This window comes from Streptomyces sp. NPDC058773, from assembly GCF_042746015.1.
Classification (GTDB): Bacteria; Actinomycetota; Actinomycetes; order Streptomycetales; family Streptomycetaceae; genus Streptomyces.
The window spans coordinates 1-43,710 of the sequence record NZ_JBHYPE010000056.1; the positions used below are offsets into that span (position 1 = coordinate 1).

Genomic DNA, 43,710 nt, shown 5'->3' on the forward strand with positions numbered 1-43,710 from the left:
GGTCCGGACGTAAAGCGAAGCAGTCCGGACACCCCCACCCGCGCAGGCCCGTCACCGCACCCGACAGCCCCGCGCAGCGGCACCGCCCGCCGCAGGCGCAACGGCGGCGGGGCACCGCGAAGCGGGCCACAAACGGCGAGCAACCACCACGGCGGGTAAGCCAAAAACGTGGGCCGAGTCCACATCGTGGAACGCCGGCGTCCAAGAAATTGAGACTTTCGGCGGGCGGGCGAAGCCCCACGCAGGGCCGCCGGCCGGGGCCCCGCCCAAGGGGCCCGTGGCCGCTTCACATGGGGGATTCGGGGGTGTGCGCGCCCCCGGCCAAGCTGCGGGCCGCGGTCAACGACGGCCCCGTTCCGCCACTCGAAGTGATCGGCGGAATACAAAAAGCTGCAAAAGCGGCCTCGGGTCAGAAGGCCGGTTGAGCTATCCTGCTGGGCAAGAAGGATCCGGGCAGCGTAGCCCCCGGGTCCTTTTGTGCTTTCAGCCGCCCCCGTCGCGCGGCTGGAGGAACCGTACGAAGCAGTGCCGCAGACTCCCCCGGCCAGGGCCGGGTGGTGCCCCCGTCGCAGGGACCGAGGAGGAACCAGACGTCATGGGCGAGCGAAGCAGGCAGGACCGCACGCAACGGAGGACACAGAGCCCCGGGAACCGGGTAGGTGGTCGGGAATGAGTTCGCTCCTGCTGCTGACCAACGCACTCCAGCCGTCGACGGAGGTGCTCCCGGCGCTGGGCCTGCTGCTGCACAGCGTGCGGGTGGCGCCCGCCGAGGGCCCGGCCCTGATCGACACCCCGGGGGCCGACGTCATACTGATCGACGGCCGCCGTGATCTTCCGCATGTGCGGTCCCTGTGCCAGCTGCTGCGGTCCACCGGGCCCGGCTGTCCGCTGGTGCTGGTGGTGACCGAGGGCGGGCTCGCCGCCGTCACCGCGGACTGGGGCGTCGACGACGTCATGCTGGACACCGCGGGCCCCGCCGAGGTCGAGGCGCGGCTGCGGCTGGCGATGGGCCGCCAGCAGATCACGACCGACGACAGCCCGATGGAGATCCGCAACGGTGATCTCTCGGTGGACGAGGCGACGTACAGCGCGAAGCTGAAGGGGCGGGTCCTGGACCTGACCTTCAAGGAGTTCGAGCTGCTGAAGTACCTGGCGCAGCACCCCGGCCGGGTCTTCACCCGTGCCCAGCTTCTGCAGGAGGTGTGGGGCTACGACTACTTCGGCGGTACGCGGACGGTCGACGTCCACGTCCGGCGGCTGCGCGCCAAGCTCGGCCCCGAGCACGAGGCGCTGATCGGCACGGTCCGCAACGTCGGCTACCGCTTCGTGACGCCGGAGAAGGTGGAGCGGGCGGCGGAGGCCGCCCAGGCCAAGGAGGACGCGGCGAAGGCGGCGAAGTCCGGCGCCGGCGCGCAGCGGACCGAGGGCGGCGCGCACGGGGACGGTGACGGCTCCGGGAAGGCGGTCACCGCGGGCGCGGACTCCCGGAGCGCACGGCCTGCCCGCCGGTAGCACCACCCGCGTAGACTGCCGCGCGTGGCCAAGGTGACGCGGGATGATGTGGCAAGACTGGCGGGTACGTCCACCGCCGTTGTCAGCTACGTCATCAACAACGGACCAAGGCCGGTCGCCCCGGCCACGCGCGAGCGGGTGCTCGCCGCCATCAAGGAGCTCGGCTACCGGCCGGACCGTGTCGCGCAGGCGATGGCGTCCCGCCGTACCGACCTCATAGGCCTGATCGTGCCGGACACCCGGCAGCCGTTCTTCGCGGAGATGGCGCACGCCGTCGAACAGGCCGCCGCCGAGCGCGGAAAGATGGTGCTGGTCGGCAACGCCAACTATCTCGACGAGCGCGAGGTGCACTACCTGCGCGCGTTCCTCGGGATGCGGGTGGCCGGGCTGATCCTGATCAGCCAGGGCCCCAGTGAGCACGCCGCCGCCGAGATCGATGCGTGGGACGCGCGTGTGGTGCTGCTGCACCGGCGGCCGGACGCCATCGACGATGTCGCGGTGATGACGGACGACGTGTGGGGTGCCCAGCTGGCGACCCGGCATCTGCTGGAGCACGGCCATCCGTACGTCGCCTTCCTGGGCGGTACGGAGGAGACCCCGAAGTCCGGCGACCCGGTCACCGATCACGTCGAGGGCTGGCGGCGGGCGATGCTGGAGTCCGGGCGGTCGCCGGAGGGCTACTACTTCCAGTCCCCGTACAACCGCTATGACGCCTACCAGGTCGCGCTGAAGCTGCTGGCCGGCCCGGAGCGGCCGCCGGCCATCATGTGCGCGACGGACGACCAGGCGATCGGTGTGCTGCGCGCGGCCCGTGAGCTGCGTATCGATGTGCCCGGTGAGCTGGCGGTCGCGGGCTTCGACGACGTGAAGGAAGCCGCGCTGACCGACCCGCCGCTGACCACGGTCGCCTCGGACCGCGAGGCGATGGCGCGGGCGGCGGTGGACCTGGTGCTGGACGACGGCCTGCGGGTGGCCGGCTCCCGGCGGGAGCGGCTGCGGCAGTTCCCGTCGCGGCTGGTGGTGCGGCGCTCCTGCGGCTGCGGCGGCTGAGCGCGCCCGGTCCGCGCCGAGGGTCCGGGCCGTCCTTATACCGGGCATACCTACTTCTGTCGGGTCTCTCAGGGCATTCTCAGGCAGCTCTCATGCAGCGGCCGCAGAGTCATCTCCATGACCCAGAGCTACCGCCGAAGCGGCGATGAGATGCCACAGGACCGCTCGTACTCCGCGTACGGGGACGACGGCCAGGGACACGGCCACGGGCAGGGGTACGGCTACGGCCCCGACCACGGCCAGGAGACGTACGGGGGTGCCGCGGGCTCCTCGTCGTACGCCGGCTTCGGCGGGCAGGCGGTTCCGCCGCCCCCGGCCGCGCCCGAGCCGCGGCGCCGGGCCCGGCGGCCGGTGGCACTGATCGCGGCGGTGGCGCTCGCGTCCGGTCTCATCGGCGGGGGCAGCGCGATGCTGCTGGCCGACGCCACCGGCCGGTCGGCACCGCAGACGTCCTCCACGCCGCTGGTCAACGCGGGCAAGACCAGCGGCAGCGGGGTCTCGGCGGTGGCCAAGGCGGTCAGCCCGGCGATCGTGGAGATCAAGGCGCGGACCGACGGCGGTGAGTCCACCGGCTCCGGGGTGGTCATCACCAGCGACGGTGAGATCGTCACCAACAACCATGTGGTGGCCGGCGCGGACACGGTCACCGTGACCTTCAGCGACGGCAGCCGGAAGACGGCCAAGGTCGTGGGCACCGACCCCGACAAGGACCTGGCGCTGGTCAAGGTGCGCGGCGGCAAGAACCTCACCGCGGCCTCGCTCGGCGACTCCGACAAGATCACGGTCGGCGACCAGGTGGTGGCGATCGGCTCGCCCGAGGGCCTCACCGGCTCCGTGACCAGCGGTATCGTCTCCGCCCTCAACCGGGACGTGACCGTCCCCAAGGAGGAGGGGCAGGGGCAGCAGGGCGGTCCGGGCGGCCGCGGCGGCTGGCCGTTCGAGTTCGGCGGCAACCGGTACAACGGCGACACCGGCTCGTCGAAGACCTCCTACAAGGCCATACAGACCGACGCTTCGCTCAACCCCGGCAACTCCGGTGGCGCCCTGATCAATATGCAGGGGCAGATCATCGGCATCAACTCCGCGATGTACTCGCCGAGTTCGGCGTCGAGCAGCAGCGCGGGCAGCGTCGGCCTGGGCTTCGCGATCCCGATCAACACCGTCAAGGACGACCTCGACGCGTTGCGCGGCGGCGGCAACGGCGGTGTCTGACCGCCCGCCCCGCCCGTCGCCCGGCACCACCCCGGCAGGAGACGCCCGGCGTCTCCCCTCTCGGATCGCCCGCCGTCATGCAAGGCTGAAGACCAGCCGCCCGCAGCCACCCGAGGTCCGAGGTATCCACGCACATGAGCCCCGCCGAGCACGGTGACCACCCCGCCCGCATCCTGATCGTCGACGACGAGCCCGCGGTCCGCGAGGCCCTCCAGCGCTCGCTGGTCTTCGAGGGATATGTGACCGATCAGGCGGTCGACGGTCTGGACGCGGTCGAGAAGGTCGCGGCCTACGACCCGGAACTGATCGTGCTGGACGTCCTCATGCCCCGTATGGACGGCCTGACCGCCGCCCGCAGGCTGCGGGCGAGCGGGGTGACCGTGCCGATCCTGATGCTGACCGCACGGGACACGGTCGGCGACCGGGTCACGGGGCTGGACGCCGGCGCCGACGACTACCTCGTCAAGCCCTTCGAGCTGGACGAGCTGCTCGCCCGCATCCGGGCCCTGCTGCGCCGCAGTTCGTACGCGGCGGCGGCCGGTGCGCCGCCCGAGGAGGGCGAGGTGCTGAGCTTTGCCGATCTGCGGATGGACCTGGCGACCCGTGAGGTGACCCGGGGCGGCCGGCAGGTCGAGCTGACCCGTACCGAATTCACCCTGCTGGAGATGTTCCTCGCCCATCCGCGGCAGGTGCTCACCCGGGAGCAGATCCTGAAGGCCGTATGGGGCTTCGACTTCGAACCCACCTCCAACTCCCTCGACGTGTACGTGATGTATCTGCGCCGCAAGACGGAAGCGGGCGGCGAACCGCGGCTGGTGCACACCGTGCGGGGGGTCGGCTACGTCCTGCGGACGGACGGCGGGGCGGAATGACCACGACGATCACCCACGGGGGAGCGGCGGCGGACGGCACGTACAGCCGGCTCGGCGCACGGTTCGCGCGGCTGCCGCTGCGCTCGCGGCTGACCCTGCTCACGGCGGCCGCGGTGGCGGTGGCGGTGGCGGTCTCCGCGCTGGCCTGCTGGCTGCTCACCCGGGCCCAGCTGCGCGACGAGGTGGACAGCTCGCTGCAGAACGTCAGCGTCCCCGCCGACTACCTCCAGCTGACCTACGCCAACTGCCAGCCCACCGACCCGACCGAGAGCAAGAACGCCCCGCCCTCGTACTACAACGTCCAGATCGTCCAGGTCGACGGCTCGCGCTGCATCGGGCCCAACTCCCAGCCGGTGCAGGTGCAGCGCGCGGATGTCGCGGTGGCGCAGGGCGTGGCCCGGGACACCCTGCATGACGCGGTCACCACCGGCGGCGCGGACGTCCGGGTGCTGACCAAGCACATCGGCGTCCAGGGCGTGCAGTTCGCGGTGTCCATCTCGCGTCCGCTGACCGAGGTCGACAGCGCGCTGAACCGCCTCGCGCTGCTGCTGGCGGCGGTCGCGGGGCTGGGTGTGGTCGGCGCGGGCACCGCCGGTCTGGTCATCGCGCGCTCCGGCCTCAAGCCGGTGGACCGGCTGACCGACGCGGTCGAACATGTCGCCCGCACCGAGGACCTGGCCATCCGCATCCCGGCCGACGGCGAGGACGAGATCGCCCGGCTCTCCCGCTCGTTCAACTCCATGACCGCGGCGCTGGCCGCCTCCCGCGACCTGCAGCAGCAGCTGATCGCGGACGCGGGCCATGAGCTGCGGACGCCGCTGACCTCGCTGCGTACCAACATCGATCTGCTGGTGCGCAGCGAGCGGTCCGGCCGGCCGATCCCGCCCGCCGACAAAGAGGCGCTGCTGACCTCGGTGAAGGCGCAGATGGGGGAGCTGGCGGCGCTGATCGGCGATCTCCAGGAGCTGTCCCGGCCGCCGGGGCCGGGGCAGAGCGCCGTCGCGGTGGTGGCGCTGCACGAGATCGTCGGCGCGGCGCTGGAGCGGGCCCGGCTGCGCGGCCCGTCGCTGACCATCGCGGCGGACCTCGACCCCTGGTACGTCCGGGCCGAGCCGGCCCCGCTGGAGCGGGCGGTGGTCAACCTGCTCGACAACGCGGTGAAGTTCAGCCCGGCCGGCGGGACCGTCGAGGTGCGGCTGACCGGCGGCGAGCTGACCGTACGCGATCACGGCCCCGGCATTCCGCAGGACGAACTGCCGCATGTCTTCGAACGGTTCTGGCGCTCGCCGTCCGCCCGCAGCCTGCCGGGCAGTGGCCTGGGGCTGTCGATCGTGGCGCGGACCGCGGAGCAGGCGGGCGGCGCGGTACGGCTGCGCTCCGCGGACCTCGGCGGCACGGAGGCGGTGCTGACACTGCCGGGCGCGGCCACGCCGCCGCCGGGGATGCCGGGGCCGGGGGCGGAGCCCGGGACGCCGGACGCCCCGTAGGGGATAGCCCGGCCGGGCTATCCCCTACGGGCCCGGGCGACGACCCGCCCGGCCCCCCTCACGCTCAGGGGCCGCAGTCCCGGATCGCCCCCTACGGCGTCCGGAGCTGCGGCCCCTGTCGTGCGTCCCCGCTTCTGAACCACATCCTCTTCGCCGGCTGCTACTTCTTCTTCGCCGCGTCCCCGAACGGCAGCTCCGACCCCGTGATGTCGGCGCGGATGCCGTCCTCCTCGACGGAGATGTTGCGCAGCCGGACGTTCCCCGGCGTCTTGGGCAGCTGGAAGGACAGCGAGAGCTGGTCCGCGAGCTGCGGCTTGGTGAGCCCGGTCAGCGCGCCGAGGATCTTCGGGTCGATGCCGACCTTCTGCAGCAGCCACGGGTGGTCGGCCACCACATCGACCAGATTGACCTTCATCAGCTTGTCGATGAAGCGCGGCGAGCCGGTCAGCTCGTGCAGCTTCTGCTCGTTGTGCAGCGCCTCCTGGATGTACGCATGGGGGATGCCGATCCGGTCGGCGATCGCCGGGATGCTCAGCATCGACTTGACCTTGGCGGCCTGCCGGCTCAGCTCGGCGGCGGTCTTGCGGGTCAGCCGCAGGCCCTCTTCCTTGCCGGTGCCGGGGCGGTAGACGGCGATGTCGCCGATGTCCAGGCGCATCCGGCTGATGTCGGTGGAGACACCGCGGTCACCGGCCCGCTTGATGCGTGCCTCGGCCCGCACCCGCAGCTCGTGGCCGGCGATCGGCAACTGCCCGACGGCGCGGACCGCGTTGGGCCCCATTTCGCTGAACTTGACCTGCGAGGCACCCAGTTCGCGATTCATGTCGTCGAAGGCGAGCAGCACGCTGCCGTTCATGGTGCCGATCGTGGCGCCCTTGATGGAGCTGGGCAGATCCCCCTCGATCCGCACATCGTTCGCGGTGGCCTCGAATTTCGCCAGCGAAACGCGGTCCGCCGCCAGGTCGGGAATCGTGACTTTTACCTGGTCAACGTGCTTGTCCAGGACCTGGGTGAGGAACGGGAATCCCTTGATGTCGACCTCGGGAGTCGCGTTCAGATGCAGCGCGTCCTTCACCTTTTCCGCGGCCGCGTTCTGTGCGTACAGCACCGCGAAGCGGTCGAAGAGTCCCAGGAATGCCGTGCCGACCAGCACTGCTACCAGCAGTTTCAGCGTGAGCGACATGGCGGCGAACCGGCTGAGGCCGCGCTTCTTGCGGCGGTTCTTCCGACGGTGGTTCGGCGGTTTCCAGGACTCGTCCCGCTCGTCGTCCGAGCGCAGCCCGAGACCGAGCGGATCGTCGCTGTCGTCGCGCTCGTTGAGGTAGGAACGGCGGTGGGGAGCGGTGTCGGACGAGCCGAATTCCGGCCCGGGTTCCGGCTCCGGCTCGGGGTCGGCGAGGGCCGCCAGGTCCGCGTAGGGATTGATCGCGTCGAGCTTTCTGGTGTCCCCGGTGGTGTCGTCCGGGGCGCCCGGCGCAAGGGATTCGGCGTGCGCGGCAGGCGGGGGCGAGGGTGAAGATATGCGTGTGGGGGTTCGCATCCGATTATTTCATCACGAGCGGGGCCCGGGCATGCAAGCCGCATCGGAAGTAAGTCGGATACATGCGGGTTGTCCCGGCACTCTTGGCAAGAAATTGCCGTACATCTGCGGCGACTTGAACTACCGTCACATCTCTTGGTGACCCATGCAACACGGTGCGGCTTGTCGCGCCATTGATCCGTACCAATGATCCATAGCAAGCCGTTCGGCGCCATTGCCCGGCTTTCTTGTTTCCTTGCTCACATTCAGCGCATTCACTCAACTAACGGAAGACGGTTGTCATCCCATGAAGTCGCAGGAAGCTGCCCCCATGATCGTTGTGACCGGCGCAACCGGCAATATCGGCCGCGGACTTGTCGGCCGGCTCCTCGCGGACGGCGCCGCGGTCCGCGCGCTGACCCGCGATCCGGTGCGCGCCGGGCTGCCGGCCGCGGCCGAGACCGTCCGCGCCGACCTCACCGCCGCGGACGAGCTCGCGCCGCTGCTGACCGGCGCCGACGCGCTGTTCCTCAATCTCGCGGCCGGCGGCGACCGGGCCGCGGCGGCGCTGGCCGAGGCCGCCGTCCGGGCCGGGGTCCGCCGGATCGTTCTCAACTCCTCGCTGGCGGTGACCGATACGCCGGCCGACGACGCGCACCACATCGCCCGGCTGCACGCCGGTCTGGAGCGCGTGGTCCGGGACTCCGGCCTGGAGTGGACCTTTGTCCGCGGCGGCAACTACGCCACCAACGCGCTCGCCTGGGCCCCGGCGATCCGTGCGACCGGCGTGGTCCGCGACGCGCACCCGGGCGCCCGCGGCGTCCCCGTCCACGAGGCCGACCTCGCGGACGTCGCGGCCACCGCCCTGCTGGACCGCAGCGGTACGCACCTCGGCCAGGCGTATGTCGTCACCGGCCCGGAGGAGCTGACGGTGGCTCAGCAGGTCGCCGAGATCGGACGGGCGACCGGCAGGGAGACCCGGGTCGAGCAGATCACCGAGGAGGAGGCGGCCGAGGCGATGGCCGGGCCGCACCTCCCCAAGGAGGCCGCGCTGGAGCTGGTCCGGATGTTCGGCCGCTCGGTCGACGCGCCGGCGTTCCCCGTCGCGGACGCCGTGGAGCGGGTCACCGGCCGCCCGGCCCGCACGTTCGCCCAGTGGGCCCGGGATCACGCCGCCGACTTCTCCTGACCGGACGGGCCGCCGGCGCGCCCGGCGGCCCGCAGGCCCCGGTGATGGAGCAGGGCCGGCGGCAGCATCACCACCGCGCCCACGAAGAAGTACGTATTGATCGCCATCTCCGTCCAGAACTCCCCGGTCGCCGGGTCGGCGGGCTGCCCGTCCAGCCCCAGCAGCCGGTAAGGGGTGAGCCCGGTGGCCGTGGTGACGTTCTCGACCAGCCCCGGCACACCCCGTACGAGCAGCAGCACCGCCCCGAACCGGAGCGGCGGCAGCACCGTCCACGGCGGCAGCCGGCGCCCCCACGGCCGGACCGTCGCGAGCGGACCGCCGACTCCCCTACGGGTAGCCCCAACTGCCTTACGGGTAGCCCCAACTCTCCGACAGGCAACGCCCATGTCCCCTACGGTTGTCCCAACTCCCCTACGGGTGACCCCACTCCTCATACGGCCGGTCCCTGTCACTCGGGGCCCCGAAAACCCTTTGCCGTCCCTCCGCCCACCGCCTTACCGTCCGCGCATGCTGCCTCGCGTGGACACGGACGACGAGTGGGACGCGATCGTCCCCGACGAAGCGGTGATGCGGCCCGGCGCCGCCGCGCTCTGCACCCGGCTCGGTATCCGCGCCGACCCCCTCACCCGCTATCCGACCGGCTCCCGGCCCGTCTACGCCGCCGGGAGCCGCTACGTCCTCAAGCTCTTCCCCGCCATCGCGGCCGAGGACGGGGTGACCGAGGCCCGGGTCCTCACCCACCTCCAGGGGCGGCTCCCGGTCCCCACCCCGTACGTCCACGACGCCGGTGCGTACGAGAACGGCTGGCGCTACGTCCTGATGTCCCGGCTGCGCGGCACCGATCTGGCCGTCACCTGGCCCCGTGTCCCCGCTGCCGACCAGGACCGGATCGCCACCGAGGCCGGCGAGACCCTGGCCGCCCTGCACGCCCTGGACCCGGCACCGCTCGCCGGAGCCCTCGGCCCCGGCGACTGGGGCGACTTCCTCGGCCGGCAGCGCGCCACGGCGGTCGGGCGGCAGCGAGCCCGCGGCCTCCCCGAACCCTGGCTGGAGCAGCTCCCCGACTTCCTCGCGTCCGTGCCGCTGCCCGACGACGAGCCCGGCGTCCTGCTCCACACCGAGTTCATGCGGCAGCATCTGACCGTCGACGAGCACGACGACTGGCGGCTGACCGGCCTCCTCGACTTCGAACCCGCGATGATCGGGCACCGCGCCTACGACTTCGTCGCCGTGGGCCTCTACGTCTCCCGCGCCGACCCCCGCCTCCTGTCGCGCGTCTTCCGCGCCTACGGCGAGTCCTTCGCCCCCGACGAACTCCTCGCCCTCACCCTCCTGCACGTCTACGGCAATCTCCCCCGCTACCTCCGCGAACTCCCCGCCCCACCCGCCCCGACCCTGAAGTCCCTTGCGGAGACATGGTTCGGGGTGGAGTGAGGGGTGGGGGGAAGCCGGAGGCCGGGCGGGGGAGTGCGCGGGCGGGCGTCAGGGGCGGCCGGTGCGCTGCCGGCCGCCCCTCAGGGGGCTGCCGCCTACTTCACCACCGTGATCCGGTCAGCCTTCGGCGGCGTGAGGGGCTTGTCCGCCGAGGAGTGGGCGGTCAGGTAGGCGGTGAAAGCGTCGAGGTCGGAGGGGCCGACGTACTTGTTCCTGGCGTCCTTGAAGGCGGGGAAGCCGTCGCCGCCGCCGGCCAGGAACTCGTTCATCGCGACGCGGTAGGTCTTGGCCGGGTCGAGGGCCACCCCGTTCAGCTTCACCGAGTCCTTGACGACGCGGTCGGCGCCGGACTTGGTCATGTCCAGGGTGTAGGTCAGCCCCTGGGACACCTGGAGGATCTTGGGGGAGGCCGCGTTGGGGCCGCTGACCTGCTGCTGGAGCCCGCTGAGGAGCTGGGCGCCGGTGAGGTCGACGACGTTCAGCATGTTGGTGAACGGCTGGACGGTGAACGCCTCCCCGTAGGTGACCACCCCGTCCCCCTCCGGGCCGGACGCCTTGAAGGCGAGGTCGGAGCGCACCCCGCCGGGGTTCATCAGGGCCAGCTGCGCGCCGCCCTTGCCGTCGGCCTTGGTGGCCTCCAGCTGGGCGTCGGCGATGACGTCGCCGAGCGGTGACTCGGGGGTGGTGGCGCCGCGGCCCGCGATGTCGGCGGAGATATGGCCGACGGGGCGGCCCGCGACCGGCGCGGCCAGCTTGTTCCAGCGGGTGATCAGCGACGTCAGGTCCGCGGCCTTGGGCTGGGTGCGGTCGACGACGTGGTTCGCTGAGTGGGGCGCCTTGACGGTGGTCCGCACGATGTCGCGGGTGCGGCGGTCGTAGGTGAGCGTGGTGTCGGTGTAGAGCCTGCCGTACGACGCGGCGGAGGTGACGGTGCGCGGCCTCCCGGACGGGTCCGGAACGGTGCAGGCGTAGGCCTGGTGGGTGTGGCCGGTGACCAGCGCGTCGACCCGGGGCGTGACGTGCTCGGCGATCTCGGTGATCGGCCCGGAGATGCCGTCGCCAGGGCCCGGGCTGTCGCAGTTGTAGTTGTACGAGGTGGAGGCCGGCATGCCGCCCTCGTGGATGAGGGCGACGATCGCCTTGACGCCCTGGCGGTTCAGCACCTTGGCGTACTTGTTGATCGTCTCGACCTCGTCGTGGAACTTCAGGCCCTTGATGCCCTCGGCGTTGACGATGTCCGGGGTCCCCTCCAGGGTCACCCCGATGAAGCCGATCTTGACGCCCTTGCGCTTCCAGACGGAGTACGGCTTGAGCAGCGGCTTGCCGGTCTTGTCGTCGGTGACATTGGCGGTGACGTACGGGAAGCCGGCGCCCCGGAACTTCCTGCCGTCCTCGTAGCAGCCGTCCTTCGGGTGACAGCCGCCCTGCTGAAGTCGGGTCAGTTCCGACCGGCCCTCGTCGAATTCGTGGTTGCCGACGGAGGTGACGTCGAGGCCGAGCTTGTTCATCGCCTCGACGGTCGGCTCGTCGTGGAACAGCCCGGACAGCAGCGGGCTGGCCCCGACCAGGTCGCCGGCCGCGGCGGTCACCGAGTAGGGGTGGCCCTTACGGGCCGTCCGCAGCGACTGCGCGAGGTACTCGGCGCCGCCCGCCGGGACGCTCTTCTTGCTGCCGTCCGGCTGCACCTCCTCGACCGTGCCGGAGGACCCCTGCGGCGGCTCCAGGTTGCCGTGGAAGTCGTTGAAGGAGAGCAGCTGGACGTCGACGGTGCGGCCGGTGCCGTCGGTGCGGGCGCCCTGGCCGGTGTCGGCGCCGGCCGGCAGGGCGGTGGCGGCGATTCCGGCGGCGGCCAGTACGGCGGCGCCGATCGTCAATCTTCGTACGGCGCGGCGCCGTTGCGGTGTCGCTGGCATGGTTCCCCTCCTGGATGTTCCTGAGCGGACGGCAGCTTATTGTCGACGCGCGTAGTGCAACAGGGGTGCACGGGTGACGAGCCGGGTGGCCGGGGAGGGGACGGCGTGCGGGTGGTGCCCCTACGGGAGCCCGGCGGGGTCGTACGCTTCACACATGAATGACGCGGGACAGGAGATGGGCCGGGCCGGCCGCAGGATCCAGGTGGTCGACGAGCTGGCGCCGGAGGCGGGCGCGGCCGTCCTCGAACTGATCGAGCGGGCCGCGCGTACGGACGGGCAGCCCGCCGTGTCCGAGCAGGGGCGGCTGCAGCTGCGCGGCGGCGGGCGCGAAGGCGTGCGCCATGTGCTGGTGTACGCGCGCGTCGACGAGGCCGACGAGCTGGTCGCCTACGGGCAGCTGGAGGACACCGACCCGGTGGAGGCACCGGCCGCCGAGCTGGTGGTCCACCCGGGGCACCGCGGCCGCGGGCACGGCCGGGCGCTGGGCGGCGAGCTGCTGGAGCAGTCCGGGCGCCGGCTGCGGGTCTGGGCGCACGGCGGGCATCCGGCCGCCCGGCACCTCGCGCAGACCCTGGGGCTGACGATGTTCCGGGAGCTGCGGCAGATGCGGCGCCGGCTGACGGACCTGGAGCTGCCGGAGCCGGTGCTCCCGGCCGGGGTGTCCGTACGGACCTTCCAGCCGGGCACCGATGACGCGGCCTGGCTGGAGGTGAATGCCGAGGCGTTCGCGCACCACCCGGAGCAGGGCTCGCTGATCCAGCGCGACCTGGACGACCGCAAGGCCGAGGCGTGGTTCGACCCCAAGGGCTTCTTCCTGGCGGAGAAGGACGGCCGCCTGATCGGCTTCCACTGGACCAAGGTGCACGCCGACGAGGGCCTCGGGGAGGTCTATGTGCTCGGGGTGCGGCCGGGCGCCCAGGGCGGCGGCCTCGGCAAGGCCCTGACCTCGATCGGGCTGCGCCACCTGGCCGGTCAGGGGCTGCCGACGGCGATGCTCTACGTGGACGCGGACAACAAGGCGGCGGTGACCGTGTACGAGCGGATGGGCTTCGCCACGCACGAGACGGATCTGATGTACCGGTCGGAGACGTGAGGCGGCCGCAGGCGTAAGCGGGCCTGAGGGGGCGGGATCGATCCATGAGGGTCCCGTTCCCTACGGCTGTCCCCGTACGGCCCGTTCCCTACGGCTGTCCCCGTACGGCCCGCCCCCTACGCCTGTTCCCCCAGCGCCCGCCACTCGCGCGCCAGCATCGCGTAGATGACCTCGTCGCTCCACTCCCCGTCGAGGAACTCGTTCTCCCGCAGATGGCCCTCCCGGCGCATCCCCAGCCGTTCGAGCAGCCGGGCCGAGGCGGTGTTGCGGCCATCCAACTCGGCCTGGATGCGGTGGAGTTGCAGCTCCTCGAAGCCCAGCTTCAGCAGCGCCCGGCTCGCCTCGGTGGCGTAGCCGTGGCCGGCGTGCCCGGGGTGGAAGACATAGCCGATGCGGCCCTGGCGGTGCTCGCGGCTCTTCCAGACGAAGGTGACATCGCCGACCAGGGTGCCGCCGTCGCGGACGACGACGGCGAGCTGGAGGCCGTCGCCGGACTCGCGCAGCGCCGTGCGGCTGGACGTGGAGGCGACGAAGTCCCGGGACGCGGCCTCGTCGAAGGGCTCCGAGCGGAGGTAGCGGTTGACCTCGGGGCGGCTCCGGTAGGCGTGGATCGCCGCGAAGTCGTCGAGGGTGACCGGGCGCAGATCCAGGCGTTCGGTGCGGATCGGGTAGTCGGGGGTGTACGGCAGCGGCGGTGTCGCGGGTGCGGGAGAAGTGGCCACGCGGGAAGCGTAGGCGGCCGAGGTTGACAGGTGCAGCCCGCTTCCCCCACCCTTTCACTACTTAATTAGTGGAATGGGTCAGGGGGGGCGATGCGGTCGATGGCCAGGCATCAGATGACCGGCCGGGCCTCGGGGCGTACCGCCATCGAGGCGGTCGGTCTCGGCAAGCGCTACCGCCGCCACTGGGCGCTGCGCGACTGCACCTTCCGGCTGCCGGCCGGCCGTATCTGCGCGCTGGTCGGGCCGAGCGGCGCGGGGAAGAGCACCCTGCTCTCGCTCGTCTCCGGGCTGGCCCGCCCCCGTGAAGGGGCCGTACGGGTCTGGGGCGAGGCCCCGGCCGGCGCCGCGGCCCACGGCGCGGTCGCCCACCTCGCCCAGGGCAAGCCCCGCCACCCCCGGCTGACGGTCGCCGAGCGCCTGCGGCTGGGCGGCGAGCTCCACCCCGGCCGCTGGAGCCGGCGGCGCGCCGAGCGGATCGTCCAGGACGGCCGCATCCCCCTCGACGCCCGGGTCGGCGCTCTCACCATCGAGCAGCGCACCCGTCTCGGGCTGGCCCTCGCCTTCGCCAGGAGCCCTGAACTCCTGCTGCTCGACGAACCGTTGGCCGGTGTCGACCCGCTCGTACGGCACCGGATCGCCGCGCTGCTGCTGGCCCAGGCCGCGGAGCACGGCACCACCGTCGTGCTGTCGTCGGACCTGCTCGCCGAGCTCGACGGGGTCTGTGACTACCTGCTGGTGCTGGGCGGCGGCCGGGTGCGGCTCGCGGGCGAGGTCGATGACGTCATCGGGGCGCACGCCCTGGTCATGGGGCAGCGCCCCGGCGAGGCGCTGCCGCCCGAGATCGCCGCGCACCCGGTCGTCGAGGCGCAGCTGGCGGGGCGTCACTTCGCCGCGGTCGTACGGCGGAAGGGCCCGGTGGCGGCGGGGGCGTGGGAGGCCGTGGAGCCGTCCCTGGAGGAACTCCTGCTCGCCTATCTGCGCGCGCCCGACGCCCCCGATCTGATCGCGCCGAGCGCGGAACCGGTCTCGGCGTCCTTCTGCCGCCGGCCCGGCAACAAGCCCGGCATCCCCGGTCTGCCGCGCAACGGGACCCCCGGCCCGGCAGGCCTGCGAAGCACCTGGAAGAACCCGCCGGACAGCGCACCCCGCGCACGGCACACCCAACACAGCGGCAAGGGAGCGGCGGCATGACCACCACAGCACACCTCGGGGCGGACGGTGCCAAACCCGCCGCGGGCGACGGGCGCGGCACCCGGGCGTCCGGCCGGTCCGGACCGCTGGGCGGCATCGGCTGGCTGGTCTGGCGGCAGCACCGGCTGTTCTTCGCTGCGCTGTGGGCCGCCGTGGTTGTCGGCGCGGTCTGGTGCGCGGTGCTGCGCGGCCGGGCGGCCGGATTCATCGCGGCCCACCACATCGACGGCTGCTCGCTGATCTCCCTCGTCCCGCGCTGCGACGGCACCCAGGAGGCGGTCACCGCCTTCCGCGGCACCTACGGCTTCGCCCTGCAACTCGCCGAGATGGGGCTGTTGTTGCTGCCCGTGCTGATCGGCCTGTTCCTCGGCGCACCGCTGATCGCCCGTGAGCTGGAGGCCGGCACCCACAAGCTCGTGCTGACCCAGTCGGTGAGCCCGCTGCGCTGGCTGGCGGCGAAGACCGCGCTGCCCGCGCTGATCGTGCTGCTCACCACCACCGCCCTCTCGGCGGTGTTCGCCTGGCTGTGGCAGGCCGTCGGCGACGAGGTCTCGGGCTCCTACTGGTACTCCACCCTCGACTTCGCCGCGCTCGGGCCGGTGCCGGTCGCCTACTCGCTGCTGGCCCTGGCGGTCGGGGTGCTGGCCGGTCTGCTGCTGCGCGGGACGGTGCTGACGATGGGCGTGACGCTGGGCGCCATGGTCCTGATCGAGGTCGTGCTGAAGCAGATCAGGCCGTATCTGATGCCGATCGCGACCACCGAGTTCGGGGCCGAGCAGTCGCCCCAGCTGCCGGACAACGCCTGGCTCGTGGGGCAGGGGTATCACACCCGCGCCGGCACCCACCTCCCGGAGAACATCTGCGACTCCGTGGCCGGCATGGAGCCCTGTCTGCGCGCAAAGGGCGTGGCCGGCCAGTACATGGACCACCACCCCGTGTCGCACCACTGGCCGCTGGCGTGGATCGAGAGCGGCATCGTGCTCGCCCTGACGGCCGTCCTGACCGTGTTCGCGTTCCGGGTGATGCGCCGCCGGCACGGCTGAGGCCCGGCGCCGGCGCGGCTGAGATCCGGCAGAGCTCACCTCGCCCGTCCCTTGATCCAACAAACCGGACATACCGCCCCGCTCGCCGGACGTGTTACAAAGACAGCCCAGGGGGAAAACAAGGGACGCGGCCCGTCGGCCGGCCTTAGCTCCCGGCCCCCGGGCCTCGCCGTCGCAGGTGTGGTGCCGGGCCCCCGCAGGCCCGAAAACCCCTGGGAGCAGCATCCCGCTTGCCTGTGCGCCATGTCCGCGTTACCGGCGATTCAACGTCACTTGCGAGCATCGCTGAATGCAGCCCGCTGTGCCGAACGTCCCGAACCCGAGGCTCCGTCTCGCGCCGCCCCCTCCCGACGCGCCTGGAACCCCTGGAACGCGGAAGAATAAGGCCATGAACCAGCAGCCCAGCGCTCAGGCACAGGTCCAGCCCGAGATGCCCGCCACCAAGCCCCCGCAGGCCCCGGCCCCCTCGGCCCAGCCTTCCGTGGGCTCGATCGCCGCGCACCGCCCGCACGCGGTCCGGGGCACGGTGCCCGGCCTGGAGCCCGACCTCGACGCCGATCCCGATGCGTACGAGGACACGGGCGTGGTGGGCGTGGACGGCGAGGAGCTGCCGAGCGGCCGGTTCCTGGACCGCGAGCGGAGCTGGCTGGCGTTCAACGAGCGGGTGCTGGAACTGGCCGAGGACCCGGCCACCCCGCTCCTCGAACGGGCTAATTTCCTGGCGATCTTCGCCAGCAACCTGGACGAGTTCTTCATGGTCCGGGTCGCGGGACTGAAGCGGCGCATAGCCACCGGCGTCGCCACCCGCTCGGCGTCCGGGCTCCAGCCCCGTGAGGTGCTGGACCTGATCTGGACGCGCTCGCGCGAGCTCATGGCCCGGCATGCCGCCTGCTTCCAGCAGGACATCGCCCCCGAGCTCGCTGACCAGGGCATTCACCTGATCCGCTGGCCCGAGCTGACCGAGAAGGAGCAGGCCCGCCTGTTCACCCTCTTCCGCCAGCAGATCTTCCCGGTGCTCACGCCCCTGGCGGTGGACCCGGCGCACCCCTTCCCGTACATCTCCGGCCTCTCGCTGAATCTGGCCGTCGTCGTACGCAACCCCGTCAGCGGCCACGACCACTTCGCGCGGGTCAAGGTGCCGCCGCTGCTCTCCCGCTTCCTGGAGGCCTCCCCGCAGCGCTACGTCCCCATCGAGGACGTCATCGCCGCGCACCTGGAGGAACTGTTCCCGGGCATGGAGGTGCGCGCGCACCACATGTTCCGGGTGACCCGCAACGAGGACCTGGAGGTCGAGGAGGACGACGCGGAGAACCTCCTCCAGGCGCTGGAGAAGGAGCTGATGCGGCGCCGCTTCGGGCCGCCGGTCCGCCTGGAGGTCGAGGAATCCATCGATCCGGCCGTGCTCGACCTGCTGGTCCAGGAGCTGAAGATCTCCGACGCCGAGGTCTACCCGCTGCCCGGACCGCTGGATCTGACCGGCCTCTTCGGGATCGGCGCCCTGGACCGGCCCGAGCTGAAGTACCCCAAATTCGTGGCGGGCACCCACCGGGACCTCGCCGAGGTGGAGTCGGCCTCCGCGCCGGACATCTTCGCCGCGCTGCGCTCCCGCGACGTGCTGCTGCACCACCCCTACGACTCCTTCTCCACCTCCGTCCAGGCGTTCCTGGAGCAGGCCGCCGCCGATCCGGACGTGCTCGCGATCAAACAGACGCTCTACCGCACCTCCGGTGACTCGCCGATCGTGGACGCCCTGATAGACGCCGCGGAGTCCGGCAAGCAGGTCCTCGTCCTCGTCGAGATCAAGGCCCGCTTCGACGAGCAGGCCAACATCAAGTGGGCGCGGAAGCTGGAGGAGGCCGGCTGCCATGTCGTCTACGGCCTGGTCGGCCTCAAGACGCACTGCAAGCTCTCGCTGGTGGTCCGCCAGGAAGGCGAGATGCTGCGCCGCTACTCCCATGTGGGCACCGGCAACTACCACCCCAAGACGGCGCGGCTCTACGAGGACCTCGGGCTGCTGACCGCCGACCCCCAGGTCGGCGCCGACCTCTCCGACCTCTTCAACCGGCTCTCCGGCTACTCCCGCCGCGAGACCTACCGCCGCCTCCTGGTCGCCCCCAAGTCCCTGCGGGACGGCCTGATCCAGCGGATCAACAAGGAGATCGCGAACCAGCGCGCGGGCCGGCCCGCCTACGTCCGGATGAAGGTCAACTCGATGGTCGACGAGGCCGTCGTCGACGCGCTCTACCGGGCCTCCCAGGCCGGTGTCCCGGTCGACATCTGGGTCCGCGGCATCTGCGCGCTCCGGCCCGGCGTCACCGGCCTGAGCGAGACCATCCGGGTCCGCAGCGTCCTCGGCCGCTTCCTCGAACACTCCCGGATCTTCGTCTTCGGCAACGGCGGGGAGCCGGAGGTGTGGCTGGGCAGCGCCGACATGATGCACCGGAATCTGGACCGCCGGATCGAGGCGCTGGTGCGGGTCGCCGACCCCGCGCACCGCGCCTCCCTCAACCGGCTGCTGGAGACGGGGACCGCGGATTCCACCTCGTCCTGGCACCTCGGCCCGGACGGCGACTGGACCCGGCAGGCGGTGGACGCGGACGGCGCGCCGCTGCGCAACGTACAGGAAATGCTCATTGACGCCCGGAGGCGCCGGCGTGGCCCAGCGACATGACCAGCCGAGCGGAGGACCGGCGGGTCTCCTCGGAACCGGATACGAGCCCGGCCGGGCGCCGGGGGCCCGAGCCGCGGTGGTGGACGGGCCGTACGGGGGGAACGACGGCATGTACGGCCCGGACGACGCCGCGTACGGACCCGTGACGGGCGCCCGCACCGGCGGTGACGACGACCGCGCGACCGGCTCCGGCATCGGTGCCGACCTCGCCTCCCGTACGGCCGACGAGGTGCTCGCCGACTACCTGCACCAGCAGTCCGCGGACTTCCTGCGCAGTCTGCGGCTGCACCGGGAGAGCGGTTCGGACGCCGAGGGTGCCGGAGAGGCCGCCCGGCAGCTGCGCCGCGCCGCCCGCCGGATCAGCGCCACCCTGTACACCTTCCGGCCGCTGACCGAGGAGGACTGGGCCGACCAGCTCCGCTCCGAACTGGGCTGGCTCTCCGGCACCCTCTCCCGCGAACAGGCCTGCGCCGCCCGCCGTGAACGGCTGATGGCGGCCCTCCAGCGGCTGACCGGCCGGGGCCCCGAACGCAGCGACCGCCCGGCCCGCGGCGAACGGGCCAAACGCGGCGACCGCACGCCCAGAACCACCACTCCGCCCCCCTCGGCTTCGGCTGCCTCCGCTACCTCATCTGCCTCTTCCGATCCCGATTCCGAACTCGCGCTGTCGGCCGGGGCGGCGCGCGCCGGGGCGCTGCTGGACCGCCAGCTCACTCTCGCCCGCACCCGCGCCCACTCCGCCGCGCTCCAGGCCCTGGGCTCCTCCCGCTTCCACGCCGTCGCCGACTCCGTGGCGGTGCTCGCCTCCGAGGCGCCACTGGCCCGTACGACCGCCGGGCTCCCCGCCGCCGAGGCCCTGCCGCCGCTCGCCGAGCAGGCGCACCGGCGGCTGGCGGAGGCGGTCGCCGCGCTGCCGCTGTCCCGCGCCGGCTACCCGTACAACGCCGCCGCGCTCGCCGCCGACCAGCGCCAGGACGCGCCCTGGCATCAGGTCCGGATGCTGGTGCGGCTGAGCCGCTACGCCCAGGAGGTGCTCGCACCCGAGGCCGGCGACCCGCGGCTCGCGGAGGCCGGCCGGGCTCTGGAGTGGCACCGCGACGCCGCGGAGGCCGCCGCGGCAGCCGCCGCCGCGGCCCGCACCCCCCGTATCGCCCCGGCCACCGCATACGCCCTGGGCGTGCTGCACGCCGACCAGCGGCACGAGGTGGAGGCGGCCCGTTTCGCCTTCGGCCGCGTCTGGCTGCCACGGCCGCAGGACCGTTCGAGCTGAGGAGGCGCGCGACATGAACGTGCGGACGGGGCGCGGCCGGGCTGAGAGGCTGGCCGTATGACCGCACGGAGGCGGCCGCATGACCGCACGGAAAGGGGTGTTGAAGTGACGTACCCCGAGAAGCCGGTACGCGCCGCGGGCTGCGTCCTGTGGCGCCGGGTGCGCTCCACGGACGCGCTGGAGATCGCCCTCGTCCACCGCCCCAAGTACGACGACCCGTATGAACCTTAACCACGGTGAAGAACGCCGCAGGTCAAGGGGCGTGCAGGCGGGATGGAGCAGCATGGGAGCCATGGAGCGTGCATCTGTGGTCCGTGCGGCTGGCTGTGTGCTGTGGCGTCGCTCGACCTCCGGAGACGGCATCGAACTGGCCTTGGTCTTCCGGCCCAAGTGGTCGGACTGGTCTTGGCCCAAGGGCAAGCTCAAGCGGGATGAAACCTTCCGTAGCGCCGCACTTCGGGAGGTACTGGAAGAGACGGGTATGGCCTGCCGACTGGGGGCTGAACTCCCCTCGGCGGTCTACACCGACGCGCAAGACCGCCCGAAGATCGTCCGGTACTGGGCAGCGGAAGCTACGAGCGGCACGTTCGAGCCGAGCGATGAGGTCAGCGCAATCGACTGGCTGTCTCCCCAGGAAGCCCGTGAACGACTCACCTGGGACAGAGACCGGGAACTGATCCCTGCCCTTCTCGCCACCCTCGGGAGCCGTGATGTCTGAGCAAGAGCCCCACCCCTGGAATTCGCCGGCAGGGACCTTCAACGGTCAGCGTCGCCGAATGGGTTGCCGCTCAGTTGGAGCGGGCACCTGAGCCGAGCGACCAGCAGCGAGGCGTACTCGTGGCCCTCTTCAACAGGGAAGCGATTCGCCAACCCTGCCTGACGGAAGTCTCCTGTACGACAGTCCACCAAGTAGCAGCGCCAGACGCTTCCGGAGACGCAACGAGGGCCCTCCCCGGGATACGTGGGGAGGGCCCTCAGCCATGAGTGTACGGAGTCAGACAGACTGCGCCTTTGCGTACTCCACGAAGTGAGTCCACTCCGAAGCGGAGAACGTGAGGGCGGGCCCCTGAGGGTTCTTGCTGTCCCTGACAGGGACAGCACCATGGGCCTTCGCGTGGTCCGGCGCCCACTCGATGCACTGGCCTTCCCCAGCGCTGTATGTGCTCTTGACCCACCGCAGGGGCCTAGGGCCGGGAGTGTTGCTCATTTCGCGTGGTCCTCCATGATCTTGCGAATCAAAACAAGCGACTCCTCTTCGGAGAGCGCCGCCATGCGTAGCCGGTCGAACATGTTGACCGCAGAGGCCACCACGCCAGGCGTCTCGTCCACCTGTCCGCCGTGGGTCGGCGTTTCGGTGTAGACCGCGCGAGGCCTATCGTCCAACGCAAGCAGAGTAAAGGGCAGGTGGGATGGAGCGGCACCCGCTTTGTAGGGAAGAACCTGAAGGGCCACGTGGGGCGACTGCATGAGCACCGTGAGGTGATCAAGCTGCCCCACCATGACGGAGGGTCCGCCAACGACCGTCCGCAGCACAGCCTCGTGCACGATCACCCACAGCAACGGCGGATCGTCACGTTCCATGACCGCCTGCCGCCGCATGCGCAGCTCGACGCGCTCCTTGATTTGATCTTCGGACTCGCGCGGGAAGGAAGCGCGCATGACCGCCGCCGCATACTCAGGCGTCTGCAACAGACCCATCAGGAACGTGCACGAGTAGTCCGTGACTCCGCTCGCGGACTCCTCAAGCGTGATGTACGGCACAAACCAATCCGGGTGGCCCTGCTTGGCTAGCTTGTTCCGTAGTCGCCGATAGACCCCGGGCGTCCCGGCGACGCGGTCCATGGCCTCTGCGAATGCCTCCGAAGCCAGCACTGTGCCACTCTCAACCTTGCTGACTTGCGCTTGTTGATAGTGCAACTGCACGGCGAACTGTGCCTGAGACAGCCCAAGCGCTTCGCGCAGTGCCTTTGCCTCCTGGCCGAAGTAGGCCGCACCGTTCGCAGGCTCACGTGCCTGGTCGGCTCCCTCGCTCACGTGTTCAACTCCACGGTATTCCGCTTGCGTTGGAATGGCTCCAAGCCTTTTGAGCCTACGCCGAACCCGTCACTGTGGGTGCAGTCCCAGATGCAATTGCGCGACACCGTGAACGCAAAGGACCCAGCATGGACCAGGCACCCACCTACCAGCCCGCGAGCGGCGCGAGCCCTCCGCTTCCCGCCGTGCAAGTGCGGGCGCCCGGGGTGCCCTGACCAGGAGACCCCCGTTGCAGCGGACGACCAGTCGGAGCACGAGCGGACGGCTGACGGCGATAGCGAGCCGCTGGCACGCCTTCGTTCGCGGGTGCACGAGGACAACGCGCGACGGAAGCAGTTCGGCCCGCTGGGGCGGACGCTGTGAAGGCCGCCGCTGACCGTTCGCCGGCACGCCCTATGCGGGGAGTCCCGATGGGTGGTGGACGAAGTACGGGGGAGCCCTGGACGTGACTTCCGGCGTGGTCTACCTGCCGCCCGGCTTGCCGCATGTGCCGTGGCACTACCACCGCTATTGGCAGGGGCTTCCCGGGGCGCCGGTCTGCTTTCATCCGGCAGTCCAACCGATAGCGGGTGCCCGGCCCTTCGTAGGGGCGGGGCCGGGCACAGGCAAGCCAGCAAGACCGACTACAGGGAAACGCATGAACGGGCAGCAAGCGATCACGACAGCGGTCTATGTCGCAATGTGCGGCAACCGATACCACGCGGCCCAAGACTGCGTGCTATTGGGCAGATGCAGCCCCACGCACGTGGTTGTCGTATCGCTCAGGAAAGCCGAGAACACGCACAAGGCGCCGTGTCGCATGTGCTGCAACCGTTCTTGAAGCCCTACCTATCCCCCCGGTTGGGTGCGACAGCTCTGCAAGGTCACCGTTGTAGACCTATGGCCGTTGCCGGTCGCTCCCTCCATAGACCCCTCGTGCGCGCTGAATTGCACAGCGCATGTGAGGTGTAGTGCCCTACCCGCAATTCCGAGCGAAAGGAAATAACGTGCAGCTCATTGCACCCTTGCCCCTCCAGGGCCATGCCCCTGTGGCCGACATGCCGGGGGCTACCCGTCCGTTCGCTGTGGCCGGTGCCCGCTTCCGGCCCTCGATGTCGTCCGCGGTTCCGCAGCCCCGTCCGGTCTACAACCCGGCCACGCAGACGGCCCGGTTCCGGGACGGCACGGCGCTGACGGCGATGGCAACGTCGCAGAAGACGAACCCGGATGGCGACCCGAAGAACCCGCCGCCGCACGATGAGGGCGGCGACCCTGGATTCTTCGAGTGACGCATACCGTCCTGGTCGTGGATGGCCCCTTCGAGGCGGGAACTGATCTCGTCGTCGAGGGGCTGTCCGCAGCCGGCATCCCCGTCTTCCGTATGGATACCCGCGACTTCCCACACGAGCTGGAGTTACGTGCCAGCAACGTGGATGGGCAGTGGGTGGGTAGCCTTGCCAATAAATACCGCAGCGTCGAACTGACCGACGTAGGCGCCGTCTACTGGAACCGCCCCCGCCTGTTCGAGTTCCCCGAGCTGTCCGAATCAGATGCTCACTGGGCACGGGGCGCCGCTCGAATCGGATTCGGTGGCGTACTGACTAGCCTTCGTGCGCACTGGATGAATCATCCCACGCGGGCGTCTGCCGCCGAGTTCAAGCCCCAACAACTTCGCGTTGCGCGCTTGGCAGGATTGCCCACCCCTCGCACTCTGATCACCAACTCGGCTGATGAAGTCCGGAGTTTCGCTGACGGCATCGGCGGCCCCGTGATCACGAAGCCGCTCGGGACGCCTTACATTTCGCACACCAACGGTTCAGAAACGATGTATACGCGCGAGGTGGATCTCAGTTCCCTGGATGGTGTGGATCAGACTGCCCACCTGTTCCAGGAACGCGTCATCAAGGACTACGAGGTCCGGCTGATCTGCGTGGGCGGCGCCTGCCACAGCGTGAAGATCAAGACGCACAGTGAGGCCGCGGCGATTGACTGGCGAGCAGACTATGACTCGCTTGAGTACGAGCCGATCGACCCACCGGACGCCGTAACCGTCGGCGTCCGCTCGTACATGGCCAGGATGAGCCTGACCTACGCAGCGTTCGACTTCATCGTTCAACCGAATGGGGAGTGGACATTCTTGGAGGCCAACCCCTCCGGGCAGTGGGCCTGGCTTGACTGCCCGGAGATCCCACTCGCCTCGGCAATCTCACACACCTTGGAGGCTTGGTGCCGCCCATGAACTGGACTGCTCTCGCCAAGAACTTGGCCAGCATCTTGGTAGAGACGGGAGACCTCGCGTCGCCCCATTGGAAGGCCGCCTTCGAGGAGACTCCGCGGCACGTCTTCGTCCCGGCCTACTTCCAGAGCCAAGGAGGTACCCCCACGGTGTGGAAGCGGGTCGATTCGGCGGACGGGGAGGACTGGTACAACCCCATCTACACGAACACCACCCTCGTCACCCGGCTCGACCAGCAGTCCGGCGAGGCGTCAGAACGTCAGACCTCTGGTGTCCCCACGTCGTCCAGCACACAGCCGAGCCTCACGGCCCGGATGCTGGAGATCCTCGACATCCAAGAGGATGACGAAGTTCTGGACGCCGGCACCGGCAGTGGCTATCAGGCCGCTCTGATCGCGCATCGCCAGAAGGGTGCCCAGAGGCTCGTCACGGCGGACATCGACCCGGAGCTGACTGAGGCTGCACAGGCCAGCCTGAAGACGCTCGGCTACGAACCGGACGTCCTCACGGTGGACGTGAGCGCCTGGCGGTGGCAGAAGCAGTTCCACAAGGTGATCGTCACCTGTTCGCTGCCTCGCATCACCGCCACGCTCCAAGCCGCGGTGGCCCCGGGTGGCCGACTGGTGGCCAACGTCTTCCCTCCGCTCAGCAGCGCTCTGGCCGTCCTCGATGCGCATTCTGATGGGCGCCTTGAGGGCCGCTTCCACGTAGACGGCGGCTCGTTCATGCCTGCACGCGGACTGACGGCAGACCCACGCCCGTCCTCCGGCGAACTACCGGACGAGAGCGAGGGCGCAACGGACCTTCCGATCACAGCGTTCGACAGCTACCACTTCAATTTCCTGCTGGCCGCGCAACTGCCTGGGGTCCAGCTTCAGTACGGAACGGACGACAATGGGCAGGCAATGCGTCGCCTGGTGATGCCTGACGGCACATGGGCGGCAGGCTACTTCCCGGCCGACGAACCCTCTCTCTTCCGAGAGTCCGGTGCCCGTGGCATTTGGGAAACGGTCGTGAGTCGGTGGGCCTGGTTCGTCGAGAACGGGCACCCGACGTGGGACCGATTCGGGCTCACGGTCACGCCCGAAGGAGAGCATCGCATCTGGTTCGAGACGCCCGAAGGTCCGAGCTGGGTCGTCTGACGACAGCGACCAATTCCCCATGGTTGCCGGCTATGGTCAGGCGGCAGTGAGCGAGTGAATTGAATTTCCTGAAGCCGCTAATGGTTCAGGGAGCCGAAGGCCCCTGCATCGGAGCCGCGGGGGCCTTCAGTCTTTGCTCCAGTCACCAAGCAGGTGACCCAGCTGGATGGCGTACAGCTCCACCTGCCCCGGGTCCATGACGAGCAGCGACGCTTCCGTGGCACCGTCGCGGTGGTGGACGGTCACCGACAGGGCCGTCTGCTGGGCGCGGGCGTCGTAGGCGATGTCCCGCTGGTCGATCGTGATGTGTGAGATCACGGTGTCTCCTCATCGGTCGGGGAGGCCTGCTGCGCCCAACCTCTCGGCGGCAGGCGCGAACAGGGCTGTCAAGCACCCGGCGGGAGGAGCCTCCCGACGGCTGGTATTGACTCAACTCCCTTACGGCGCAGCGGGTAGGGGAGCAGAGTGGAGAGACGGTTGAACGGGTTGAACGCTCGGGGGTCCACGAGATGGCACCACGATCACGAACGCCGAATCTCGCGCTCGCCGAGGCCCTCTCACGGCTTCTGAAGCGCCCCGTCACCCGGCCCGAAGCCGGTCTCGGTGCGGGCTCCGACCCGGGCGAACCAGCCGATATCGCGGCGGGAGTGATGGATTTGGGCAGGGCCGATATGGACCCTTCGCGGCGGGCGGTGCTCGGCGCCGGGCTGTACTCTGCCGCGCTGGTCGTGCCGGGCTTCGACGCCGTCGCCGGGAGGGCTGAAGCGGCGACCGCCGGGCGTACGGTGCGGATCGGCGCGGGCGACGTGCAGACCGTCCGGAAGATGACGGAGAACGTCGCCGGCATCCTCGATGACCTCGGCGGAGCCCACGCACGGCCGATGGCCGCCGCCTTCCTCGTCAACACCGTCGGCCCCTACCTGAAGGCCGGCGGCACGGAAGAGGCCCGGAAGGCGATGCGGTCGGCCGCCGCCGACCTGGTCTATCTCACGGGCTGGATGGCCATGTACGAACGGGAACACCGCATCGGACAGCGGTACTTCGTCAAGGCCCTCAAGCTCGCCGGCGCCGCCGAGGACCACCTCACCTACTGCCGCACCCTGCGGGGCATGGCCTTGCAGGCATCCCGCCTCGGCCACGGCGCGAAAGCCCTCGAACTGGCCGACTCCGCCGCCGAAGCCGCCCCCGCCGCGGGCCCGCGCCTGACCGCGTTCCTCCGGGGGCAACAGGCCCACGGCGCCGCCATGGTGAAGGACCGCCGCCAGGCATTCACCCGGCTGCGGGAGACCGAAGCGGCCCTGTCGCGGGCTGACGGCCGTAACGACCACATCGGCGGCTACGACCGTGCCGCGTACGAATTCCATGTGGCGCACGTGCTGTGGGAGTTGGGCGACCGCCCTGCATCGGCCAGGGCGCTACGCCGCTCGAACCGCGTCCGGCCGACGCAGGAACGCCAGGGGCGCCTGCACACCAACGGACTTCTCGCCCGACGCCTCCTCGCCATGCGCCACGTGGAGGAGTCCTGCGACACCTGGGCCCGCTTCCTGGACGACTACACAGGAACCTCCAGCGCCCGCGGCGACGAGCACTTCACCGCCCTGCGGCAGGGGCTGCGGCCGTACCGCCGCCTTCCCGCCGTGCGCCAACTGTCCGACCGGGTACGGGAGGTGGCGCGGCTCAAGGCGGCGTAGGCCTGGCAGCGCCGGATGCCGCTGACGCCGTGCACGGGCCACGGATCGCCTCGTCCATGAGGACATGGAGCAGCCCGACGAGCGAAACGCTCCGCTACGGTCACCGCCCCCGCCCCCCCGCCCCCTCACCGCCGCCGCAACGAAGCGTCCGCGATGGCCGGTGGTACGTAGTAGCTGTCGGCGCGGTTGAGGTCGGTGCCCGGGGGGACGATGGTGTCGATGTGGTCCAGGGTGTCCGCGTCGAGGGTCACGTCCGACCCGTCCAGCATGCTGTTGAGCTGGTCGAGGGTGCGGGGGCCGATGATCACGGATGTCACGGCGGGGTGGGACCGGACGAAGGCGGTCGCCAGGTGGGGCAGGGGCAGGCCGGCCTCCGTCGCGACCTTCGAGAGGGCGCTGACCGCCTCCGCCTTGCGGGCGTTCCCGGGGACCGAGAGGTCGAACTTCTGGCTCTCCAGGCCGGCCCGGGAGCTGGCCGAGAGGTCGCGGCCGGACAGCCAGCCGGCGCTGAGCGGGCCCCAGGTCAGTACGCCCATGCCGTAGCGCTGCGCGGTCGGCAGCACCGCGTTCTCCGCCCCGCGCGCCAGCATCGAGTACGGCGGCTGCTCGGTGCGGAAGCGGAGGTGACCGCGGCGCTCGGCGGCCCACTGGGCCTCGACGATCTGCTCGGCGGGGAAGGTCGAGGAGCCGATGGCCCGGACCTTCCCGGCGCGTACCAGGTCGGAGAGCGCGGCGAGTGTCTCGTCGATATCGGTAGTCGGGTCGGGGCGGTGCATCTGGTAGAGGTCGATGTAGTCGGTGCCCAGACGGCGCAGGCTGTTCTCCACCGCTCGCACCAGCCAACGCCGGGAACTGCCGCTGTGGTTGGCGTCCGGTCCCATGGGGCTGACGGCCTTCGTGGCCAGGACGACGTCCTCGCGGCGCCCCTTGAGCGCCTTGCCGACGATCTCCTCGGACTCCCCGGCGGCGTACACATCCGCGGTGTCCACGAAGTTGATGCCGGCGTCCAGCGCACGGTGCACGATCCGTACGCAGTCGTCGTGATCGGTGTTGCCCCAGCCGCCCAGCATCATCGCGCCGAGCGCGTACTCGCTGACCGAGATGCCGGTGCCGCCGAGGATCCTGCGCTGCATGAGGTGCTCCATCCGTCTGCGAGTTCTCAGGGGCCCAGTAAGGGGTTGTTCCACGGGCCGTCTCGGGGGCGCGCCGGAGCGGGCTCCGGGGGCGCTCCGGAGGCGTCCGGGCACCACCTTGCTGTCCGTAGGGGTGGCGGAACAGGCCCGTCGCAACCTGGGCCGGTGGGAACCACCCGACCGGCCGTGCGCCGCATACTGGACCGATGCTGTACGCGGAAATCGAGATCAGCTCGTTCCTCAAGGCGCACCGCGCCGCGCTCGACCCGGCCGACCTTGGCCTGCCCGGCGGGGTGAACCGGCGCCGGGTGCGCGGGCTGCGGCGCGAGGAGGTCGCCCAGCTCGCCGGCATCAGCGTCGACTACTACACCCGGATCGAGCAGGGCCGGGCGCCCGCGATCTCCGACTCCGTCCTGGACGCCATCGCGCGGGCGCTACGGCTGTCCGACGGCGAGGTGACGTATCTGCGGAACATCGCCGTGCCCCGGCGCGCGGGCACGGAGTGCGTCGCCGGTCCCGCGCCCGGCCGGACCGTACGCCCCGAGATCCAGCAGGTCCTGGACGCGATGGGGGACACCGTCCCGGCCATCGTGGTCGGCCGCGGGCTGGACATCCTGGCCTGGAACACCCTGGGCGGCCGGATCGCCTTCGACCTGGAGGCGCTCGCCCCGGACCGGCGCAACACCGCGCTGCTGGTCTTCCTCGACCCGGCGGCGCGTGACCTGCACCCGGACTGGGAGGCGAAGGCCGAGGAGGTGGTCGGCAACCTGCGGGCCGACAGCGGGCGGCACCCCGACGACCCGCGGATCTGCGAGGTGGTCAATGAACTCCTCGCCCGCAGCCCGGACTTCCGGCGGATCTGGGAGACACAGTCGGTGCACGAGTGCCTGCGCGGCACCAAGCGCATCCGGCATCCGCAGGTGGGCGAGCTGCTCGTCGCGTTCGAGAGCTTCCGGCTGGGCAACGACCCGGACCAGGCGCTGGTGACGTACACCTCCCCGCGCGGCTCCGAGACGGAGCGGCGCATCCGGGAGCTGGGGAGGGCCCTGGCGGAGGAGCCGGCGCTGACCGCGTAGGGCGGGGGCCGGGGCATCCCCTGGGGCCAGGACCAGGGGCACTCCCTGGGGCGGGGCGGGGACCAGGGTCACCCCTTGGGAAGCGGACCGGGCTCACCCCCTGGGGAGCGGCCCAGGGTCACCCCCTGGGGGCCAGCGCCTCCCACCGCACGGTGACCTCGCCCTGCCGGCGCCGCCGCGGGTCCCCGGCCAGCGGCCAGTCCGCGGCCAGCGCCGCCACGGCGGCCCGCCAGCGCTGGCGGGCGCCCAGCGCGCCCAGCGGGGCGGCGGTGGCCCAGGCACGGTCGAAGTCGCGGAGGAAGGCATGGACCGGCTCCCCCGGCACATTGCGGTGGATCAGCGCCTTGGGGAGACGTTCGGCCAGGTCAGAGGGGGTTTCGAGGGTGCTGAGCCGGGCCGCGAAGGTGACCGTGCGCGGCCCCTCGGGGCCCAGCGCCACCCAGACGTGCCGCCGCCCGATCTCGTCGCAGGTGCCCTCGACCAGCAGCCCGCCGGGCGCCAGCCGGGCGCACAGCCGTCCCCACACGGCCGCGACCTCGTCCTCGTCGTACTGCCGCAGCACGTTCGCGGCCCGTATGAGGACCGGCGACCGCGTCCGCCGGCCCGGCAGCGGCACCTCGAAGCCCCCGTGGACGAAGTCCAGCCCCGGCCGCTCGTAGGCCCGCGCGGCCGCCACCCGTTCCGGGTCGATCTCGATGCCGACGACCCGGGCGTCCGGCCGGACGGTGCGCAGCCGGCCCAGCAGCTCCACCGCGGTCCAGGGCGCGGCGCCGTAGCCGAGGTCGACCGCGACGGGGTCGGCGGCGCGGCGCAGCAGGGCGCCGTGTTCCGCGGCGATCCAGCGGTCCATACGGCGCAGCCGGTTGGGGTTGGTGGTGCCGCGGGTGGCGTTTCCGACGGGTCGGGACGGTGCGGTCGCCGCGGCGGCGGCGGAGACGGAGGGGCGGCGGGCCATGCCCTTGAGAGTATGGGGTGGGCGCGGGTGCATCGTCCGGCGAGGCCCGGCCGGGCGCCGTAGGGGTCCGGCCCGGGTTCCGTCGGGGGCCTGCTCGGGGCCGTCCGAGGTCCCGTCGGGGTCCCCGCCAGGGCACCGCCAAGGCCCGCCGCCCCCGCTTGGTCACGCTTTGGCAAAGTACGCGGAGTGCGTGCCGGAAGGAAATGGATGGCCGGGGTCTGTTGTTGGACGGGGTCGGAGGCGCGCCGCCCGCCCCGCCTAGGAGGTAGCCCGACGTGAGCCCATCCGTGTCCCGGCTCCGCAGTCGTCCCCCTGGCCAGTTCCCGGGTCAGGCCCGGCTGCGGCTGCCCGGAAGCCCCCGCCGCCCGCGCCGGGTGGCGATGCTCAGCGTGCACACCTCCCCGCTGCATCAGCCCGGCACCGGCGACGCCGGCGGCATGAACGTCTACATCGTCGAGCTGGCCAGGAAGCTCGCCTCGATCAACATCGAGGTGGAGATCTTCACCCGCGCCACCACCGGCACCCTCCCGCCCGCCGTCGAGCTCGCCCCCGGCGTCCTCGTACGGCATGTGGACGCCGGCCCGTACGAGGGCCTGGCGAAGGAGGAGCTGCCCGCCCAGCTGTGCGCCTTCACCCATGGCGTGATGCAGGCCTGGGCCGGCCACCGCCCCGGCTACTACGACCTGGTGCACTCCCACTACTGGCTCTCCGGCCATGTCGGCTGGCTGGCCGGCGAGCGCTGGGGCGTCCCGCTGGTGCACGCCATGCACACCATGGCCAAGGTGAAGAACGCCGCGCTGGCCGTGGGTGACACCCCCGAGCCGGCCGCCCGGGTGATCGGCGAGACCCAGATCGTCCGGGCCGCGGACCGGCTGATAGCCAACACCGCCGAGGAGGCGGGCGAGCTCGCCCGGCATTACGAGGCCGAGCCCGGCAAGATCGCGGTGGTGCACCCCGGCGTCAACCTCGACCGCTTCCGGCCCACCGGCGGCGACGTCGCCGAGAGCCGGGCCGCCGCCCGCGCCCGCCTCGGCCTGCCGCAGGACGCGGTCATTCCGCTCTTCGCCGGCCGAATACAGCCGCTGAAGGCTCCCGACATCCTGCTGCGCGCGGCCGCCGCCCTGCTGGACGGGGACCCCTCGCTGCGCTCCCGTCTGGTGGTGCCGGTCGTCGGCGGGCCCAGTGGCAGCGGCCTGGCCAAGCCCGAGGGCCTGCAGAAGCTGGCCGCCCGGCTCGGCATCGCGGATCTGGTGCAGTTCCGCCCGCCGGTCGGCCAGGAACAGCTCGCCGACTGGTACCGCGCCGCATCCGTGCTGGTCATGCCGTCGTACAGCGAGTCCTTCGGACTGGTCGCCATCGAGGCGCAGGCCTGTGGCACCCCCGTCGTCGCGGCCGCGGTCGGCGGGCTGCCGGTGGCGGTGCGCGACGGCGTCAGCGGCTTCCTCGTCGCCGGCCACGACCCGGCCGACTACGCCCGCGCGCTCGCCCGCTTCGTCGCCGACCCGTCCCTCGCCACCCGTATGGGCACCGAAGCCGCCCGCCACGCCCAGTCCTTCGGCTGGGACACCGCCGCCGCGGCCACCGGCGACGTCTACACCGCCGCCATGCAGGAACACCGCCGTCACCTACGATCGCTCCATGGGTGACACGGGCGAGCAGCACGGGGTGAGCGGGGCGACGGGGCAGGCCGGGACGGCCGTGCCCGCGGGGGCGAGCGCGCGGACCGTGATCGAGCAGACGCTCAAGGACGCCGGCCTGGAGTGGGAGGCCCCCTCCGACGGCACCTACGTCATCAAGCTCCCCGGCACCCGCAAGCTCTCCACGACCTGCTCGCTGGTCGTCGGCCGGCACTCGCTCTCCATCAACGCCTTCGTCGTCCGCCGCCCCGACGAGAACCACGAGGCCGTGCACCGCTGGCTCCTCGAACGCAACACCCGTCTCTACGGCGTCGGTTACGCGATCGACAAGCTCGGCGACATCTACCTCGTCGGCAAGCTCCCCCTGGCCGCCGTCACCCCCGACGAACTCGACCGCATCCTCGGCACCGTCCTGGAGAACGCCGACGGCAGCTTCAACACCCTCCTGGAGATGGGCTTCGCCACGGCCATCCGCAAGGAGTACGCCTGGCGCGTGTCCCGCGGCGAGTCCACCCGCAACCTCGACGCCTTCGCGCATCTGACGCGGGGGTCTTCGGCTTAGGGGCACGGGGAGGCCGCAGCGGTCTCAGCCGTCTTCGGCGTCCCCGCCGCCACCGCGCCCGCCCCGGACTCCTGCTCCGGCAGCCCCCGGAGCAGCAGCCCGTAGCCCACCGCGGCCAGCGTCCCGACGGCCGCGCAGCCGGCCCACAGCGCATCGGCCCCGTACCGGTCGATCACCACACCGCCGAGCAGCGGGGCCGCGAGGGCCGCGACGGACCAGGACAGGGAGTACATGCCCTGGTAGCGGCCGCGGCCGTGCAGCGGGGAGAGACGTACCACCAGGCTCATCTGGGTGGGGGAGTTGATGATCTCGCCGAGGGTCCAGACGGTGACGGCGACCGCGTACATCGCGACCGAGCCGGCCAGCGCGGTCAGCCCGAAGCCGTAGCCCGCGAGCAGGGCGGAGCCGATGAGCAGCAGGGCCGGGCTGCGGTGCTCGATGAAGCGCGTCACGGGCAGTTGCAGCAGCACCACGAGCACGCCGTTGACCCCGATGGCCAGGCCGAAGTCGGCGCTGGAGAACCCGTCCTGACCCATCGTCACCGGCATCGAGACATAGGCCTGCTGGAAGAGCAGCGCGAGCAGCAGGTTGAGGCCGACGACGGTCATGAACCGCCCGTCGCGCAGCACGGTCAGCATCGAGACCGGGGCGGGGGCCGGGCCGGTGGCGGTGCCGTCGGGGCCGCCAGGCGTGCTCACGACGGGGCGCGATTCCGGCAGCTTCCAGAAGACGACCAGCGCACAGGCCAGCACGAGTGTGGACTCGCCCAGGAAGAGGGCCAGATAGCCGTGCTCGGCGATCAGTCCGGCGGCGGTGGAGGAGATGGCGAAGCCGAGGTTGATCGCCCAGTAGTTCAGGGCGAAGGCGCGGACGCGGTCCTCAGGGGCGACGAGGTCCGCCATCATCGCCTGGACGGCGGGGCGGGAGGCGTTGCTCGCCATCCCGACCAGGCCCGCCACCAGCGCGATGGCGACCGGGTCCGTCATGAAGCCGAGCAGCGCCACGGACGCCGCCGTGGACAGCTGCGCGATCAGCATCGTCGGCCGTCGCCCGAGCCGGTCGGTCATGACCCCGGCACCCACGGACGAGATCACCCCGCCCAGGCCGTGCAGGGCGGCCACCAGGCCCGCGTACGAGGCCGAGTAGCCGCGCTCGACGGTCAGATAGAGGGCGAGGAAGGTGGCGACGAAGGCGCCCAGCCGGTTGATCAAGGTGCTGGTCCACAGCCACCAGAACTGCCGGGGGAGACCGGAGACGCTCTCCAGGGCGGCCCGTCGGATACCGGACCGCCTGGCGGGCCCGGAAGTGGATGCGGACATGACAGTTCCCCCGTCAAGTGGTGATGCGGTGCGTGGCTGGAATACGGGCGGGCGCGACCGCACCGGGCAGCGGAAGGGGCGGTCGGCGAACGCGAAGGCGGTGGGCGGGTAAGTGGTGAAGGTGCATTCCGCACGCTACTGAGCGCCCGGCGCCGCCCGCCACTCAATTGACGGGAAGCGTCAACCGTCGCCGGGATGCCCAGCTCCTGGACCGGCTCAGGGCCTGGTCCGGATGTGGATTACGCTCGACGCCATGGCCGACGCACCGTACAAGCTGATCCTCCTCCGCCACGGCGAGAGCGAGTGGAACGCGAAGAACCTGTTCACCGGCTGGGTGGACGTCAATCTCAACGAGAAGGGCGAGAAGGAGGCAGTCCGCGGCGGAGAGCTGCTCAAGGACGCCGGCCTGCTCCCCGACGTAGTGCACACCTCCCTCCAGAAGCGCGCCATCCGCACCGCGCAGCTGGCCCTGGAGTCCGCCGACCGGCACTGGATCCCGGTCCACCGCAGCTGGCGGCTGAACGAGCGCCACTACGGCGCGCTCCAGGGCAAGGACAAGGCGCAGACCCTGGCCGAGTTCGGCGAGGAGCAGTTCATGCTCTGGCGCCGCTCGTACGACACCCCGCCGCCCGCCCTGGAGGACGGCGCCGAGTTCTCCCAGAGCGACGACCCGCGCTACGCCGGCATCCCCAGCGAGCTGCGCCCGCGCACGGAGTGCCTCAAGGACGTCGTCACGCGGATGCTGCCTTACTGGTACGACGGCATCGTCCCGGACCTCCGCGCCGGCCGCACGGTCCTGGTCGCCGCCCACGGCAACAGCCTCCGTGCCCTGGTCAAGCACCTGGACGGCATCTCCGACGAGGACATCGCCGGCCTGAACATCCCCACCGGCATCCCGCTCGCCTACGAGCTCGACGCCGACTTCCGCCCGGTCACCCCCGGCGGCACCTACCTCGACCCGGAGGCCGCCAAGGCCGCCATCGAGGCAGTGAAGAACCAGGGCAAGAAGAAGTAAGCCCGACTGCCCGACGCTTCCGAGCCCCCTGCCCGCGGCGATCCGCCGTGAGCAGGGGGCTTCGGGGTGCAGCCCCGGCCGGTCGTGGCTCCTCCTCCGCCCGCCCAGCCGCGCCCGAAGGGCGACCGGGCGACGGCGTGGCATCGGCTCCCTCATTCCCAACTCCCCTGTCACACCCCCCAATTACCCTGGCGGCATGAGTGAGCGATGCATACATGACTTGGTCGTCCAGCAGTGTGTGGACTGCGCCCCTGTCCCCGAGGGGCTGGTCAAGTTCGTCTATGTCACGGCCGGGGGCGAGGTCTTCCATCGGCTGTCGGGCTGCAAGGCGCTGGAGGAAGGGCAGGAGTACGCCCTGAGCATGGGGATGGAGACCCATCCCCGGCGCCGGGTCGCGCTGGCCGAGGCCACAGGGGAGGGGCGTGGCGCGTGTGCCTATTGCTTCTGGGACTACCAGCCCGCGTGAGGGGCGGGAGCTGAGGAGCGCTGATGGCCGGCCTGGGCAGGGGACGGGCCTGCGTCCCCGTCCGCCGCCCCTCAGACCCGCGCCCCCGGCACGTGCCGCGGCTCCCGCACCAGCCCGTAGATCACCAGCAGCGACATCGCCATGACGAAGATCGACCAGTACGGGAACGCCGACAGGAACATCAGCTGGCCGATCAGGCAGAGCGCGGCCAGCGCGATGCCGGCGATCCGCGCGGCCCGTACGCCCAGCAGGACGCCCAGACTGGCCAGGACCTGGGCGACGCCGATGATGATCCACACCCAGCCCCAGGCGGAGAAGTTGAAGATCAGCAGGCGGTTGCCGTGGTTGGCGGTGGTGGCGTAGTAGCCGTGGTCCAGCAGCGCCACGAAGCCGTTGATCAGGTCGAACAGGCCGCTGAGCATCAGCAGGATCGCGGCGAACGCCACCCAGTGGGAGCGCTCGGAAGGCGGCACGGGAGGGGTGTCCGAGGCGGGGGAGTTCTGCTGCATGAGTCCCATCTGGCCGGGCCGGATGGGGCGACGCAACGGGAGGGGAGCCGTTGGGGCGAGGCCTGCGGCGTCCCGAGGCAGCATGGAGTGAGGGGCGCGGGGAGCGCCGGGGGCACTGACCGTTCGCGACCGGAAGGATGAGCCCGATGCCCAAGTTCATGGACATCCATCACGGTATGAAGGGCCTCACGGCCGACCAGCTCCACGCGGCACACCAGGCCGACCTCGCCATCCAGAGCGAGGAGGGCGTGACCTTCGAGCACGCGTGGGCCGACACCGAGGCGGGGGACGTGTTCTGTCTCTCGGAAGCGCCGTCGGCGGGAGCGGTGCAGCGCATTCATGAGCGCGCCGGCCACAAGGCGGACGAGATCCATCCGCTGACGCTCAGCGTGTGACCCGGGTCCGGGGCGGCCCGTAAGGGTTACCCGCAGTTCCGGAACACGGCGGCGGCCCCGGCCGGAGTCGTCCGGCCGGGGCCGCGGTGGCGCTGTGCCGTGAACCGTCGGCGTCGCTAACAGCCCCCGCCGCACTGGCAGGGGCCGCCCGACTGGCAGCCGCAGCTGCAGCCCGGGCCGCAGCCGCAGGCGCCGAGCAGCGGGAGCCGCGGCCGGCCGGCCGCCGTCGGGGCGTCCTGGGACGTCGGGTTGGGGGAGTCCGCCATGGGTGCCATGCATTGCCTCCTAGGGGTCACCTGCTGCCCCATTGCAAGCCCGGCTGACGAGGCGCGTCAACGGCGCGCGGGAGCACACGTCAACGGCGCACGGTGGCCCAGGGGGCGGACTCGCGCGCTCCGCCCCCCGTCGCCGTTACGCGCCCTCGACGGCCGTCGGCGGGGCGATCTCGTCCGCGTGCTCGCCGGTGACCAGGTAGACGACGCGCTTGGCGACCGACACCGCGTGATCCGCGAAGCGCTCGTAGTAGCGGCCCAGCAGGGTCACGTCCACGGCCGTCTCGATGCCGTGCTTCCAGCGGTCGTCCATCAGGTGCTGGAAGAGGGTGCGGTGCAGCATGTCCATGGCGTCGTCGTCCTGCTCCAGCTGGAGCGCGAGGTCGACGTCCTTGGTGATGATGACCTCGGCGGCCTTGGCCATCAGGCGCTGCGCCAGCTGCCCCATCTCCAGGATGGTGGCGTGCAGGTCCTGCGGAACGGCGCTCTGCGGGAAGCGCAGCCGGGCCAGCTTGGCCACGTGCTGGGCCAGGTCGCCGGAGCGCTCCAGATCGGCGCTCATCCGCAGCGAGGTGACGACGATCCGCAGGTCGGTGGCGACCGGCTGCTGCCGCGCCAGCAGGGCGATGGCACGGGCCTCCAGGTCGCGCTGGAGGTCGTCGACCTTCTCGTCGGCGGCGATGACGTTCTCGGCCAGCTTGAGGTCCGCGTCGAGTATCGCCGTGGTGGCGCGCCCGATCGCGGAGCCGACGAGCCGGGCCATCTCGACCAGGCCCTCGCCGATCGAATCCAGCTCCTCGTGGTACGCGTCCCGCATCTGTGACCTTCTCTCGCTTCGATGTGGTGGTGTGGGCGTGGGGGGGAGGTGGAACGGGGTGCACGGTGACCTGTGCCCACGCTCTCACGGCCGGTGCCCGCGCGGCCGGAGTCCCGGAGGATGCCCGGCGGAGCCCGCACTCCGCGGTGCCGTCCCCGGAAGGGCTCGCGTCCGCGGTAGCTCAGGGTGTCCGGTCACGCGTCGGTGCGGGACCGGTCGGCACCCGCACCCTCACCCTGCGGGCACCGCGCGACCTGCGGTGCCACCGGGGGTGAACCCGCACCGACGTGAAGGTGAATTCTGGGCGACGTGACCGCTGCCCCGGAGGCGGCCGGGCGGTTCACCTGGCCGTGCGCCGGAGCGGCGGGGCGCTCGCGCCGGTGCCCCTTGGGGCGTGCGGCGGGCGGCGGCACGTTCCGCACCGGCCTCCGGAGTGAACCCGTGCGAACGCCACGGTGAACTCTGGGCGACGGCTGTTCGTGCGGGGCCTCACAGCGCTGGGGAAGTGTCCGACCCGGCGCATAACCTGGAGTCATGAACGTGGATGCGGCCGTCGCCGCAGTGGCAGCGATCGCCGGATTGTGCACCGGCGTCTTCGCCATGCTGGCGTTCCGCTGGAGCGAGCGCGACCAGGCCAAACCCACCCGCAGCTCGCTGCACACGGACGCCGTGCTGCCGCCCGGGGTCGACACCGTCCTCTCCGTGCTCCGCTCCTCCGCCGTGGTGCTCGACGAGGCCGACGCCGTCGTCAAGGCCAGCTCCGCCGCCTACGCCCTCGGGCTGGTCCGCGGCGGCAAACTCGCCGTCGAGCCCATGATGCAGATGGCCCGCGACACCCGCAGGGACGGCGAGATACGCCAGGTCGAACTGGATCTCCCGCGCCGCGGCACGGGCCGCGGCGAGGCCCTGGCGGTCTCCGCCAGAGTGGCCCCGCTCGGCTCCCGGCTCGTCCTGCTGCTGGTCGAGGACCTCACGGAGGCCCGCCGCATAGAGGCGGTCCGCCGCGACTTCGTCGCCAACGTCAGCCATGAGCTCAAGACGCCCGTCGGCGCCCTGTCGCTGCTCTCCGAGGCCGTCATGGACGCCAGCGACGACCCGGAGGCCGTCGAGCGCTTCGCCGGCCGGATGCAGAACGAGGCGACCCGCCTGACCAGCCTCGTCCAGGAGCTGATCGACCTCTCCCGGGTGCAGAACGACGACCCGCTGGAGGACGCCGAGCCGGTCCGGGTCGACGAGCTGGTGGCCGAGGCGATGGACCGCTGCCGCCAGCAGGCCGGCGCGAAGCAGATCACCATGGCGGCCGGCGGCACGGCGGACCTGAGCGTCTGGGGCAACCGCGGCCAGCTCGCGGCGGCCCTGGGCAACCTCGTCGAGAACGCCGTCAACTACTCCCCGGCGCGCACCCGCGTCGGGATCGCCGGGCGGCGGGTCTCCGCGCCCGGCGGCGACCTGATCGAGATCGCGGTGACCGACCAGGGCATCGGGATATCCGAGAAGGACCGGGACCGCATCTTCGAGCGGTTCTACCGTGTGGACCCGGCGCGCTCGCGCGCCACCGGCGGGACCGGCCTCGGCCTCGCCATCGTCAAGCACGTGGCCGCCTCGCACGGCGGGGAGGTCACGGTGTGGAGCGCTGAGGGACAGGGCTCCACCTTCACCCTGCGTCTCCCGGAAGCCGGGGCCGTACGCGACCGCGAACGGCCCGCGGACCTCACAGCGGAGGGCCTCGACGATGAGGACCGCCCGTACGAGACCTTCAACGATCCGCTCCCTGCTCACCCAGCCCCGGAGGTCCTTCCGTGACCCGAGTGCTTGTCGTCGAGGACGAGGAATCGTTCAGCGATGCACTGTCGTACATGCTTCGCAAGGAGGGCTTCGAGGTCGCCATCGCGGCGACGGGCCCTGACGGACTGGACGAGTTCGAGCGCAACGGCGCCGATCTCGTGCTGCTGGACCTGATGCTGCCCGGTCTGCCCGGCACCGAGGTCTGCCGCCAGCTGCGCGGCCGCTCCAACGTCCCGGTCATCATGGTGACTGCCAAGGACAGCGAGATCGACAAGGTCGTCGGCCTGGAGATAGGGGCCGATGACTACGTCACCAAGCCCTTCTCCTCCCGCGAACTGGTCGCCCGTATCCGCGCCGTGCTGCGCCGCCGCGGCGAGCCGGAGGAGGTCGCCCCGCAGGCCCTGGAGGCCGGCCCGGTCCGGATGGACGTGGACCGCCATGTCGTCACGGTCTCCGGCGGCAAGGTCGATCTGCCGCTGAAGGAGTTCGACCTCCTGGAGATGCTGCTGCGCAACGCCGGCCGGGTGCTGACCCGTATGCAGCTCATCGACCGGGTCTGGGGCGCCGACTACGTGGGCGACACCAAGACCCTGGACGTGCACGTCAAGCGGCTGCGCGCCAAGATCGAGCCCGACCCGGGCGCACCGCGGTACCTCGTCACGGTCCGCGGCCTGGGCTACAAGTTCGAGCCGTAAACCGCACCGCGCAGCGCGCCGTTCGCCCGTGAGCCGCCACCAGGCGGCGCACCGCTGCGCCGCCTGGTGGCGGCGTCACACCACGCGTCAGGGGCGCCCCTCCGATCCCGGAGGGGCGCCCCTGACGCGTGGTGTGAGGGCCGGTCTCAGTGGCCGGCGTGCCCCGGCTCGGACGGCTTGCTGGAACCGGACGGGGACGCCGACCCCGACGCCTTGCCCGGCTCCGAGGGCTTGCCCGAACCGGACGGCGACGCCGAGCCGGACGGCGAGGGCACCTGCGAGGGCCCGTAGCCCTCGAAGTAGTCCTTCGCCGGGACGACATAGGCGTTGATCCGCACCGTGCCGGTGGAGCTGAACTTGAAGCTCAGGGGCTGCGCGTTGCCGTCCTGGACGGCCTCCCGGCCGCTGGCGAGGACGGCTGAGGGGTTGCCCTCGCCGCCGATCACGACGGAGCCGCCGGCGGGCACGGTGATCGGGCCGGAACCGTGGTCGGCCGGCGCGAGCTTGGCCGTCTGGCCGGTGCCGTTGACGGAGATCGCGGTCAGCTTCTGGTCCTTGGCGCCGCTGTTGAACAGCGTCGCGGAGACCACGGCCGGGCCCTTGGCGTCCAGCTCGGGCTGGGTGATCACGTTGGCGTTCTGAATCTTGATGTCGCCCACGGAGGTCGCGGCGTTGTCCGGCTTGACCGCAAGCGTCTGGGCGTCGTTCCCGGCCGCACACGCGGACAGCGTGGCGGCGGAGAGCGAAAGGACGGTGGCGGCGAGGACGCCGCGTCGAAGGCTGCGGCTCACGGCGGCGGCATCTCCTTGACGAGCTACGGCGGCCGAACGTTCGTGCCCGGTCGCGGATGGACGGCTGGGGCGGCGCTCCGCACGCGTCATGACGACGGGTGCGTAAAGCCGCCCTAAGGGTGTGTCAGCGCCGCTAGGTTACCGAGCCGCCCTCGCGCCGCCGCACCCGACCCGCCCCCAGCGTGATCAGCGGCCCGCCGGCGCCCTCCGGGCGCCGTTCAGGGCCACGCCGCGCGGCCCCGGAAGGAAAACCGACCGCATGGCCGGAGACCGGCTGGGAAGCGGACCCGAGAACGTTCCTCAAGAACGGGTATGAATTTTCGCCAAGAGGCCGTTCGGGTGGCCGGTGGCGGGTTTCCTTCCTGGGAAAAGCAGTATTCGCAGGGAATGTGAAGGGCGCGCGGAATTGATCACGCTGTTCCTCCGCCGGTTCGTGATCAATTCGGGAATCCGCCCCGAGAGGCCCGTGAGCAGCCGAACGGAGTAGCGGAACTCGCTCGGGTGGATCCGTGCAAAACGGGACGTTCGGCCTGTCGATCATCGACTTCCCGGTACGTGACGGGCATGTTTCCGCTCACCCGTGCAGCCCCTCCGACCTGCGAATACCCGCCTCCCGGGGCCCCTCGCAGCACGTTCCGGTCGCTGTTGTCAAGCCCCGAGATATGCCCTGACCTGCGAAAACGCCATTCAGAACGGCCCGTTCCCGTGTTAGCATGGATAGCCACGGAAGGGGTACCTGTCACATGACGTTCAAGGTTGGCGACACCGTGGTCTATCCCCATCACGGGGCCGCGCTGATCGAGGCCATCGAAACTCGCCAGATCAAAGGCGTGGACAAGACCTACTTGGTGCTGAAGGTCGCCCAGGGCGACTTGACTGTTCGTGTGCCAGCGGACAATGCGGAGTTCGTCGGCGTACGCGACGTGGTTGGTCAGGACGGGCTGGACCGGGTCTTCGAGGTGCTTCGTGCACCGTATGCCGAAGAGCCGACGAACTGGTCCCGTCGCTACAAGGCAAATCTCGAGAAGCTCGCTTCCGGCGATGTGATCAAGGTTGCCGAAGTGGTCCGTGACCTGTGGCGGCGTGAGCGTGAGCGCGGACTTTCCGCCGGTGAGAAGAGGATGCTCGCGAAGGCGCGCCAGATTCTGGTGAGCGAACTCGCCCTCGCGGAGAACACCAACGAGGACAAGGCCGAGGCCCTGCTCGACGAGGTACTCGCGTCCTGACGCTGAAGCGTTGGCACTGTCCGGCAGTGGTGAGGGCCGGCGCAGTGACCCCCGGTGCGAGGAGGTCCCACGCAGTGGGGTCCCAGCACGCACCGATATCCAACGCAGCGATGACGTAGCAATGCCGCGGTGCCCGAGTGACGATCGACTCCCTGAGGGGAGAGGTCCGTTGCCGGGCGCTGCGGCATATCTGCGGGTGCTGCGACGGATCAACGGGGGGCGAACAGCCGGTGTCGGCGAGAACCGCCGCCCCCCTGTGACGTGCCGGGCCCGGGCAGCTGTCTCGACCGCTGTCACGGAAGGGTCCGGTCAAGGCGTCGCGCCCGGCACTCCCCCCGTAGGGGGCACGCCCAGGCCATACCCACCTCGCCCGAGGAAACAAACCTGTCTGCGTCAATTCCGGGCTCGCCCCGGACTCCGGAGCCATCGATGTCAGATCCCTCCCGTCCGATCCGCACCGCCGCGGTGATTCCCGCCGCCGGCCGCGGTGTCCGGCTCGGTCCCGGCACCCCCAAGGCGCTGCGCACCCTGGGCGGCACCCCGATGCTGGTGCACGCCGTCCGCGCGATGGCCGCCTCGCGCGCGGTCTCCGTGATCGTCGTGGTCGCCCCGTCCGACGGCGCCGCCGAGGTCAGCCGCCTGCTCGACGAGCATCCGCTCCCCGAGCGCACCGATCTGCGGGTCGTCCCCGGCGGCGCGACCCGCCAGGAGTCCGTACAGCTGGGTCTGGCGGCGCTCCCGGACACCATCGACGTCGTGCTGGTGCATGACGCCGCGCGGCCGCTGGTCCCGGTCGACACGGTCGACGCGGTGGTCGCCGCCGTCCGCGCCGGTGCGCCGGCCGTCGTTCCGGCGCTGCCGCTGGCCGACACCGTCAAGCAGGTCGATCCGCAGCCGCAGGGCGCCCCCGAGCCGGTCGTCGGGACCCCGGAGCGGGCGCTGCTGCGCGCCGTACAGACCCCGCAGGGCTTCGATCTGGCGACCCTGCGCAAGGCGCACGACACCGTCGTCGAGGGCGAGGGCGCCACCGACGACGCCGGGCTGGTGGAACGGCTCGGTTCGCCGGTCGTGGTCGTCCCCGGCCACGAGGAGGCGTTCAAGGTGACCCGGCCGCTGGACCTGGTCCTGGCCGAGGCCGTACTCGCCCGCAGGAGGGTCAACGATGGCTATGTCTGAGCCGACCACCCCGATCACCCCGCACGCGCCCCTGGTGCCGCTCGTCGGCATCGGAACCGACGTGCACGCCTTCGAGCAGGGCCGTGAGCTGTGGTGCGCCGGGCTGCTCTGGGACGCGGCGGAGAGCGGCGGATACGGCCTGGCCGGCCACAGCGACGGTGATGTGGCGGCGCACGCCGCCTGTGACGCGCTGTTCTCGGCGGCCGGCGTCGGCGACCTCGGCGCGCACTTCGGCACCGGCCGCCCCGAATGGTCCGGCGCCTCCGGTGTGACGCTGCTGGCCGAGGCCGCGCGGATCGTCCGCGCCGAGGGCTTCACCATCGGCAACGTCGCGGTGCAGGTCATCGGTGTCCGCCCGAAGGTCGGCAAGCGCCGGGACGAGGCCCAGAAGGCGCTCTCGACGGCCGTCGGGGCGCCGGTCTCGGTCTCCGGCACGACCTCGGACGGACTCGGGCTGACCGGCCGCGCCGAGGGCCTGGCCGCGGTCGCCACGGCGATCGTCTTCCGTACGGCCTGACCGGGTCCCGCGGGCCCGGACCGGCGGACGCGGCGCCCGGCATTCCCCCCCAAGGGGCGGGGAAGGCCGGCGGCCCCCCGGGGGTGGGGGGCCCCAACGAGGAA

At 71.3% G+C, this 43,710-nt stretch carries 42 protein-coding genes; 29 read left to right on the forward strand and 13 right to left on the reverse strand.

The window, feature by feature from the left end:
* Positions 1-669 precede the first annotated feature (669 nt).
* The 5 genes from ACFW5B_RS31230 to ACFW5B_RS31250 all read left to right on the forward strand — a co-directional run bounded on the left by ACFW5B_RS31230 (position 670) and on the right by ACFW5B_RS31250 (position 6,133).
* A complete protein-coding gene (locus ACFW5B_RS31230; protein WP_386447026.1) occupies positions 670-1,512 on the forward strand; it encodes a response regulator transcription factor in 843 nt (280 codons plus the stop codon).
* A 24-nt stretch (positions 1,513-1,536) separates the two neighbouring features.
* Positions 1,537-2,562, forward strand: a complete 1,026-nt coding sequence (locus ACFW5B_RS31235; protein WP_386447028.1) for a LacI family DNA-binding transcriptional regulator — start codon at positions 1,537-1,539, stop codon at positions 2,560-2,562.
* A gap of 117 nt (positions 2,563-2,679) precedes the next feature.
* Positions 2,680-3,774 (forward strand): S1C family serine protease, encoded by a 1,095-nt coding sequence (locus tag ACFW5B_RS31240; RefSeq protein WP_386447030.1) that lies wholly within the window; start codon positions 2,680-2,682, stop codon positions 3,772-3,774.
* A gap of 134 nt (positions 3,775-3,908) precedes the next feature.
* On the forward strand, positions 3,909-4,646 hold the full coding sequence (locus ACFW5B_RS31245) for a response regulator transcription factor (protein WP_386447033.1): 738 nt from the start codon (positions 3,909-3,911) through the stop codon (positions 4,644-4,646).
* On the forward strand, positions 4,643-6,133 hold the full coding sequence (locus ACFW5B_RS31250; protein WP_386447036.1) for an ATP-binding protein: 1,491 nt from the start codon (positions 4,643-4,645) through the stop codon (positions 6,131-6,133). Before ACFW5B_RS31245 ends, ACFW5B_RS31250 begins: the two co-directional genes overlap by 4 nt.
* Before the next feature lie 160 nt (positions 6,134-6,293).
* Here the strand turns inward: ACFW5B_RS31250 and ACFW5B_RS31255 are convergent, their stop codons facing one another.
* Positions 6,294-7,673, reverse strand: coding sequence for a DUF2993 domain-containing protein (locus ACFW5B_RS31255; RefSeq protein ID WP_386447039.1), 1,380 nt, complete (start codon positions 7,671-7,673; stop codon positions 6,294-6,296).
* 310 nt (positions 7,674-7,983) lie between these two features.
* On the opposite strand from ACFW5B_RS31255, the gene ACFW5B_RS31260 reads away from it, so the two are divergent.
* Positions 7,984-8,841, forward strand: a complete 858-nt coding sequence (locus ACFW5B_RS31260; RefSeq protein ID WP_386447042.1) for an SDR family oxidoreductase — start codon at positions 7,984-7,986, stop codon at positions 8,839-8,841.
* Here ACFW5B_RS31260 and ACFW5B_RS31265 read toward each other — a convergent pair.
* Complete coding sequence (locus ACFW5B_RS31265) at positions 8,820-9,107, reverse strand: hypothetical protein (RefSeq protein WP_386447045.1); 288 nt, start codon at positions 9,105-9,107, stop codon at positions 8,820-8,822. The genes ACFW5B_RS31260 and ACFW5B_RS31265 overlap by 22 nt on opposite strands.
* Positions 9,108-9,348: 241 nt before the next feature.
* Here ACFW5B_RS31265 and ACFW5B_RS31270 point away from each other — a divergent pair, with 241 nt between their 5' ends.
* On the forward strand, positions 9,349-10,275 hold the full coding sequence (locus ACFW5B_RS31270) for a phosphotransferase family protein (protein ID WP_386447048.1): 927 nt from the start codon (positions 9,349-9,351) through the stop codon (positions 10,273-10,275).
* Positions 10,276-10,370: 95 nt separating this feature from the next.
* Here ACFW5B_RS31270 and ACFW5B_RS31275 read toward each other — a convergent pair whose 3' ends face one another.
* A complete protein-coding gene (locus tag ACFW5B_RS31275) occupies positions 10,371-12,188 on the reverse strand; it encodes a bifunctional metallophosphatase/5'-nucleotidase (protein WP_386447051.1) in 1,818 nt (605 codons plus the stop codon).
* 154 nt (positions 12,189-12,342) lie between these two features.
* Between ACFW5B_RS31275 and mshD the strand changes: the two genes are divergently transcribed.
* Positions 12,343-13,281: a mycothiol synthase gene (mshD, locus tag ACFW5B_RS31280; RefSeq protein WP_386447053.1), complete on the forward strand. Its 939-nt coding sequence runs from the start codon at positions 12,343-12,345 to the stop codon at positions 13,279-13,281.
* 116 nt (positions 13,282-13,397) lie between these two features.
* Here the strand turns inward: mshD and ACFW5B_RS31285 are convergent, their stop codons facing one another.
* Complete coding sequence (locus ACFW5B_RS31285; protein ID WP_386447056.1) at positions 13,398-14,003, reverse strand: GNAT family N-acetyltransferase; 606 nt, start codon at positions 14,001-14,003, stop codon at positions 13,398-13,400.
* A gap of 99 nt (positions 14,004-14,102) precedes the next feature.
* Between ACFW5B_RS31285 and ACFW5B_RS31290 the strand changes: the two genes are divergently transcribed.
* From ACFW5B_RS31290 to ACFW5B_RS31315, 6 genes are all read left to right on the forward strand, one after another.
* On the forward strand, positions 14,103-15,194 hold the full coding sequence (locus ACFW5B_RS31290) for an ATP-binding cassette domain-containing protein (protein WP_386447059.1): 1,092 nt from the start codon (positions 14,103-14,105) through the stop codon (positions 15,192-15,194).
* Entirely contained in the window at positions 15,191-16,237 is a 1,047-nt protein-coding gene (locus tag ACFW5B_RS31295; RefSeq protein WP_386447062.1) for an ABC transporter permease, read from the forward strand. The genes ACFW5B_RS31290 and ACFW5B_RS31295 overlap by 4 nt, the downstream gene beginning before the upstream one ends.
* 388 nt (positions 16,238-16,625) lie before the next feature.
* A complete protein-coding gene (locus ACFW5B_RS31300; protein WP_386447064.1) occupies positions 16,626-18,908 on the forward strand; it encodes an RNA degradosome polyphosphate kinase in 2,283 nt (760 codons plus the stop codon).
* The gene (locus ACFW5B_RS31305; protein ID WP_386447066.1) at positions 18,871-20,178 is read left to right on the forward strand and encodes a CHAD domain-containing protein; all 1,308 of its coding nucleotides are present in this window, start codon (positions 18,871-18,873) and stop codon (positions 20,176-20,178) included. Before ACFW5B_RS31300 ends, ACFW5B_RS31305 begins: the two co-directional genes overlap by 38 nt.
* A gap of 105 nt (positions 20,179-20,283) precedes the next feature.
* Positions 20,284-20,409 carry a hypothetical protein gene (locus tag ACFW5B_RS31310; RefSeq protein ID WP_386447070.1) on the forward strand — a complete coding sequence of 42 codons (126 nt, stop codon included), beginning with the start codon at positions 20,284-20,286 and terminating at the stop codon, positions 20,407-20,409.
* A gap of 61 nt (positions 20,410-20,470) precedes the next feature.
* Positions 20,471-20,896 carry an NUDIX hydrolase gene (locus tag ACFW5B_RS31315; RefSeq protein ID WP_386447073.1) on the forward strand — a complete coding sequence of 142 codons (426 nt, stop codon included), beginning with the start codon at positions 20,471-20,473 and terminating at the stop codon, positions 20,894-20,896.
* Between the two features lie 276 nt (positions 20,897-21,172).
* Here ACFW5B_RS31315 and ACFW5B_RS31320 read toward each other — a convergent pair whose 3' ends face one another.
* Positions 21,173-21,385, reverse strand: coding sequence for a DUF397 domain-containing protein (locus tag ACFW5B_RS31320; RefSeq protein ID WP_386447076.1), 213 nt, complete (start codon positions 21,383-21,385; stop codon positions 21,173-21,175).
* Complete coding sequence (locus tag ACFW5B_RS31325) at positions 21,382-22,212, reverse strand: helix-turn-helix domain-containing protein (RefSeq protein WP_386447079.1); 831 nt, start codon at positions 22,210-22,212, stop codon at positions 21,382-21,384. Before ACFW5B_RS31325 ends, ACFW5B_RS31320 begins: the two co-directional genes overlap by 4 nt.
* 986 nt (positions 22,213-23,198) lie before the next feature.
* On the opposite strand from ACFW5B_RS31325, the gene tgmA reads away from it, so the two are divergent.
* Genes tgmA through ACFW5B_RS31340 form a run of 3 tightly spaced genes read left to right on the forward strand, consistent with a single transcriptional unit; the run spans position 23,199 to position 25,569 of the window.
* Positions 23,199-23,480 (forward strand): putative ATP-grasp-modified RiPP, encoded by a 282-nt coding sequence (gene tgmA, locus ACFW5B_RS31330; RefSeq protein WP_386447082.1) that lies wholly within the window; start codon positions 23,199-23,201, stop codon positions 23,478-23,480.
* Between the two features lie 17 nt (positions 23,481-23,497).
* Entirely contained in the window at positions 23,498-24,430 is a 933-nt protein-coding gene (locus ACFW5B_RS31335; protein WP_386447085.1) for an MvdC/MvdD family ATP grasp protein, read from the forward strand.
* Positions 24,427-25,569 carry a methyltransferase domain-containing protein gene (locus ACFW5B_RS31340; protein WP_386447089.1) on the forward strand — a complete coding sequence of 381 codons (1,143 nt, stop codon included), beginning with the start codon at positions 24,427-24,429 and terminating at the stop codon, positions 25,567-25,569. Before ACFW5B_RS31335 ends, ACFW5B_RS31340 begins: the two co-directional genes overlap by 4 nt.
* Positions 25,570-25,695: 126 nt before the next feature.
* On the opposite strand, the gene ACFW5B_RS31345 is transcribed toward ACFW5B_RS31340, so the two are convergent.
* Entirely contained in the window at positions 25,696-25,887 is a 192-nt protein-coding gene (locus ACFW5B_RS31345; protein WP_386447091.1) for a hypothetical protein, read from the reverse strand.
* 353 nt (positions 25,888-26,240) lie between these two features.
* On the opposite strand from ACFW5B_RS31345, the gene ACFW5B_RS31350 reads away from it, so the two are divergent.
* Positions 26,241-27,260 carry a hypothetical protein gene (locus tag ACFW5B_RS31350; protein WP_386447094.1) on the forward strand — a complete coding sequence of 340 codons (1,020 nt, stop codon included), beginning with the start codon at positions 26,241-26,243 and terminating at the stop codon, positions 27,258-27,260.
* A gap of 125 nt (positions 27,261-27,385) precedes the next feature.
* On the opposite strand, the gene ACFW5B_RS31355 is transcribed toward ACFW5B_RS31350, so the two are convergent.
* Positions 27,386-28,393 (reverse strand): aldo/keto reductase, encoded by a 1,008-nt coding sequence (locus tag ACFW5B_RS31355; protein WP_386447097.1) that lies wholly within the window; start codon positions 28,391-28,393, stop codon positions 27,386-27,388.
* 206 nt (positions 28,394-28,599) lie between these two features.
* On the opposite strand from ACFW5B_RS31355, the gene ACFW5B_RS31360 reads away from it, so the two are divergent.
* Positions 28,600-29,469, forward strand: coding sequence for a helix-turn-helix transcriptional regulator (locus ACFW5B_RS31360; RefSeq protein WP_386447100.1), 870 nt, complete (start codon positions 28,600-28,602; stop codon positions 29,467-29,469).
* A 118-nt stretch (positions 29,470-29,587) separates the two neighbouring features.
* Here ACFW5B_RS31360 and ACFW5B_RS31365 read toward each other — a convergent pair whose 3' ends face one another.
* Positions 29,588-30,424 (reverse strand): class I SAM-dependent methyltransferase, encoded by an 837-nt coding sequence (locus ACFW5B_RS31365; RefSeq protein WP_386447103.1) that lies wholly within the window; start codon positions 30,422-30,424, stop codon positions 29,588-29,590.
* A 275-nt stretch (positions 30,425-30,699) separates the two neighbouring features.
* On the opposite strand from ACFW5B_RS31365, the gene mshA reads away from it, so the two are divergent.
* Positions 30,700-32,070 (forward strand): D-inositol-3-phosphate glycosyltransferase, encoded by a 1,371-nt coding sequence (gene mshA / locus ACFW5B_RS31370; RefSeq protein WP_386447106.1) that lies wholly within the window; start codon positions 30,700-30,702, stop codon positions 32,068-32,070.
* A complete protein-coding gene (locus ACFW5B_RS31375) occupies positions 32,063-32,623 on the forward strand; it encodes a YbjN domain-containing protein (protein ID WP_386447108.1) in 561 nt (186 codons plus the stop codon). The genes mshA and ACFW5B_RS31375 overlap by 8 nt, the downstream gene beginning before the upstream one ends.
* On the opposite strand, the gene ACFW5B_RS31380 is transcribed toward ACFW5B_RS31375, so the two are convergent.
* Positions 32,620-33,942 (reverse strand): MDR family MFS transporter, encoded by a 1,323-nt coding sequence (locus ACFW5B_RS31380; RefSeq protein ID WP_386447111.1) that lies wholly within the window; start codon positions 33,940-33,942, stop codon positions 32,620-32,622. The genes ACFW5B_RS31375 and ACFW5B_RS31380 overlap by 4 nt on opposite strands.
* A gap of 253 nt (positions 33,943-34,195) precedes the next feature.
* Between ACFW5B_RS31380 and ACFW5B_RS31385 the strand changes: the two genes are divergently transcribed.
* Both ACFW5B_RS31385 and ACFW5B_RS31390 read left to right on the forward strand, forming a co-directional pair.
* A complete protein-coding gene (locus ACFW5B_RS31385; protein WP_386447114.1) occupies positions 34,196-34,957 on the forward strand; it encodes a phosphoglyceromutase in 762 nt (253 codons plus the stop codon).
* Between the two features lie 196 nt (positions 34,958-35,153).
* Positions 35,154-35,423 (forward strand): hypothetical protein, encoded by a 270-nt coding sequence (locus tag ACFW5B_RS31390; RefSeq protein ID WP_386447117.1) that lies wholly within the window; start codon positions 35,154-35,156, stop codon positions 35,421-35,423.
* 71 nt (positions 35,424-35,494) lie between these two features.
* Here the strand turns inward: ACFW5B_RS31390 and ACFW5B_RS31395 are convergent, their stop codons facing one another.
* Positions 35,495-35,932 (reverse strand): hypothetical protein, encoded by a 438-nt coding sequence (locus ACFW5B_RS31395; RefSeq protein ID WP_386447120.1) that lies wholly within the window; start codon positions 35,930-35,932, stop codon positions 35,495-35,497.
* Between the two features lie 146 nt (positions 35,933-36,078).
* Between ACFW5B_RS31395 and ACFW5B_RS31400 the strand changes: the two genes are divergently transcribed.
* Entirely contained in the window at positions 36,079-36,327 is a 249-nt protein-coding gene (locus ACFW5B_RS31400) for an SCO4226 family nickel-binding protein (RefSeq protein WP_386447123.1), read from the forward strand.
* Positions 36,328-36,738: 411 nt separating this feature from the next.
* Here ACFW5B_RS31400 and phoU read toward each other — a convergent pair whose 3' ends face one another.
* Positions 36,739-37,416 carry a phosphate signaling complex protein PhoU gene (phoU, locus tag ACFW5B_RS31405; protein WP_129294800.1) on the reverse strand — a complete coding sequence of 226 codons (678 nt, stop codon included), beginning with the start codon at positions 37,414-37,416 and terminating at the stop codon, positions 36,739-36,741.
* 534 nt (positions 37,417-37,950) lie between these two features.
* On the opposite strand from phoU, the gene ACFW5B_RS31410 reads away from it, so the two are divergent.
* On the forward strand, positions 37,951-39,219 hold the full coding sequence (locus ACFW5B_RS31410) for a sensor histidine kinase (RefSeq protein ID WP_386447127.1): 1,269 nt from the start codon (positions 37,951-37,953) through the stop codon (positions 39,217-39,219).
* On the forward strand, positions 39,216-39,896 hold the full coding sequence (locus ACFW5B_RS31415; protein WP_030063828.1) for a response regulator transcription factor: 681 nt from the start codon (positions 39,216-39,218) through the stop codon (positions 39,894-39,896). The genes ACFW5B_RS31410 and ACFW5B_RS31415 overlap by 4 nt, the downstream gene beginning before the upstream one ends.
* A 146-nt stretch (positions 39,897-40,042) precedes the next feature.
* On the opposite strand, the gene ACFW5B_RS31420 is transcribed toward ACFW5B_RS31415, so the two are convergent.
* Positions 40,043-40,687: a DUF461 domain-containing protein gene (locus tag ACFW5B_RS31420; protein WP_386447130.1), complete on the reverse strand. Its 645-nt coding sequence runs from the start codon at positions 40,685-40,687 to the stop codon at positions 40,043-40,045.
* A gap of 743 nt (positions 40,688-41,430) precedes the next feature.
* Here ACFW5B_RS31420 and ACFW5B_RS31425 point away from each other — a divergent pair.
* From ACFW5B_RS31425 to ispF, 3 genes are all read left to right on the forward strand, one after another.
* Positions 41,431-41,913, forward strand: a complete 483-nt coding sequence (locus tag ACFW5B_RS31425; RefSeq protein ID WP_003953493.1) for a CarD family transcriptional regulator — start codon at positions 41,431-41,433, stop codon at positions 41,911-41,913.
* Positions 41,914-42,342: 429 nt separating this feature from the next.
* Complete coding sequence (gene ispD, locus ACFW5B_RS31430) at positions 42,343-43,089, forward strand: 2-C-methyl-D-erythritol 4-phosphate cytidylyltransferase (RefSeq protein WP_386447133.1); 747 nt, start codon at positions 42,343-42,345, stop codon at positions 43,087-43,089.
* On the forward strand, positions 43,082-43,606 hold the full coding sequence (gene ispF, locus ACFW5B_RS31435; RefSeq protein ID WP_386447136.1) for a 2-C-methyl-D-erythritol 2,4-cyclodiphosphate synthase: 525 nt from the start codon (positions 43,082-43,084) through the stop codon (positions 43,604-43,606). Before ispD ends, ispF begins: the two co-directional genes overlap by 8 nt.
* The last annotated feature ends 104 nt before the right edge of the window (positions 43,607-43,710 follow it).

Coding starts and splice junctions, on each gene's coding strand:
- ACFW5B_RS31230 (WP_386447026.1), top strand. CDS start 670: ATGAGTTCGCTCCTGCTGCTGACCAACGCACTCCAGCCGTCGACGGAG.
- ACFW5B_RS31240 (WP_386447030.1), top strand. CDS start 2,680: ATGACCCAGAGCTACCGCCGAAGCGGCGATGAGATGCCACAGGACCGC.
- ACFW5B_RS31245 (WP_386447033.1), top strand. CDS start 3,909: ATGAGCCCCGCCGAGCACGGTGACCACCCCGCCCGCATCCTGATCGTC.
- ACFW5B_RS31250 (WP_386447036.1), top strand. CDS start 4,643: ATGACCACGACGATCACCCACGGGGGAGCGGCGGCGGACGGCACGTAC.
- ACFW5B_RS31255 (WP_386447039.1), bottom strand. CDS start 7,673: ATGCGAACCCCCACACGCATATCTTCACCCTCGCCCCCGCCTGCCGCG.
- ACFW5B_RS31260 (WP_386447042.1), top strand. CDS start 7,984: ATGATCGTTGTGACCGGCGCAACCGGCAATATCGGCCGCGGACTTGTC.
- ACFW5B_RS31270 (WP_386447048.1), top strand. CDS start 9,349: ATGCTGCCTCGCGTGGACACGGACGACGAGTGGGACGCGATCGTCCCC.
- ACFW5B_RS31275 (WP_386447051.1), bottom strand. CDS start 12,188: ATGCCAGCGACACCGCAACGGCGCCGCGCCGTACGAAGATTGACGATC.
- mshD (WP_386447053.1), top strand. CDS start 12,343: ATGAATGACGCGGGACAGGAGATGGGCCGGGCCGGCCGCAGGATCCAG.
- ACFW5B_RS31290 (WP_386447059.1), top strand. CDS start 14,103: ATGGCCAGGCATCAGATGACCGGCCGGGCCTCGGGGCGTACCGCCATC.
- ACFW5B_RS31295 (WP_386447062.1), top strand. CDS start 15,191: ATGACCACCACAGCACACCTCGGGGCGGACGGTGCCAAACCCGCCGCG.
- ACFW5B_RS31300 (WP_386447064.1), top strand. CDS start 16,626: ATGAACCAGCAGCCCAGCGCTCAGGCACAGGTCCAGCCCGAGATGCCC.
- ACFW5B_RS31315 (WP_386447073.1), top strand. CDS start 20,471: ATGGAGCGTGCATCTGTGGTCCGTGCGGCTGGCTGTGTGCTGTGGCGT.
- ACFW5B_RS31320 (WP_386447076.1), bottom strand. CDS start 21,385: ATGAGCAACACTCCCGGCCCTAGGCCCCTGCGGTGGGTCAAGAGCACA.
- ACFW5B_RS31340 (WP_386447089.1), top strand. CDS start 24,427: ATGAACTGGACTGCTCTCGCCAAGAACTTGGCCAGCATCTTGGTAGAG.
- ACFW5B_RS31350 (WP_386447094.1), top strand. CDS start 26,241: ATGGACCCTTCGCGGCGGGCGGTGCTCGGCGCCGGGCTGTACTCTGCC.
- ACFW5B_RS31355 (WP_386447097.1), bottom strand. CDS start 28,393: ATGCAGCGCAGGATCCTCGGCGGCACCGGCATCTCGGTCAGCGAGTAC.
- ACFW5B_RS31360 (WP_386447100.1), top strand. CDS start 28,600: ATGCTGTACGCGGAAATCGAGATCAGCTCGTTCCTCAAGGCGCACCGC.
- ACFW5B_RS31365 (WP_386447103.1), bottom strand. CDS start 30,424: ATGGCCCGCCGCCCCTCCGTCTCCGCCGCCGCCGCGGCGACCGCACCG.
- ACFW5B_RS31375 (WP_386447108.1), top strand. CDS start 32,063: ATGGGTGACACGGGCGAGCAGCACGGGGTGAGCGGGGCGACGGGGCAG.
- ACFW5B_RS31380 (WP_386447111.1), bottom strand. CDS start 33,942: ATGTCCGCATCCACTTCCGGGCCCGCCAGGCGGTCCGGTATCCGACGG.
- ACFW5B_RS31385 (WP_386447114.1), top strand. CDS start 34,196: ATGGCCGACGCACCGTACAAGCTGATCCTCCTCCGCCACGGCGAGAGC.
- ACFW5B_RS31390 (WP_386447117.1), top strand. CDS start 35,154: ATGAGTGAGCGATGCATACATGACTTGGTCGTCCAGCAGTGTGTGGAC.
- ACFW5B_RS31395 (WP_386447120.1), bottom strand. CDS start 35,932: ATGCAGCAGAACTCCCCCGCCTCGGACACCCCTCCCGTGCCGCCTTCC.
- ACFW5B_RS31400 (WP_386447123.1), top strand. CDS start 36,079: ATGCCCAAGTTCATGGACATCCATCACGGTATGAAGGGCCTCACGGCC.
- phoU (WP_129294800.1), bottom strand. CDS start 37,416: ATGCGGGACGCGTACCACGAGGAGCTGGATTCGATCGGCGAGGGCCTG.
- ACFW5B_RS31410 (WP_386447127.1), top strand. CDS start 37,951: ATGAACGTGGATGCGGCCGTCGCCGCAGTGGCAGCGATCGCCGGATTG.
- ACFW5B_RS31425 (WP_003953493.1), top strand. CDS start 41,431: ATGACGTTCAAGGTTGGCGACACCGTGGTCTATCCCCATCACGGGGCC.
- ispD (WP_386447133.1), top strand. CDS start 42,343: ATGTCAGATCCCTCCCGTCCGATCCGCACCGCCGCGGTGATTCCCGCC.
- ispF (WP_386447136.1), top strand. CDS start 43,082: ATGTCTGAGCCGACCACCCCGATCACCCCGCACGCGCCCCTGGTGCCG.